At 64.4% G+C, this 57671-nt stretch carries 50 protein-coding genes (2 of these 50 only partly in view); 31 read left to right on the plus strand and 19 right to left on the minus strand.

The window, feature by feature from the left end:
* A protein-coding gene (locus tag ACQ651_RS05330) for a Hint domain-containing protein (RefSeq protein ID WP_430448650.1) crosses the window boundary here: on the plus strand, window positions 1-717 show its 3' portion. It extends 12 nt beyond the left edge of the window; the window shows 717 of its 729 coding nt (coding positions 13-729); its start codon lies off the left edge, out of view; the stop codon is at window positions 715-717.
* 163 nt (window positions 718-880) lie between these two features.
* Here ACQ651_RS05330 and ACQ651_RS05335 read toward each other — a convergent pair whose 3' ends face one another.
* The 4 genes from ACQ651_RS05335 to ACQ651_RS05350 all read right to left on the minus strand — a co-directional run bounded on the left by ACQ651_RS05335 (window position 881) and on the right by ACQ651_RS05350 (window position 5712).
* Window positions 881-2434, minus strand: a complete 1554-nt coding sequence (locus ACQ651_RS05335) for an ABC transporter substrate-binding protein (RefSeq protein ID WP_227287867.1) — start codon at window positions 2432-2434, stop codon at window positions 881-883.
* Window positions 2435-2568: 134 nt separating this feature from the next.
* Window positions 2569-3261, minus strand: coding sequence for a GntR family transcriptional regulator (locus tag ACQ651_RS05340; protein ID WP_227287866.1), 693 nt, complete (start codon window positions 3259-3261; stop codon window positions 2569-2571).
* Window positions 3262-3712: 451 nt separating this feature from the next.
* Entirely contained in the window at window positions 3713-4681 is a 969-nt protein-coding gene (locus ACQ651_RS05345) for an ABC transporter ATP-binding protein (RefSeq protein ID WP_227287865.1), read from the minus strand.
* Complete coding sequence (locus tag ACQ651_RS05350) at window positions 4678-5712, minus strand: ABC transporter ATP-binding protein (RefSeq protein ID WP_227287864.1); 1035 nt, start codon at window positions 5710-5712, stop codon at window positions 4678-4680. The genes ACQ651_RS05345 and ACQ651_RS05350 overlap by 4 nt, the downstream gene beginning before the upstream one ends.
* A 416-nt stretch (window positions 5713-6128) precedes the next feature.
* Between ACQ651_RS05350 and ACQ651_RS05355 the strand changes: the two genes are divergently transcribed.
* The 3 genes from ACQ651_RS05355 to ACQ651_RS05365 all read left to right on the plus strand — a co-directional run bounded on the left by ACQ651_RS05355 (window position 6129) and on the right by ACQ651_RS05365 (window position 9571).
* On the plus strand, window positions 6129-7103 hold the full coding sequence (locus tag ACQ651_RS05355; protein WP_121897792.1) for an ABC transporter permease: 975 nt from the start codon (window positions 6129-6131) through the stop codon (window positions 7101-7103).
* 13 nt (window positions 7104-7116) lie between these two features.
* Window positions 7117-8058 carry an ABC transporter permease gene (locus ACQ651_RS05360; RefSeq protein ID WP_430448651.1) on the plus strand — a complete coding sequence of 314 codons (942 nt, stop codon included), beginning with the start codon at window positions 7117-7119 and terminating at the stop codon, window positions 8056-8058.
* Between the two features lie 310 nt (window positions 8059-8368).
* Window positions 8369-9571 (plus strand): multidrug effflux MFS transporter, encoded by a 1203-nt coding sequence (locus ACQ651_RS05365; RefSeq protein ID WP_430448652.1) that lies wholly within the window; start codon window positions 8369-8371, stop codon window positions 9569-9571.
* Between the two features lie 137 nt (window positions 9572-9708).
* Here the strand turns inward: ACQ651_RS05365 and ACQ651_RS05370 are convergent, their stop codons facing one another.
* From ACQ651_RS05370 to ACQ651_RS05405, 8 genes are read right to left on the minus strand one after another with little or no spacing between them, the layout of a single operon-like run.
* On the minus strand, window positions 9709-11085 hold the full coding sequence (locus tag ACQ651_RS05370) for a dihydroorotase (protein WP_430448653.1): 1377 nt from the start codon (window positions 11083-11085) through the stop codon (window positions 9709-9711).
* On the minus strand, window positions 11082-12512 hold the full coding sequence (locus tag ACQ651_RS05375) for a hypothetical protein (protein WP_430448654.1): 1431 nt from the start codon (window positions 12510-12512) through the stop codon (window positions 11082-11084). Before ACQ651_RS05375 ends, ACQ651_RS05370 begins: the two co-directional genes overlap by 4 nt.
* On the minus strand, window positions 12509-13696 hold the full coding sequence (locus ACQ651_RS05380; RefSeq protein ID WP_430448655.1) for a pyridoxal phosphate-dependent aminotransferase: 1188 nt from the start codon (window positions 13694-13696) through the stop codon (window positions 12509-12511). The genes ACQ651_RS05375 and ACQ651_RS05380 overlap by 4 nt, the downstream gene beginning before the upstream one ends.
* A gap of 1 nt (window position 13697) precedes the next feature.
* Entirely contained in the window at window positions 13698-14924 is a 1227-nt protein-coding gene (locus ACQ651_RS05385; RefSeq protein WP_430448656.1) for an amidohydrolase family protein, read from the minus strand.
* Between the two features lie 12 nt (window positions 14925-14936).
* The gene (locus tag ACQ651_RS05390) at window positions 14937-16088 is read right to left on the minus strand and encodes a M24 family metallopeptidase (protein WP_430448657.1); all 1152 of its coding nucleotides are present in this window, start codon (window positions 16086-16088) and stop codon (window positions 14937-14939) included.
* Window positions 16085-17173, minus strand: a complete 1089-nt coding sequence (locus ACQ651_RS05395) for an Ldh family oxidoreductase (protein WP_430448658.1) — start codon at window positions 17171-17173, stop codon at window positions 16085-16087. The genes ACQ651_RS05390 and ACQ651_RS05395 overlap by 4 nt, the downstream gene beginning before the upstream one ends.
* Complete coding sequence (locus ACQ651_RS05400; protein WP_227287544.1) at window positions 17170-18048, minus strand: DUF4438 domain-containing protein; 879 nt, start codon at window positions 18046-18048, stop codon at window positions 17170-17172. The genes ACQ651_RS05395 and ACQ651_RS05400 overlap by 4 nt, the downstream gene beginning before the upstream one ends.
* Window positions 18049-18051: 3 nt before the next feature.
* Complete coding sequence (locus ACQ651_RS05405) at window positions 18052-18915, minus strand: DUF4438 domain-containing protein (RefSeq protein ID WP_430448659.1); 864 nt, start codon at window positions 18913-18915, stop codon at window positions 18052-18054.
* Window positions 18916-19128: 213 nt separating this feature from the next.
* Here ACQ651_RS05405 and ACQ651_RS05410 point away from each other — a divergent pair, with 213 nt between their 5' ends.
* The 15 genes from ACQ651_RS05410 (at window position 19129) to ACQ651_RS05480 (ending at window position 34678) form a co-directional block, all read left to right on the plus strand.
* Window positions 19129-20655, plus strand: coding sequence for a carboxypeptidase M32 (locus ACQ651_RS05410; RefSeq protein WP_430448660.1), 1527 nt, complete (start codon window positions 19129-19131; stop codon window positions 20653-20655).
* Between the two features lie 25 nt (window positions 20656-20680).
* Window positions 20681-21883, plus strand: a complete 1203-nt coding sequence (locus ACQ651_RS05415) for a pyridoxal phosphate-dependent aminotransferase (RefSeq protein WP_430448661.1) — start codon at window positions 20681-20683, stop codon at window positions 21881-21883.
* 15 nt (window positions 21884-21898) lie between these two features.
* Complete coding sequence (locus ACQ651_RS05420; RefSeq protein WP_375552267.1) at window positions 21899-22390, plus strand: VOC family protein; 492 nt, start codon at window positions 21899-21901, stop codon at window positions 22388-22390.
* Window positions 22387-23385: a succinylglutamate desuccinylase/aspartoacylase family protein gene (locus ACQ651_RS05425; RefSeq protein ID WP_227287539.1), complete on the plus strand. Its 999-nt coding sequence runs from the start codon at window positions 22387-22389 to the stop codon at window positions 23383-23385. The genes ACQ651_RS05420 and ACQ651_RS05425 overlap by 4 nt, the downstream gene beginning before the upstream one ends.
* Window positions 23386-23415: 30 nt before the next feature.
* Window positions 23416-24327, plus strand: coding sequence for a polysaccharide deacetylase family protein (locus ACQ651_RS05430; protein ID WP_430448662.1), 912 nt, complete (start codon window positions 23416-23418; stop codon window positions 24325-24327).
* Window positions 24324-24827 carry an ureidoglycolate lyase gene (locus ACQ651_RS05435; protein ID WP_227287537.1) on the plus strand — a complete coding sequence of 168 codons (504 nt, stop codon included), beginning with the start codon at window positions 24324-24326 and terminating at the stop codon, window positions 24825-24827. The genes ACQ651_RS05430 and ACQ651_RS05435 overlap by 4 nt, the downstream gene beginning before the upstream one ends.
* A gap of 25 nt (window positions 24828-24852) precedes the next feature.
* The gene (locus tag ACQ651_RS05440) at window positions 24853-25755 is read left to right on the plus strand and encodes a dihydrodipicolinate synthase family protein (protein ID WP_430448663.1); all 903 of its coding nucleotides are present in this window, start codon (window positions 24853-24855) and stop codon (window positions 25753-25755) included.
* The gene (locus ACQ651_RS05445) at window positions 25752-26687 is read left to right on the plus strand and encodes an NAD-dependent epimerase/dehydratase family protein (RefSeq protein WP_375552271.1); all 936 of its coding nucleotides are present in this window, start codon (window positions 25752-25754) and stop codon (window positions 26685-26687) included. Before ACQ651_RS05440 ends, ACQ651_RS05445 begins: the two co-directional genes overlap by 4 nt.
* Window positions 26684-27718 carry a Gfo/Idh/MocA family protein gene (locus ACQ651_RS05450; protein ID WP_430448664.1) on the plus strand — a complete coding sequence of 345 codons (1035 nt, stop codon included), beginning with the start codon at window positions 26684-26686 and terminating at the stop codon, window positions 27716-27718. Before ACQ651_RS05445 ends, ACQ651_RS05450 begins: the two co-directional genes overlap by 4 nt.
* Window positions 27719-27795: 77 nt before the next feature.
* Window positions 27796-29343 (plus strand): ABC transporter substrate-binding protein, encoded by a 1548-nt coding sequence (locus ACQ651_RS05455; protein ID WP_430448665.1) that lies wholly within the window; start codon window positions 27796-27798, stop codon window positions 29341-29343.
* A 60-nt stretch (window positions 29344-29403) separates the two neighbouring features.
* Entirely contained in the window at window positions 29404-30486 is a 1083-nt protein-coding gene (locus tag ACQ651_RS05460) for a Gfo/Idh/MocA family protein (RefSeq protein ID WP_227287532.1), read from the plus strand.
* Window positions 30486-31199 carry an SDR family NAD(P)-dependent oxidoreductase gene (locus tag ACQ651_RS05465; RefSeq protein ID WP_430448666.1) on the plus strand — a complete coding sequence of 238 codons (714 nt, stop codon included), beginning with the start codon at window positions 30486-30488 and terminating at the stop codon, window positions 31197-31199. The genes ACQ651_RS05460 and ACQ651_RS05465 overlap by 1 nt, the downstream gene beginning before the upstream one ends.
* Entirely contained in the window at window positions 31196-32548 is a 1353-nt protein-coding gene (locus ACQ651_RS05470; protein WP_430448667.1) for a M20/M25/M40 family metallo-hydrolase, read from the plus strand. Before ACQ651_RS05465 ends, ACQ651_RS05470 begins: the two co-directional genes overlap by 4 nt.
* A 27-nt stretch (window positions 32549-32575) precedes the next feature.
* Window positions 32576-34252, plus strand: a complete 1677-nt coding sequence (locus tag ACQ651_RS05475; RefSeq protein WP_430448668.1) for a M14 family metallopeptidase — start codon at window positions 32576-32578, stop codon at window positions 34250-34252.
* A gap of 30 nt (window positions 34253-34282) precedes the next feature.
* A complete protein-coding gene (locus ACQ651_RS05480) occupies window positions 34283-34678 on the plus strand; it encodes a RidA family protein (RefSeq protein ID WP_227287528.1) in 396 nt (131 codons plus the stop codon).
* A gap of 49 nt (window positions 34679-34727) precedes the next feature.
* Here ACQ651_RS05480 and ACQ651_RS05485 read toward each other — a convergent pair whose 3' ends face one another.
* Complete coding sequence (locus ACQ651_RS05485; RefSeq protein WP_375552276.1) at window positions 34728-35483, minus strand: response regulator transcription factor; 756 nt, start codon at window positions 35481-35483, stop codon at window positions 34728-34730.
* A 57-nt stretch (window positions 35484-35540) separates the two neighbouring features.
* Between ACQ651_RS05485 and ACQ651_RS05490 the strand changes: the two genes are divergently transcribed.
* From ACQ651_RS05490 to ACQ651_RS05515, 6 genes are all read left to right on the plus strand, one after another.
* A complete protein-coding gene (locus ACQ651_RS05490; RefSeq protein ID WP_430448669.1) occupies window positions 35541-37742 on the plus strand; it encodes a PAS domain S-box protein in 2202 nt (733 codons plus the stop codon).
* Between the two features lie 182 nt (window positions 37743-37924).
* A complete protein-coding gene (locus tag ACQ651_RS05495; protein ID WP_430448670.1) occupies window positions 37925-39067 on the plus strand; it encodes a cytochrome-c peroxidase in 1143 nt (380 codons plus the stop codon).
* A gap of 11 nt (window positions 39068-39078) precedes the next feature.
* A complete protein-coding gene (locus ACQ651_RS05500) occupies window positions 39079-40206 on the plus strand; it encodes a cytochrome-c peroxidase (protein WP_430448671.1) in 1128 nt (375 codons plus the stop codon).
* The gene (locus ACQ651_RS05505; RefSeq protein WP_375552280.1) at window positions 40203-40757 is read left to right on the plus strand and encodes a Rieske 2Fe-2S domain-containing protein; all 555 of its coding nucleotides are present in this window, start codon (window positions 40203-40205) and stop codon (window positions 40755-40757) included. The genes ACQ651_RS05500 and ACQ651_RS05505 overlap by 4 nt, the downstream gene beginning before the upstream one ends.
* 15 nt (window positions 40758-40772) lie before the next feature.
* Complete coding sequence (locus tag ACQ651_RS05510; protein WP_430448672.1) at window positions 40773-43442, plus strand: arsenate reductase (azurin) large subunit; 2670 nt, start codon at window positions 40773-40775, stop codon at window positions 43440-43442.
* A gap of 84 nt (window positions 43443-43526) precedes the next feature.
* A complete protein-coding gene (locus tag ACQ651_RS05515) occupies window positions 43527-44048 on the plus strand; it encodes a DUF2478 domain-containing protein (RefSeq protein WP_430448673.1) in 522 nt (173 codons plus the stop codon).
* 103 nt (window positions 44049-44151) lie between these two features.
* On the opposite strand, the gene ACQ651_RS05520 is transcribed toward ACQ651_RS05515, so the two are convergent.
* Together ACQ651_RS05520 and ACQ651_RS05525 are read right to left on the minus strand one after the other, a co-directional pair.
* On the minus strand, window positions 44152-44808 hold the full coding sequence (locus ACQ651_RS05520; RefSeq protein ID WP_430448674.1) for a GntR family transcriptional regulator: 657 nt from the start codon (window positions 44806-44808) through the stop codon (window positions 44152-44154).
* A 1-nt stretch (window position 44809) separates the two neighbouring features.
* Window positions 44810-47701, minus strand: coding sequence for an FAD-binding and (Fe-S)-binding domain-containing protein (locus ACQ651_RS05525; protein WP_430448675.1), 2892 nt, complete (start codon window positions 47699-47701; stop codon window positions 44810-44812).
* Between the two features lie 124 nt (window positions 47702-47825).
* Here ACQ651_RS05525 and ACQ651_RS05530 point away from each other — a divergent pair, with 124 nt between their 5' ends.
* The 6 genes from ACQ651_RS05530 to ACQ651_RS05555 all read left to right on the plus strand — a co-directional run bounded on the left by ACQ651_RS05530 (window position 47826) and on the right by ACQ651_RS05555 (window position 53390).
* Entirely contained in the window at window positions 47826-49022 is a 1197-nt protein-coding gene (locus ACQ651_RS05530) for a pyridoxal-phosphate-dependent aminotransferase family protein (protein ID WP_430448676.1), read from the plus strand.
* Between the two features lie 91 nt (window positions 49023-49113).
* Entirely contained in the window at window positions 49114-50073 is a 960-nt protein-coding gene (locus tag ACQ651_RS05535) for a Bug family tripartite tricarboxylate transporter substrate binding protein (protein ID WP_430448677.1), read from the plus strand.
* Window positions 50074-50179: 106 nt separating this feature from the next.
* Window positions 50180-50689, plus strand: a complete 510-nt coding sequence (locus tag ACQ651_RS05540) for a tripartite tricarboxylate transporter TctB family protein (RefSeq protein ID WP_430448678.1) — start codon at window positions 50180-50182, stop codon at window positions 50687-50689.
* 20 nt (window positions 50690-50709) lie between these two features.
* On the plus strand, window positions 50710-52218 hold the full coding sequence (locus ACQ651_RS05545) for a tripartite tricarboxylate transporter permease (protein WP_227287515.1): 1509 nt from the start codon (window positions 50710-50712) through the stop codon (window positions 52216-52218).
* A gap of 215 nt (window positions 52219-52433) precedes the next feature.
* A complete protein-coding gene (locus ACQ651_RS05550) occupies window positions 52434-53114 on the plus strand; it encodes a Crp/Fnr family transcriptional regulator (protein ID WP_430448679.1) in 681 nt (226 codons plus the stop codon).
* A 66-nt stretch (window positions 53115-53180) separates the two neighbouring features.
* Window positions 53181-53390, plus strand: a complete 210-nt coding sequence (locus ACQ651_RS05555; RefSeq protein WP_375552290.1) for a YgaP family membrane protein — start codon at window positions 53181-53183, stop codon at window positions 53388-53390.
* A gap of 72 nt (window positions 53391-53462) precedes the next feature.
* Here the strand turns inward: ACQ651_RS05555 and ACQ651_RS05560 are convergent, their stop codons facing one another.
* The 4 genes in view from ACQ651_RS05560 to ACQ651_RS05575 are tightly spaced (at most 59 nt apart) and all read right to left on the minus strand, a layout consistent with a single transcriptional unit that may run on beyond the window.
* The gene (locus tag ACQ651_RS05560; RefSeq protein WP_430448680.1) at window positions 53463-55019 is read right to left on the minus strand and encodes a hydantoinase B/oxoprolinase family protein; all 1557 of its coding nucleotides are present in this window, start codon (window positions 55017-55019) and stop codon (window positions 53463-53465) included.
* On the minus strand, window positions 55012-56097 hold the full coding sequence (locus ACQ651_RS05565; RefSeq protein ID WP_430448681.1) for a M24 family metallopeptidase: 1086 nt from the start codon (window positions 56095-56097) through the stop codon (window positions 55012-55014). The genes ACQ651_RS05560 and ACQ651_RS05565 overlap by 8 nt, the downstream gene beginning before the upstream one ends.
* Window positions 56097-56888 (minus strand): aspartate/glutamate racemase family protein, encoded by a 792-nt coding sequence (locus ACQ651_RS05570; protein WP_430448682.1) that lies wholly within the window; start codon window positions 56886-56888, stop codon window positions 56097-56099. The genes ACQ651_RS05565 and ACQ651_RS05570 overlap by 1 nt, the downstream gene beginning before the upstream one ends.
* A 59-nt stretch (window positions 56889-56947) precedes the next feature.
* Window positions 56948-57671 carry the final stretch of a hydantoinase B/oxoprolinase family protein gene (locus ACQ651_RS05575; RefSeq protein ID WP_430448683.1) on the minus strand. Its footprint extends 926 nt past the window's final position, so the window shows 724 of its 1650 coding nt (coding positions 927-1650); the start codon falls outside the window, past its right edge; it ends in the stop codon at window positions 56948-56950.

The following is a 57671-nucleotide window of genomic DNA, read 5'->3' on the forward strand; positions in this document are numbered from 1 at the left end:
AATTCAGTAGCGAGTTTTGAGCAGGTCCGCACCGTCAAGGATGCAGATCACCGTGTGCCACAAGAGCTGACGGCTTCGCATACCCCTGTCATCCAACCCTGCCGTGTTTCGCAGGTCGAGGAGACGCTGCCGTGCTTCACGCCCGGCACCGTCATCGCGACGCTGCGCGGAGAAGTCTCTGTCGAAGAGCTTCGGGTTGGTGACAGGGTCATTACCCGCGACAACGGCCTGCAGGAGATTTGCTGGACGGGTGCCAAGCAGATCGACGGGCGCACGCTTTTATCCGTTCCCAAGCTGCAGCCGGTGATGATCCACAAGGGGGCTCTGGGAAACGGGTTTCCCGTGCGGGACATGATGGTCAGCCCCAATCACCGGGTTCTGTACCATGGCGCGCGTGCGGGGATGTATTTCGGCGACCACGAAGTGCTTGCGGCGGCCAAGGACCTGATCGATGTCGTTCCGGGGGTGCAGCGGGTCACCGCCGCCCGCGCGACCTATATCCATTTCATGTTCGCGCAGCATGAGGTCGTGCTGTCGAACGGGGCCTGGACCGAGAGCTTCCAGCCCAATGAGCGGACCCTCCACGGTATCGAGGCGGAACAGCGGGCCGAGATCTTCGCGCTGTTCCCCGAACTGGCCGAGACCACGGGCCGCGAGGCCTATGGCGCGGCGCGCCAAACCCTGAATTCCGACGAAGCCAGACTGCTCGCCGACTGATTTGCCGGAGCGGCCAGGTCGCACCATCCGGCCCGCGCCTCGCCCGTCCGGTCGCCCGAGCGGCAGGTCTGCCGCATATCGCATGCCCCCGTCAAAAAGAAGGGTGCCGAACCCGGAGGTCCGGCACCCGACCGTCGCGAGGCGACAGGGAGAAAGCCTCGGCTCAATTCAACGTGGCGTTGAACAGATACACCTTTTCATCCGGACGCGGTGTCCAGTCGATCCGGTTGCTGACGCCGTAGAAATCCGGCTGGAAGTAGAGGTGCAGCCACGGTCCGTCATCATAGAAGACCTGCAACATCTCATCGACGATGGTGCGCACTTCCTCTTCGCTTTCCGCGGCCGCGATATCGGCCCACCGGTCGAACCAGCGCGGATCGTCCCAATGGGTGTAGTTGGTGCCTGCATCGACGGTGGCCAGATCGGTCATGTCGTAAAGCGGGCTCCAGAGCGCGCCGCCCGAGCCAATGAAGTAGAGCGGCCCTGCATTGCGTTCGCGGATCAGCGGAATGTAGACGCTGGACCATTCCATGATGTCGAGTTCCACGTCGAGCCCGACATCGGACAGGTACTGCGCGATGGCCTGAACCACATTGGCGTCGTTCAGATAGCGGCCCTGACCGGCCTGGAAGCGGATCGAGAAGCGCGTGCCGTCATCCCCGCGGGGCCAGCCTGCCTCGTCCAGAAGCCGCTCGGCGGTTTCGGGATCGTAGGGGTAGGGCTCGATATTCGGGTTGGCGTTCGGCGGGTTGACGATGCCGGTCATCCGCTCGCATTCGAAGTTGAGCAACTGGCGGCAGATCGTCGGAACGTCCACGGCATATTGCAGCGCGCGGCGCACCGCGGCGTCCTGAATGGCATCGCCGCCCGGTTCCTGGGCCATCGTGTCGCTCAGGTTGAACCCGACATACATCCGCCGCGTACCCTGGATCGGGTTGACCTCGGCCACGCCGCTGGCATTGATCACCTCCATCTGGTCCGGAGCCACATTGGTGATGATGTCCACATTGCCCGCCATCAGCTCGGCAGAGCGGGTGGAGGCTTCGGGGATGATCCGCCAGATGATGTTCTGGAAGCCCACATCCGCGCCCTCCACGGCCTCAAGCACCACTTCGGAGCCGCGACGCCATTCCGCAAGGCGGTAGGGGCCCGATCCGATCGGGTTGCCCGATGCCTCGTCAAGGCTCATCGCCTCATAGCTGTCCATGCAGTGAATGAAGACCTCGGCGATCAGACCAAAGGCAATCGGGTTGGGCGCGCCGAGATTGATCTGCACCCGCAGGTCATCCAGCGCTTCGGCGCTCTGGAAGTCGATGGAACTGAAGACGAAACCGGGCGTGTTGCCGGTGAAGGCGTTTTCCGGATCCGCGGCGCGGTTGAAGGAATAGGCCGCGTCCTCGGCCGTCAGCGCTTCGCCGTCATGGCATGTCAGGCCCTCGTTGAGCGTGTAGACATAGGCCATGCCGTCCTCTGAAATCTCCAGAGTGTTCGCAAGCTCGGGCCGGGCCACCCCGTCGCCGCCCATGGTGAAGAGCGTGCCGAAGATGTGGCGGGCGATATTGGAGTTGTCGCGCGACGCAATCGCGGACGGGTCGAGCGTGTTGATATCCGCGCTGAGCCCCACGACGATCGTATCGTCGGCGGGTTGCGCAAACGCCCCCGTTGTCAGCACAACGCTTGCAGCGCCCGCTGCAAGCAGATGGTGTAGTCTTGGCATTGGCTTTCCTTTCACCTGTTGGATGTTTGGCGACGGACCGGGGCTCGTCTTCGTGTTCTCGTTGGGTCCGTCCGGGTCTGTTGGAAACCGCAACCATCCAAGGCGGGATGCGCCATATGTCGGGGTTGCGGGTGTCACAGGTCTTGCGCGATGGTCGCCGGATCGAAGGCGGCCAGAATGCGTGTGTGGTCAGAGATCAGCTTGACGGCACGATCCGCATCGCCATCGGCCAGCGCCTGTACGATGGGCGGGTGGTTGCCGGCAACTTCGGTCAGATTGTGTTCGTCGCGGTTGCGCAACGCCATGATCTGGTGGATGCGCAGATAGAGGTTTTTCCAGGACGCCAGCAGCAGATCGTGATCGGCCAGCATGATCAGGGCGTGGTGAAACGCCTCGTCGGCGGCCACGAGCGCCTCGAAATCGTCGGCCTCGGCTGCGGCCGTCATCGCATCGCAATGTTCCCGCAACAGATCCAGCGGCGCGCCGTTTTCCAGGATCCGGCGCACGGCCATCACCTCGAACACCTCGCGCAGGGAATAGGTTTCCGCCACTTCGCGCGCGGTCAGCGGTTTCACCCGCTTGCCCTTGTAGGCGATGGTTTCGACCAGCCCGTCATTTTCCAGAATCTGGATCGCTTCGCGGATCGGCGCGCGGGAGACATTCATCTGCTCGGCCAGCGCGGTCTCCACCAGCCCGGTTCCGGGCCGCAACCTCCCGCTGAGGATGGCGCTGCGCAGCCTGTCGGCCACCTGAACGCGCAAGGGCACGTTTTCGATGGGGGCGATATCGGGCGGCATCGGGTCTGCAAGCATCGGTTTCGTGGTCATTACATCAGTCCTCCAGGGCAATCGTTATCTGCCTGACGGGCCGCCGCACCTGGCTGTTGGCGGGCAAGAAGTCCGACAGGAAGGTGGCGACACTTAAAGGAGGGAGACCTCGGACTGGCAACAGCAATCGGCAAGACGCAAGTCGATTGAATACAACCAGTGGCATTTGTCTCATGAAATACGCCCGACTGCGTTGTTGTGTAATGTCGACAATCCATAAGTGGACAATGCGGCACGCAGGAAAGCCTTGTCAAGCATTCATGGCGGGCGCGTTTCAGGGGGTTGGCGGGGAAGCGCCGTCTGCCAATCGCCACGGGGGGCCGACCTTCAACCATCCCTCCGGTCGCGCGGCGGCGGCATTCCCGCCGTGCCGGGCCGGTGCGATGTCTTTTCCGGTGGCGGGCTGCCGGGGCAGGGCGCGCGATACGGCGAAGGCCGGCAAGTCCGCCGGTCAGGTCGTGTGGATACAGGCGCTTGTGTGCCCGTTGCCGACGGGTTTCAGCTCCGGCACGATCTTCGCACACTCCTCGGTTGCAATCGGGCACCGGGTGCGGAACACACAGCCCGAGGGCGGATTGATTGGGCTGGGAATATCCCCTTTCAGAACCATGCGCTTGCGTCGTCTGCCCGGTTCGGGGATCGGCACCGCCGAGAGCAGCGCCTTGGTATAGGGGTGGTTCGGCCGGGCATAGAGATCCGCCGCCGAGGCGATTTCCATCACCCGGCCCAGATACATCACGATCACCCGGTCGCAGATATGTTCGACCACGCCCAGATCGTGGGCGATGAACAGCATCGTCAGATCCAGATCGTTTTTCAGATCCTCCAGCAGGTTGATGACCTGCGCCTGAATGGACACGTCCAGCGCCGAGACCGGTTCGTCGGCGACGATGAATTCCGGCTCGACGGCAAGCGCGCGGGCGATGCCGATCCGCTGCCGCTGGCCGCCGGAGAATTCATGCGGAAACCGGGCCAGATGGTCGCGCGACAGCCCGACCTTTTCCAGCAGCGTCGCGGCGCGGTCTTCATGCTCCGAAGGGTCGCCGATCTTGTGCAGGCGCAGCGGATGGGTCAGCACCTCGCGCACTTTTTCGCGCGGGTTGAGGCTGGCATAGGGATCCTGAAAGATGATCTGCATCCGCTTGCGATAGCTTCGCATGTCGGCGGCGTTCAGGCCCATCACGTCGGTGCCACCGAAGCGGACGGTGCCCCCGGTGGCCTGTTCCAGCCGCAGGATCGTGCGCCCGACGGTCGTCTTGCCCGAGCCGCTTTCGCCGACAAGCCCCACGACCTCGCCCGCATTGATGCCGAAGGAGATGTCGTCCACCGCCTTCACATTGTTGACCACGCGCTGCAACACCCCGCCATGGATCGGGAAGTATTTGCGCAGCTTGTCGACCTCAAGCAGGGGGGCGGTCATGAGGCCTGCCTTTCGTTCAGGTCAAGCTCGCGCCAGCGGGCGCAGCGGATCATATGGCTTTCGCTCGCCTGCTCCAGTTCGGGGGCGGCGGCCTTGCAGATATCGGTCGCGAAGGCGCAGCGCGGGTGGAACCGGCAGCCCGCCGGCAGGCTGGTCAGGGCAGGGACGGTGCCCGGGATCGCCTGAAGCCGTTGCTTGTTGATCGAGGAGCCGAGCCGGGGGATCGAGTTCATCAGCCCTGCGGTGTAGGGCATGCGCGGATTGCGGAAGATGTCTTCCACACCGGCGGTTTCGACCACCTGAGCGGCGTACATCACCACCACGCGATCCGCGACCTCGGCCACGACGCCCAGATCGTGCGTGATGAAGATGATCGCCATGCCCAGCTTTTGCTGCAGGTCCTGCATCAGTTCCAGCATCTGCGCCTGAATCGTGACATCCAGCGCGGTGGTGGGCTCGTCGGCGATCAGGATGCGCGGCTCGCAGGAGAGCGCCATGGCGATCATCGCGCGTTGGCGCATGCCGCCGGACATTTCATGCGGGTAATTGTCGACCCGGCGCGCAGGCTCGGGGATGCCGACCAGTTCCAGCATCTCGATCGCGCGGGCGCGGGCCTTGGATTTCGAAAGGTTTTCATGCCGGATGACCATTTCCGCGATCTGCTGGCCGACCGTATGCACCGGGTTCAGGCTGGTCATCGGCTCCTGGAAGATCATCCCGATCTCCTTGCCTCGGATTTCCCGCATCTCGGCATCGCTGAGCTGCGTGATCTCGCGGCCGGCAAGCTTGATACTGCCGCCCGATACGCGCCCGACATCCTTGGGCAAGAGACCCATGATCGACAGGCTGGTGACCGATTTGCCCGAGCCGCTTTCGCCCACGATGGCGAGTGTCTGGCCTGCATGGACATCGAAGCTGACCCCGTCGACAGCGCAGATCGACAGCGTCTTGGTCAGATCGAAGGTGGTCTGCAAATCGCGTACCTCCAGAAGCGGCGGCTCCCGGGATGGCGGGGTTTCCTCATGCTGCACCGGGAATGCTCCTCCGCAGCACGGCCGTGGCGGCGCACCCTGGTTCCGCGACGCGACGCTGACGGTCATGCAGATGCATTGTTTGCGGCCTTTTTCATCGTTTGTGCCCCCTGATCATACACGCGCGATCTATCGCGCGGGCCCGGTTCCGTTTCTCGATTTGGGTGCTTGACGCAATCGGGTCCGCATGATTTGGTTGTTCTACTGTCGACAATCTAAAATCTACCTTGGGAGAACAATGAATTGATTGTCAAGCATCCCGAGGCGGTGTCGCCGGAAAAGACGGAGGGTGGGCGATGCACGGACCCGCATCGTGCAGGATCGGTGAGCGATTGGGCAAGGTCTGTTTCGGGATCGGCCGGCAAACCGGCCGCCCGGCGCCGTGGCAACCTTGATCTGTTAGAGGGCGCGGCCTGATGTGGACATTCCTGATACGGCGTCTGATGCAGAGCATTGTCGTGCTGATCGGTGTCACGCTGATCAGCTTCATCTCGTTGCAGATCGGCGGGGATCCGACCTATCTGTTCGTGTCCGAAAACGCGAGCGCCGAGGAGATCCAGCGCGCGCGGGAGGCTCTGGGCTTCGACAAGCCACTGCATATCCAGTATCTCAGCTATGTCTGGAACGCGTTGCAGGGCGATTTCGGCAATTCGCTCAGCTATCGCCAGCCGGCGATGGATGTGGTGCTGGAGGCGATGCCGGCCACGATCGAGCTGACATTCTTCTCGCTGGTTCTTGCGATCGGGCTCTCGATCCCGCTTGGCATCTATGCGGCGCTGAACCGGGGCAAGCCCGCCGATGGCGGCATCATGACCTTCGCGATGCTGGGCCAGTCGATCCCGAATTTCTGGATGGGGATCATGATGATCCTGTTCTTCGGCCTCTATCTGCGCTGGTTCCCGATATCCGGCCATGTCCCGTTTCTGGAACCGCTCTTCGAGGGCGATTTCGCCACAGCGTTCAGCAATCTGCCCCGGTCGATGTATTACATGATCATGCCCGCCTTCGCGGTCGGCACCTATACGCTGGCGCGAAACGCCCGCCTTATCCGGTCGTCGATGCTGGAGGTTCTGCAACAGGATTACGTCCGCACCGCGCGGTCCAAGGGGATCTCGGAGCGCCGGGTGGTGATCCATCACGCGATGCGCAACGCCTGGCTGCCGGTCGTCACGATGATCGGGCTGGAGTTCGGCTTTCTGCTTGGCGGCGTGGTGGTGGTGGAAACGGTGTTTTCCTATCCCGGCATCGGCCGTCTGGTCTTCAACGCGATCAACCAGCGCGATATTCCGGTGGTTCAGGCCTCGGTCATCCTGCTGGCGGCGATTTTCATTCTGCTGAACCTGATCGTCGATCTGATCTATGCGCGGCTTGACCCGCGCGTGAAGCTTTAAGGGGGCGCGCGCCATGTCCGAGACAAGACCCGCCCCCAGCTCCGCATCCACCACCCAGGCCGTCGGCGGCATGGCCTCCTCCTACCGCCGCAGGGAGCTGCGCCGGGCCTTTGAAAGCATGCTGACCAGCCGGTGGGCGCTGGTAGGGTTGCTGATCCTGCTGATCGTGACCTTCGTGGCGATCTTCGGCCCGTGGCTGGCCCCGTTCGACCCCAACAGACAGAACATCATGATGCGCCTGCTGGAACCGGGCCAGCCCGGCGCCGGAGATCTGACCTACTGGCTAGGCTCCGACCAGTTGGGCCGCGACGTGCTCTCGCGGCTGCTTTACGGCGCGCGGGTTTCGTTGCTGGTGGGCGTGGCCGCGATTGTCGTGGGCGGCACGCTCGGCACCATCGCCGGCCTTGTCTCGGGGTACTTCGGCGGTTGGGTCGATGATGTGATCATGCGGCTTGGCGATATCCAGCTGGCCTTTCCCTTCATCCTTCTGGCGATCATGTTCCTTGTGGTGCTAGGCCCCGGGCTGGTGAACATCATCCTGGTTCTGGGGATCGGGCAGTGGATCACCTATGCCCGGATCGTCCGCGCGCAGACGCTCAGCCTGCGGGAAAAGGAATATGTCGAGGCCGCGCGCGCCATGGGCGACAGCACCTTTTCGATCCTCTTCCGGACGATCCTGCCCAATATCATCGCGCCCCTCACGGTGATCGCGTCGTTCAACGTGGCCGGCGTGATCCTGTCGGAAGCGGCGCTCTCCTTCCTCGGTCTGGGTGTGCCACCGGATGTGCCGACATGGGGTTCGATGCTGTCGGAAAGCCGCGATCACCTGCTGTCGAACAAATGGTGGCTGGCGGTGTTCCCGGGTCTTGCCATAGTGTTCACGGTGCTGGCCTTCAACATCATCGGCGACTGGCTGCGCGATTTCCTCGACCCGCGGCTCAAGGAAAACGGCTAGGGCCCGCGCTCCGCAGATCTTTGGTCGGCGCGTCGGGAGGGCGAGGTCGGCGTCAGGGCGACGGCGAGGGGAAGGCCCGCTTCGAGCCCTTAATGACCGATGCTGCGCGACGCATGAATGGCGGCTTTTTACGTTGCCATAGAAGAACTGTCTGACTAGGCTCGGCGTCAAAGGAGAGAAGCCATGTCCGTTAAATTCGTCGTCGTAGTCAGCATGAGGTGCATGGTCCGATAAGGGTTTTCCATATCCGTTTCCATGCGCCCCCGAAATCTTCGGGGGCTTTTTTGTTTCTAGAGCTGAGACCTTCAAAATGTACCACCCAAAAACACCGCCGCATTTGCTCACGCTGATACTTCTGACTGGGTTTTCGCCCATGTCTCTCAATATGTTTTTGCCTTCATTGGCGAACATCGCTGTCGATCTTGAAACAGACTATGGGACGGTGAGCTGGGCGGTCTCCGGGTATCTTGCGATAACTGCCATCATTCAACTGATCATTGGCCCTCTGTCAGACCGGATTGGCAGACGGCCAGTCCTTTTGGGAGCGTTGCTGGTCTTTGCATTTGCGTCGGTGGGCTGCGCTCTTGCTCAAAGCATTGAGGTATTTTTGTTTTCCCGGATGCTTCAAGGCGGAATAATCGGCGGATACGCCCTGTCTCTCGCCATCGTCCGGGACACAAGATCAGAGCGAGAGGCTGTGAGCTTGATCGGTTACATCGGAATGACTATGGCAATCGCTCCGATGGTTGGACCGATGTTAGGAGGTGTGCTGGACACATTTCTGGGGTGGCGATCCATCTTCGCTTTCTTTGCCGCTTCAGGATTTGGCCTGCTAATTTTGTGTTGGCTGGACTTGGGCGAAACCAAGCGGGATCGGGACAGTGATCCCGGCACGCCAATACCTGGCACGACATCCCTTTTGCGCGAACCGCTGTTCTGGGCTTACGCACTGTGCGGCACTTTCTCGGTTGGTGCGTTCTACATCTTCCTGACGGGTGCTCCGCTTGTGGCTCAAACCGTATTTGAAATTTCCACGGCGGAGCTTGGATTCTACATAGGAACAATAACGGTCGGGTTCATGTTGGGTGGCTTCATTGCCGGGCGTTTTGGCAAAGGATTTGAGCCAACAACCATGATGATTGCGGGCCGGATCATAGCCTGTATCGGGCTTGTTGGAGGTCTGCTCGTCTTGGCTTTGGGCATTACATCGCCACAAATCTTCTTTGCGAGCACGATCTTCGTGGGCCTCGGAAATGGGATCACAATGCCCGGTAGCAATGCTGGCGCGATGTCAGTGCGACCGGAACTTGCGGGCAGTGCCGCGGGGCTAAGTGGCGCATTGATAGTTGCCGGAGGTGCCATTTTGACGGCGGCGACAGGTACAGCCCTGACCGGAACCAATGGCGCGCAAACGTTGCTTATATTAATGCTGGCGGCATCCGGCTTGGGCCTGGGTTTCGCCATCTGGGCATCGTGGCTCAGGCAAAGGGCAGCGCGGTGTGCGAATGTGTAAAGCGGTCGTTCGTGCGGTCGCAGCGAATTTACTCTTTGTCCCGCGATCCAGACCTTGCAAAGCCCGCGTAGTACACGGCCTTCACCGCGCCAGCTCGTTGCAGGACCCAAGTGGCCGGAACGGCAAACCGCAGACCGTCAGCGCCTGACGAACCGGCCGCCGCCCTGCTTGCCCGTCACCGCGCCGTCCTTGAATACGCTCTGCCCCGCGAGGATCGTTTCACAGACCTTTCCGCGCAACACGCGGCCATAGAACAGATGTGCCACGTCGCGGGCGTGGCTGTGCATGGTGTCGGGCGCAAATCTGGTCTCGCCTGCCAGATCCACGATCGCGACATCCGCCGCAGAGCCGGGCAACAGGGCGCCTTTTTGCGGATAGAGCCCGTAACGCCGCGCCCCATTGGCACAGATCAGATCATGGGCCCGTTTCAGATCGAGCCGCCCGCGCGCCACCGCATCCAGCATCGCAGGCAGGATGAACTCGATGCCGGGAACGCCCGGGGGCGCGCCGGGGAAATCCCCCTCGGCGGCCTGTTTCTCCGCCTTGGCGAAGGGCGCATGATCGGTGGTGACGTAGTCGATCACCCCGTCGGCGATGGCCTGCCAGAGCGCATCCTGATCGGCCTGATGGCGGATCGGCGGGTTCACCTTGGCGTAGATGCCCGCGCGCGCCACGTCCTCTTCGGTGGCGAACAGGTATTGCGGGCAGGTTTCGGCGGTGAAGTCCGAGGTGCCGGCAAAGCCGCGCAGGACGGCCACGGTTTCGGTGGAGGTGACATGGGCTATATGCAGTTTCGCCTGCGCGGTGATGTTCATCGCCAGCAGTTTGGCCACCGCCACCGCCTCGCAGATCGCCGGGCGGGACAGGCCATGGGTCGCCGCATCCGCCGGATCGAGCGCCTTGGCAAGACCCTCGTAATGGCTCAGCAGCGCGGCGCTTTCGGCATGGACCACCACGGGTCGCCCGGTGTCCGACAAAAGCTCAAGCGCGCGAAGCTGGTCGGCCTCGTCGGGAAAGGCCAGCCCCTCGAACTCGTCGGCGCGGCCGGGCGGCGAGGGCGTGGTGAAGATCTTCCACGCGATGCAGCCGAGATCCATCATCGCGTCGCGGCTGGCCTCGGTCAGATCGCCGGGCGCTGCGTAAAGGGCAAAATCGATGACGGCATTTTCGCTGAAATGATCGCGGCGCCGGGCCAGTTCTCCGGGCGTCGAGCAGCAGGGTTTGGAAATCGGCATCTCGAAGAGCGTCGTGACCCCGCCCGCCGCCGCCGCCCGGGTTTCCGACAGGACGGTGCCGCGTTCGGGATAGGCGGGCGCGCGGACGTGGAAATGAATATCCACGATTCCGGGCAGCACGGTTTTTCCGCGGGCGTCGATGATCCGGGATGCGTCCGGCGCGGTGCCCGGCGCATAGAGATCCGCCACCTTGCCATCCGCCAGCCCCAGATCGACGCGATGAAGGCCATCGGGCAGCAGCACGTCGCCGCCCGAAATCAGCGTATTCAGCGCGGTCATTTCAGCCCCAGTTCGCTCAGCGCCTTGGCCACACCGTCCAGATTGGTCAGATGCATGGAGGCGTAATTGGGCGACAGGACCACCCCGTGCCCGCCCGCGCGATAGGTGGCCATGACCGAGCGATAGGCGATGTCGGGCGTGCATTTCGCCTGATCCGCGCGCACCCGCGGCGCATCGATGCCGAGGCCCATGAAGACCTTGGCCTTGTCGTGCACCCCCGCCAGCGCTGCCTCGCATTGCCCGAAAACGTAGGTGTCGGGATCCAGACCGTCCTGGATCACCGTGTCGATACCGGAGCCCCGGATGCCGAGGATCCCGTCCATGACCTGCATCGCCACCGCAGGGTCGAAATCGCGCAGGATGGTGTTCCGGAAAAAGCCGAACTCCTTGTGCCAGATCTCGCCCGACTGGTGCTGATAGGTGATCGGCTTGACCCAGTCGGCATACATCGTCTGTTCGTGCCACGGCCATTGGGCGCGGCGGAACAGGTTGAAATGATTGCGGTTCCAGACGTTGAGGCCGAAGGGCAGGGCGGGTTTGCACCATTTCACCAGCCCGTACAGTTCCCGGTCCAGATCCTTGTTGCGCTCCAGCCAGAAGCGCTCCCAGATCAGCACTTCGGGGTTTTCCAGAAGCGTGCGGATGAAGGTGATGAACGCCCCGTCGTCGAATTCGGTGCCGCCAAGGGCGTCCTGCATGAAGTCATACATCGCGATGCAGCCCCGGCGGCAGGCCTCCACGTCGATGCCGCGCGCGATGGCCTCGGCCCGGCTGGCTTCCGAGAAGTCACCGGGCGCCTGGCCCTGCATCATCTGATCGAGCGGCGAGTTCCGCTCATTGCACCACATGATCCCGTCGATGTCGTAATTGCGCACCTGATCCTCGATGATCGCGTGCATCCAGTTGCGGTAATCAGGGTTCGAGGTCGACGGCTCGTCCTTGCGGCGGCCGAACACGTCGACCTCCATGCAGGTCGCGAGGTTGGGGATATCCACCGCGCTGGCCGATCCGTGGCCTGCGTATTTGAAGAACGGCTCCATCAGTTCGACATAGACCTTCATGCCGCGTTTGTGGGCCTCGGGGATCACCAGATCGAGGATGTCGATCCCCTCCATCTCCGTGTCGGTGGCGCGGAACTCCTTGATCAGCGTCTTGGTGTAGTAACGCGGATCGGGGTTGAAATAGGCGCCGCCCTTCATCGTGAACGGCTCGGGCACGCCATGGTCAGGCCAGCCGTCCAGCTCGTGCGCGATGGAGCGCCCGGTCTTCAGGCCAAGCCAGGACACGGTGCCGAGCATCAGGACGTTGACGCCGACGCGATCCTTGAGCGTGTCGAGCACGGTCTCCACGCCTTCATCTATGAAGCTGATCGGCGAGACCTGGATGCCGACGAATTTCTCCTCCGGATTGGGGGTCATGTTGCTCATGCCGCCGCCCCAGCATGGCTGGCGATGAACCCTTTGATCCGCGCCATCGCCTCTTTGATCACCGGCAGCGGTTGCAGGTAGGAGATACGGATGAAATCGCTGTCCGGCTCCCCGAACATGTCGCCGGGAAAGACCATGACGCCGGTTTCCCGCAGCAGGTTCTCGCAAAACGGTTTCGCCTTCATGCCCGTGGCAGAGATGTTGGTGTAGATGTAGAACGCGCCGCCGGGCGCGCCGTAGCTCAGGCCCGCCTCGCTCAGGGCCGACATCAGATAGGCGCGGCGCTCGGCATAGGCGCGGAACGTCGCCTCCATCTCGTCCTGCGGGCCGGTCAGCGCAGCAAGTGCCGCGAATTGCGATATGGTGCAGGTATTGATCGACAGGGTGTGCCGCGGCTCGGTCAGCTTCTCCACGAAATCCGCCGGTGCCGCCATGTAGCCCACGCGCCAGCCGGTCATGGCATAGGTCTTGGAAAAGCCGTTGAGCGTGATGGTCCGCTCCTTCATCCCCGGCAGCGCCGCCAGCGACAGGTGCTCGTGGGGCGGATAGATCAGCTTGGCATAGATCTCGTCGGCGATGACCAGAATATCGTGCCTCACCGCCAGATCGGCGATCTGCCGGATCACATCGGGCGGGGTTACGGCGCCCGTGGGGTTATTGGGGGAGACCATCACGAACATGCGCGTTTTCGGCGTGATGCGTTTCTCGATTTCGGCCACGTCCAGCGCGAAATCGTCTTTCTGGTAGGTCGGGACCGGCACCGGAATGCCGCCGCAGAGATGCACTGCCGTGTCATAGGTGGTGAACCGCGGCGAGGTGATCAGCACCTCGTCGCCCGCCTGCACCAGACCCAACATGCACAACATGATGCTTTCCTGCACACCAGCGGTGACGATGATTTCGTCGGCGGTGTAGTCGAGGCCGTACTCCGCCCGCAGGTTATCGCAGATCGCCTGCCGAAGCTGGGGCAGCCCTGTGGGCCCGGTATAGTGGTGCTGGTTGTCGTCCAGCGCGGCCTTCGCGGCCTCGACCACATGGGCGGGGGTGTGAAAATCCGGGTCGCCCCGGCCAAGGGCGATGACATTGTCGAGGCCGGCGGCGATCTCCAGCATTCTGGTGCGAAACGATCCGTCCTCGTCGACGATGCGGGGCGCCGTGCGTTGCAGCAAAAGCGATTGGGTCATGTCAGTGCATCCTTTTGCCGTCGATGAAGGTCATCTCGACCTTCTCCAGTGCGGTGAGGTCCTGATCGGGCTTGCCGTCGACCACGATCATGTCGGCCAGCTTCCCGGCCTCCAGCGTGCCGAGTTGGTCGCCGAACCCGTTCAGCACCGCCGCCCGCGCCGTGATGGCGCGCAAGGCGTCCAGATTGTCGGAGCAGACGCCCACCTCCACCATGAAGCCAAGTTCCGGCACGATCCGGTCGTGTTCCACCGCCGGGCTGCCCGCATCGGTGCCGAAGACGATCGGCACGCCCGCCTTCGCGGCGCGGACCAGACCGTCGAACCGGCTCTTGTCGGCCACGGCGCGCTTGCGCTCCTCGATCTTCCATTCGGGGATGCCGAAGGCGCGCGCGATCTCCTCGTTCGCCTGAATGACGAGGGCGGAGAAGGTCGTGACGATGGGCAGCTTGCGGTCGAGCAGCACCTGAATCGTTTCGTCGGTCATCGACCCGCCATGCTCCACGCAATCGATGCCGAACTCGGCCACGCGCCTGATGCAGTCGTTGTAGGTGGCATGGGCCGTGATCGGGATGCCGTTGCGATGGGCCTCGTCGATGACGGCGTGCAACTCGTCATCGGTGAATTCCAGCGTGTCGTGGCAGGCCATGATCTTGATCAGATCCGCCCCGCCCTTGACCTGATCGCGCACGGCGCGGCGCATTTCATCGGCACCGCTCGCCTCGCGGCAGACCCAGTAGGTGTGGCCGCCGGTCTGGATGATGGCCTCGCCCGAGACCAGAAGCCGGGGGCCGGGGAAGATGCCCTGCGCTACGGCCTGTTTGGTGAAGAGGTTGGCGTTGTGCACCCCCAGATCCCGCACCAGTGTGATGCCCGCGCGCAGGGATTTGAGCATGTTGCCGGCGGCCTTGTAGGCGCGGATCTCGGGCGGGTCGAACATGCTTTGCTGGCTCAGCTCGTGAATGCCGTCCCAGCTGAGATGCGCGTGGCTGTTCATCATGCCCGGCATCAGGGTCTTGCCGCCGGTATCGGTGGCGGCGATCCCTCCGGGCGCATCGGCGCGCGCGCCGACCGCGGCGATCTTGCCGTCCTTGAGATGGACAAATCCGTCCTCGATCACCTCATCGCCCACGCAGGTGATGACCCGGCCATGGAAAAGGCGTTCCTCGACGGGGGCGTCAAACATCGGCTTGGTGATCTTCTGGTATTTCCAGGCGGCTGGTTCGGGCATCTCGGGAACTCCTCAGATTGCGATGACGCGGGCGTCAATCGGTGTGTTGGCCTGAAACCGGGACGGGATATCGACCCCTGTTTCGGTCACGATCATGGTGTTGATGGTGCGGTATCCGTCGATGCCGGGGCGGTAGACGCCGGGCTCGTTGGAAAAGATCATATGCGTCCGGATTGGGGTCGGATCGCCGGGCGCGAGCCACGGGGCCTCGTGCCCCTCCAGCCCCATGCCGTGGCCGATGCGATGCCGGATCGCGTCGCCGAGCCCCGCCGCGCGCAGGGCATCGAGCGCCGCGTCGTTGGCTTGTGTGCAGGTCCGGCGCGCCGCACAGGCGGCGATGGCGGCATCGTTGCATGCCGCCATCGCGCGCATGATCCGGCGCTGTTCGGCGGTGATCTCACCCAGGATCAGGGTCACGCCGCTCTCGGCGTGATAGCCGCCAAGGCTGGCCCCGATGCCCGCGATCAGCGTCTCGCCGGGTTGCGGCACGCGTTCCAGAACCGCGCCGTGGGGCAGGGCGGCGCGCGGGCCCGAATGGACCGACGCGGTGATGCCCATGGGTGTGCCCGCGAAGGCGGTCTTATGTTTCGCGAAAAGCGCGCCCTTCGCATGGGCCATGGCATCGGCCATCAGGTCGGCCTCCGTGCCGCCCTGGGCGATAATGTCCCCGGCGGCGGTATGAAGGCGGGTCAGGAAGAGGTCTGCGAAGGTCGCAGCCTCGGCGGTCAGCGCAATCTCCTGAGGTTCCTTGATGGTGCGCGCGGTCATCGCGTGGTCGGTCAGGTCAATATGCGCCAGCCGGTCACGCGCGGCGTCCAGGAGGGCGGCATCCAGCAGGTCGATGCCGACGCGTTTGCGCCCGATCTGGTCAAGCATCCAGAGGACTGGCGGCACCTCGCCCGGGAACTCGTCATAAAAGCGCAGATCGGACAGGCCCGTGCCCTCGGCATTTTCGCGCTCCAAGCCCGGCAGCATCAGGACCGGCGCGCCCTCCACCGGCAGCCAGAGCCCCATGGGCCGTTCGTTGGCCGAGAGAAACAGCCCCGTCGCGTAGGCCAGATTGGCCGCGCGGAGCAGCAGTAACCCGTCCAGCCCCGCCGCCTGTGCCCGCGCCCGCAACCTGTCGCGCGCACGGGCGTGAAAGGCGGCGTCGAGCGGTTTCACAGCGTGTCGCCGGTATAGGGGCCGATAGGGTCCAGCGTAGTCTTGAGGTTCAACTCGCGGCCAAGCGCCTGCATGTCGGCCAGAACCACATCGTCGATCGGCACACCGTTTTCGGATTTCGCCGCCGTGCGCCGCGCCTCCTGCTCGCCGGGCACGAGGATCTCGTCGAAACCGGGGCGGAGCGCGCGCGTCTTGGCCATCTGGACGAACTCACCCATCCGCGCGGCATAGGCGTCGGGCTCCATGAACCACGAGATGTCGATGGCCTGAAAGTAATGGGACACATCGAGCTTCTTCGGGTCGGAATAGGGCGTCAGGCCGAAGCCGCCGCCCGACAGCACGCCGGTCAGCGCTTCGGTCATGAAGGCCAGCCCATAGCCCTTGTGCCCGCCGATCCCCAGAAGCGGGCCTTTCAGCGCGGCCGCCGGGTCGTCGGTCTCCTCACCCTCGGGGGTGATCGCCCAATCGAGGGGCATTTTCTTCCCCTCGCGGATCAGCCAGTTCATCATGCCCTTGCCCGCGGTCGTGATCGCGATGTCGAGCACCGTCGGGAAGCCCTGGTCGGACGGCGCCGCGATGGACCACGGGTTGGTGCCGGTCACGCCTTCGCGCCCGCCCCAGGGGGCCATTTCCGGACCCGCATTGGTGAAGGCGATGCCGATGCAGCCGTGATCCAGCGCCTGACAGGCATGGACCGCGCTGGAGCCGTAATGGGTGGAGTTGCGCACGATCACCGTGCCGATGCCGCCCTCCTTGGCTTTCCGGATCGCAAGCCGCATGGCTTTGGCCGCCGCCACCGTCCCGATGCCGTTATGCGCATCGACCAGCGCCAATGCCGGGCCTTCCTTGACGATGGACCAGTCCGCGCGCGGGTCCACCTCGCCATTGCCGATCCGCTCATGATACCGCCGCAACCGCGCCACGCCCTGGCCCTGGCCGGGGTGAAACCGCAACTCCGAGAAGATCAGTGCATCGGCGAAGATGCCCGCATCCTCCGCCGTCAGGCCGAGTGCCTCGAACCCTTCGGACACGAAGGCTCGCAATTGCGCCCGGTCCACATTGGTCATGGGGATCGCCTTGGTCATGCGCTTAGCCCCAGGATATCGGCGATGTTCGTGCCGGGCGCGTCATAGGCGCCCAGTTGTCCGGCGGGCGCGGTCATCACCACGGTCATGCCGGGGCCGTAGCCCGCGCGCGGGCCATCCGTCTGGCCGATGATCCCGATCCCCATCGCACCGCGCAGATAGCCGTGATTGTACCGGCTGTCGGTATCCTCGATTGCCACCACATCGCCAAGGCGGAGCCCGTCGAGCCCCAGCTTTGCCAGCTCTGCCCGGTCGGTGGACTGGATATGAAGCGATCCGCCCTCCGATGTCAGACCCGCGCCCGCGCCGACCAGATGGGGCGGGATCTTCGCGCAGACACCCATCATCAGCACATCGTCTTCGATCCGTTTCGGCAGCGCATCGAACAGCGCCGGCGACAGGGATTTGAAATGAACGTCCGGGCAGGCGGGCACAGATAGGCCCACACCCTCGCTCTTGACCAGAATCCGGTCGTCGACGGCGATCTTGCGCCGCGTCTGGCTATCGAAATGGATGATCACCTGATCCGAAAACCGGCCCGATTTTCCGGTGACGACGCCGCGCGCGCCCTTGGCGGCACCGCTGACGATCAGCGCCTCGTTCCCGACGCAGGCAAAGACGTTCAGGCCGCGGTTCTTGTTGGCGTCCGGATGCGCAATGCTGACGGAGGGATGAATGCAATCGCCGGACCAGCCGAAGGCGCTGTCCCCGACGGTGACGTTGTAGACGATCCCGCCGAAGGTCGGCCAGAGAAAGGCGCGGCCATCGGCATCGAGCCGGTAGGGCTCGGCGGGCAGACCGGACAGGGACGGGTTGGCGACCTGTCCCATGACCGAAACGGTGACGATATCGGCGGCGTTTGTTTGAATGCTCATGGATCAGGCTCCGAGATCGAGAAGTTGGGCGATATTGGCGTCGGCACTGATGTCGAAATCGATCGTGCCGTCCCGCGCGGTCATAAGGGTCAGGATGCCGGGGCCATGCCCCGTCATCACGCTGTCGCCATGGATGCACAGGCAGATCGACACCGCGCCTTCCCGGTAGGACCGCCCCCAGTGATGATCGGCATGGCGGATCGCGATCAGATCGCCGAGACGCATCTGGTCGATGCCCAGCTCCGCCATCAGCGCCCGGTCCCCCGACATCAGATCCTGATCGACATATTCCGAGTTCAGTTCGGCGCCGGAGCCCATGATGCGCATCGGCAGTTCCATGGCCACATTCACATGCAGGCGTGACCCGTGTTCTGTGATCCCCATGGCATGGAACAGGCGCGGGCTCATCTTCTTCAGGGCGACACCGGGATGATCGGTCAGCGCAAGGCCCTGACCCTTGGTCATCACCTGAATGCGGTCGCCGGGGGCCATCACGTCATGCGCCTCGGGCGAGAACTGCACCAGAATGCGCGCATGTTCGCCAACAACGATGCCGCGCTCGCCTGCCGCCATGCCGGAGGTCACCATCGCCTCGTTACCGATGCAGTTGAGGTAGTGCAGCGCATGATGGCGGCCGGCATCGGCCTCGTCATCGATGGATACGCCCGGTTCCACATGATCGCCCGCCCAGCCGAAGGCGCGATCCCCGCAGCGCACGTTATAGGTGATCCCGTACATCCCCGGCAGCACCGTCGCGCGGCCGTCGGGATGGGGGATATACTGGCCCGGTCGCACCGCAGGTGTGGTGATCACGCCGGAGACGGCCATCTCGACAAGGCTGGATTCATTGGTGTTCGGGCTTGGCATCGGGGCGCGGCTCCTCCGTTTCTGGGCGGCTGGCGGACAGCAATGTTTTGGTTTGACTTCCGGCCTCTTCCTTGCCATCAGTATATTGTCGACATTGCTCTTGTCCAACTGAGATACACGAGCAGAATGGATAGTCAAGCACCGTGCGTTGACCTGATCGGGTTCCCGGAAACCCGCAGCGCCGCACAGATCCGAAAGGGATGAGCAGTCAGGATGAGTTATGCAGGATTAATCGACGTGACGGGCCGGGTGAACGATTTTCTGAACGCCGGATCGGTCCTGTCCTGGGACGCGCGGACGATGATGCCGAAGGCCGGCGCCGAGACGCGGTCCAAGCAACTTGCCACCCTGGCGGTCGCGGCCCGCAACCTGTTGTGCTCGGACGAGACGAAGCGCGCGCTCGACGGGGCGGAGGCGGAGATCTCAGGCAAGCACTCCGACAGCGCGGAGGCGCGGATCGTGGCGCAGGTGCGCGAGGCCATCGATTACCACGAGCGCATCCCGACGGAGCTTCTGCGCCGGAAGACCGAGCTGGGCTCGGCCGCTCACGAGGTCTGGGCGGAGGCGCGCGAGAAGGCCGATTTCTCGATTTTTGCCGATGCGCTGACCACCATGGTCGATATCAACCGGGAAATGGCGCAGGCCATCGGGTTTGACGACCATCCCTATGACGCCCTGATGTACCGCTTCGAGCCGGGCACGACCAAGGCCGGTCTGGACCGTTTGTTTGCCCGGCTGCGCGAGGGTATGCTGCCGCTGGTGCGCGCGATCGCCGATGCGGAGAAACCCCGGTCGGATTTCCTGTTTCGCGACTATCCGGTTCAGGCGCAGATGGCGTTTGCCCTGAAAATGGCCAGGCGGATCGGCTATGACACCGATCGCGGCCGACTGGATACCACCGTTCATCCGTTCGAGGTGTCCTTCACCCGCAACGATGTGCGGATCACCACACGGGTCAACAGATCCTACATGCCGATGTCCCTGTTCGGGGCGCTGCACGAGGCGGGCCACGCGATGTATGAGCAGGGCGTCGACCCCGCCTATACCCGCACGCCGCTCGCCACCGATCTGATCAGCCTTTATGCCGTCGGCGGCGTCAGTTTCGGGGCCCATGAAAGCCAGTCGCGCCTTTGGGAAAACCACGTGGGCCGCAGTCGCGCCTTCTGGGCCAATCACATGGGCGATATCAGAGCGGCCTATCCCGGCACGCTCGACGACGTCACCGAAGAGGAGTTCTACCGCGCGGTGAACCGGTCCGAACCGAGCTTCATCCGGGTCGAGGCGGACGAGCTGACCTATGATTTCCACATCATGCTGCGCTGCGAGCTTGAGGCCGCGCTGGTCGATGGATCGCTGGCCGTTGCCGATCTGCCCGAGGCATGGAATGCGGGGATGAAAAGCTATCTGGGCGTAGATGTGCCCGATGACGCGCAGGGCGTCCTGCAGGATGTGCACTGGTCCTCGGGCCAGATCGGGACGTTCTGCAACTACACCATCGGCAATATCATGGCCGCCCAGCTGTTCGACACCGCGACGGACGAAAACCCCGGCATTCAGACCGCGCTGGACGCCGCGGACTACACCCCTCTGCGGGCGTGGCTCACCGACAAGGTCTGCCGTCATGGCCGCCGTTTCGGCCGCGACGAATTGCTGGAAAAGGCCACCGGGCGGACGCTCGACCCCGATCCCTACATCGCGCATCTGACGCGCAAATACTCCGATCTCTACGCGCTCGCCTGATCGCCTGCCTGGCAAGGAAACGACAATGACCACACCGAACACCGCACGCCTGGCCAAACGGGTCAAACTGTCCGACGGGGCGCTGATCACCAAGATGCTGGATATCGCCGAGGGGCTTGACGACGTGATCAAACTGGGCCGCGGCGACCCCGATCTGGATACGCCCGCCCATATCATCAAGGCCGGGCAGGAGGCGCTGGCCAACGGCGCCACGCATTATACCCACCCGCTTGGCATCGCGCCGCTGCGCGAGGCGATTGCGGACAACATCCGGGCCTATGGCGGGGCTGACTACGCCGCCGACGAGATCATGATCACTCCGGGCGGCCAGCAGGGCATGTTCATTATCGCGCTGTCGCTGCTTGACCCCGGCGACGAGATTATCGTGCCGTGCCCGGGCTACAACCCCTATCAGCAGGCCGCCGAGATGTCCGATGCCGTCGTGGTGAAAATCCCGATGACGCTTGCCACGAATTTCACGCTGACCGCCGAGATGATCGAGCCCCACATCACCGAACGGTCGAAAATCCTCGTGCTGATCAACCCCAACAATCCGACCGGCTCCGTCACCCCGCCAGACGAGGTGCGCAAGATCGCGGAACTGGCCAAGAAGCACGATCTGATCGTGATCTCCGACGAGATCTATTCCCGCCTGACCTTCGGCAATAACACGGTGCTGCCGGTTGCCTCGCTGCCGGACATGAAGGAGCGCACCATCACGCTCAGCGGGTTTTCCAAGGCCTATGCGATGACCGGCTGGCGGATCGGCTATCTGGCCGGGCCGCGCGACCTGATCATGCCGATGTCCGAGGTCAACCACGCCTTCGCGATCTCCACCGCCGCCGTCAGCCAGCATGCCGCGCTGGCCGCGATGACCGGCCCGCAGGACTGCGTGGAGGAGATGCGCCAGATCTACGATGCGCGCCGCCGCGCCATCTGCAAGGGGCTCGATGCCATCGGCATGGGCTATGCCGAGCCGCAGGGCGCCTTCTACGTCTATGCCAATGTCGCCAGCCTGGGTCTCGGGATCACCGCCGGCGCATTCTGCGAACGGCTTTTGGCCGAGGGCAGGGTGATGATGTATCCGGGCACGATTTACGGCGATCACACGGATGATTTCGTGCGCATGTCGATGACCCAGCCCGTCGACCGGATCGAGATCGCGATGCAACGCATGGCGCAGGTCGTCGAAAGCTTCCGCGCGGATGCGCGGACCGCAGCCATTTAGGAAAGGGACGCAGACATGGATGTGAAATCCGACAACCCCAATATCAGAAGCATCAAGCACATGGCCTTTGCCGTGAAGGATGCCGAGCAGGCGCTGAGCGCATATGCGAAGTTCCTGCATGTGCCTGCGGAGACCGAGATCACGCATTTCCCGAAATCCGGAAACAAGGTCGCGCTCTTCTATCTGGGCGGCATCGAGTATCAGCTTTGCCAGTCGACCGATCCGGACGGTCGCTTCGCGTCCTGGATCAAGGAGCGGGGCGCCGAGGGTCTCCACCATATCTGCTATGAGGTCGACGATATCGACAAGGCGCTGGACCACGCGAAATCCCAGGGCGCGGAGCTTCGCATCTGTCAGGCCTGCGGCGTTTACGGCAGCCATGCCCATCCCGAGGGCTGGGTCGCGTTTCTCGACAATGATGCCGGCGGGATCGAGATCGAATTCATGCAGGTCTACACGCCCGAACAGCTTGCGGCTTACGAAAAATCGGGGGCCGAAGCGGTATGAGCACGGATGCAAACCAGTCGCTGAGCGTGGGCACCGCGACGGCGCAACCCGGTGAAACGGTGCGCGGCGCGATCCCCGCGGGCGATCTGGCCGGCGGGATCAGGGTCGAGATCCCGGTGGTGGTGATCAATGGCGCGGGCGCCGGGCCGACCTTCTGGGTCAATGCGGCAATCCACGGCGATGAGCCCGAGGGGCCGCTGGCCTGCATGATGGCGCAAAAGCAGATCGATCCGGCCAAGCTGCGCGGTGCGGTCGTGATGGTACCGTGCGTGAACCCGCTGGCGTTTTCGGCCGCCGAACGGGGCAACCCGCTCGACACGTTCACCTATGACATGAACCGGATCTATCCCGGCAAGCCCGACGGCTATTTTTCCGACCGGGTGGCCGATGCCCATTGGCAGGCGATGAAGGACGTGGCCGATCTGGAGATCTCGATCCATTCCGGCGGCGCGCATTCCTTCCTCGACAAGGCGATCTTCGTCGACGAGCGCCCCGAAAGCGTGGAACTTGCCAAGGCCATGGGCGCAGGCTGGGGCTGCATCATGTCGAACTTCACCAAGTCCGGCAGCCCGATGGCGGCGCTGAACAATGCCGGCAAGGTGGGGATCACGGTCGAGCTTGGCGGGCGCTCCTACACCTCGCCCGAACGGTTCCGTTACGTGGGCCGCGAGCTTGCGAAGTCGATCCTGAACATCTGCTACCACTACGATATGCTGGACGGCGAGGCGACCTATCCCGACGACGCCACCAAGGGCCAGCAGCAGGCGCTGCTGGCGCCCGCGTCCGGCATATTCCTGCCCGAGGAGGGCGTGGAGTTCCTCACCATGATGCGGAAGGGCGACAAGATCGCCTCCATCGTCAATATCTTCGGCGATGAGGTCGGCGCGCTGCATGCACCCGCCGATGGCATGTTCTTCGGTCTGCGCGCGCTGCCGAATGTCAACCGGGGCGACTGGTGCTGCTTCTTCAACAAGGTGGAGGGGCCGCGTGACTGAACGGACCCGCCGCCAGCGCAGGGCGCATTCATGACCCGGCCCCGCGATCTGGCCGGATATGGCGCCAACCCGCCCGATATCCGCTGGCCGGGCGGCGCGGGTCTCGCCGTCAACTTCGTGCTGAATATCGAGGAGGGCTCCGAATACTCCGTCGGCGATGGCGATGGCCGTTCCGAAAGCGCGCTGAGCGAGGTTCGGGCCAGCCGGGTTCCCGCAGGCGACCGGGATCTGGCCGCCGAAAGCATGTATGAATACGGATCGCGGGTCGGCTTCTGGCGGCTGCACCGTCTGTTCCGGTCGCGCGGCCTGCCGCTGACGGTGTTCGCCAGCGCCCTTGCGCTGGAACGCTGCCCCGACATCGCCGCGGCGATTTCCGCGACAGACTGGGATATCTGCGCCCATGGCTGGCGCTGGATCGAGCATTATCATCTGGATGCCCAAACCGAGGCCGATCATATCGCAAAGGCCCATGAGAGCCTGACCCGAACCGTCGGCCGCCCGCCGAAGGGCTGGTATTGCCGCTATTCCGCCTCGCCCGCGACGCGGGATCTTCTGGTGGCCCATGGCGGCTACACCTATGACAGCGACGCCTATAACGACGATCTGCCCTACTGGACGGAGGTCTCGGGCAAGCCGCATCTGGTCGTGCCCTATTCGATGGTCACCAATGACGCCAAGTTCCTGTCGGGAGACGTCTTCGCGGCAAGCGATTATGCCAATTTCCTGATCGACAGTTTCGACATATTGCTGGCCGAGGCCCGAGAGATGCCGCGGATGATGTCGGTGGGGCTGCATTCCCGCATCATCGGCCATCCGGGCCGGCTGGCCGGGCTGATACGGTTCATGGATCACATCGCGGGCCGGGCGGATGTCTGGGTTTGCGGGCGTGACGAGATCGCGGAGTTCTGGCGCGACCGGGTCCCGCAGGGGCAGGGCCGATGACCGGCCCGGTGCTGAAGCTGCAACCCCCCGATGCGGCCGCGTTCGCCCCCTATGGGGATCTGGTTCTGCCGCCGGAGGAGCCCGGCACCCGGCGGTTCTACAGCACCGCGTTGCATGCGCGCGGCGAAACCAGCGCCCCGGTGCTGCATGTCAACAACGTGGCGCCTCAGGCGCTGCCGCTGGCGGTAACCCGCATCGAACGCCATCCCTTCGCGGCGCAGTGTTTCTTTCCGCTCGACGTGTCGCGCTACGCGGTGATGGTGATGCCCTCCGACATCGAGGGGCGGCCGCTTCCCGACCGGGCGCTGGCGTTTCTGATGCCCGGCACGATCGGCGTGATCTTCAACCCCGGCGTCTGGCATCTGGGCGCGACCGTGCTGGACCGGCCGGGCCATTTCACCGTCCTGATGTGGCGAGGCGGCCCGATGCAGGACGATGATTTCCGCACCATCGCGCCGCTGACCCTGATCGACCCCACGGACCCATTGGCCGGCGCTTGACAGGCGCCCGAAAGAGACATCGAAGATGACCCCACGCAAGACCGAACTGTTTGTTCCCGCCATCACGCCTTTTGCGGCCGATCTGTCCGTGGATACGGACCGTTTCGTGGCGCATGCAAAGGCGCTGATCGCGGCCGGGGCGCATGGGCTGGCGCCGTTCGGCACCACCAGCGAGGCGAACTCCCTGTCTGTCGCGGAACGGATGCAGGCGCTGGAGGCGTTGATCGACGCCGGAATTCCGCCCGCGCAGTTGATCCCGGGCACCGGCTGCTCGGCGGCGGCCGATACCATCGCGCTGTCATCCCATGCGACCGGCCTTGGTTGCCGGGGGGTGCTGATGCTGCCGCCATTCTTCTATAAGGGTGTCAGTGATGACGGCGTGTTCGATGCCTATGCGCAGGTGATCGAGGCGGTGGGCGCCGATCTGCGCGTCTATCTTTACCATATTCCGCAAATGTCCGGCGTGCCGATCACCCTGCCGCTGATCGACCGCCTGATCGCGGCCTTTCCGGACACTATCGCCGGGCTCAAGGACAGCTCTGGCAACTGGGAAAACACCGCCGCGGTGATCGCGGCGTTCCCCGGCATCGATACCTATTCGGCCTCGGAATCGCTGATCCCCGATAATGTGGCGGCGGGCGGCGCGGGATGCATCAGCGCCAGCTCGAACGTGAATGCGGCAGGCATCCGCCGCCTGATCGACGGGCTCGGCGGGCCGGACGAAGCCGCCCATCACCGGCAGGTGAGCGAGGTTCGCAAGATTTTCGAAACCCTGCCATTGATCCCCGCGATCAAGGCGGCAGTGGCGCTTCAGACCGGGGATGCGGGATATGCCCGCGTCCGCCCGCCCTTCACCGCGACCGGGCCGGACCACGCCGATGCGATTGCCGAGGCTGTGCGCATCGCGGGCGCACAGACGCCGCCATGAGCGATGGCCCGGTCCTCGTCACCGGCGCGGGCGGGTTCGTCTGCTCCGAGATCGCGCTGGCGCTTCACCGCGCGGGCCGGCAGGTTCTGGCCGCGGACCGGCATTTCGACAGCGCGACCGCCGCGCGTCTTGGCACTATCCGCCGGATCGAAGGACCGCTGGACGAGACGTTGCCCGCTCTGGCCGCTCTTGCGCCTTCGGCTGTCATCCACGGCGCTGCGATCACAGCGGCCCCGGCGCGGCTTGAGCTGTCGCGGGCCGGGCATATCCGGCGCAACACGGAGCTTCTGACCCGCACGCTTGAGATGGCACGCGGTGCAGGCGCGCGCGCCTTTCTCTTTCTCAGTTCCATGGGCGTGTTCGAGCCGCAGGACGGGCCGGCGCCGGGCGGGCGTTTTACCGAAGCCACCACCCCCACGGCGCTCTGTGCCTATGCCGCTGCCAAACGCGCGGGCGAACTTCTGACCGAGGCCGCCGCCGAAGATGGCTTCGTCACGTCGAGCCTGCGCCTCGGCAATGTCTTCGGCCCCCATGAAGCGGTGCGGGAGAGCCGCCAGAGGCTTTGCCTGGTGCAGCGCATGCTGGCGGAGGCGCGGAGCAGTGGCGTCATTACCTTGGACGCGCCCGAGGCGCACCGTGAATGGTCGTGGCTGCCCGATCTTGCCGACGGGATCGCGGCGCATATCGGCACAATCGCCGCAAACGGCGCGCGCGTCCTTCACGCCGGTACGCCGCCCGTGCAGAGCGATCTCGCACTGGCCCGGGCCATTGCGGAACGGCTGCGCGGCACCTTGATCCGTCTTGCGCCACCACCGCACCGGCCGGTGCGCCCTCCGATGGGTAGCGATCACGAAAGCGTCTTCACCGCGATCGACTGGACCGGGATGGAGACCGCGCTTGATCGGCTCCTCCCGGTCGAGGCGGCGCTATGACGCCGCTCCGTCTGATCATCGTCGGGCTTGGCGCCCGGTCGCGCACTTGGCTGGATGTGGTGGGCAGGTCCCCGGATGTCGAGATAGCGGCGCTTTGCGACCCGGACCCGGGCGCCCGCGCCCGTGCGGCGGAGCGGTTTCCGGATCTGCCCATGGGCGCGGATCTGTCCGATGTAGTCGGGACCGGGGCCGATGCGGTCCTGCTCTGCACGCCGCCGGGCGGGCGGGAGGCGCAGATTGACGCGGCTTGCACCGCCGGTCTGGCCATTCTGGCGGAAAAACCGCTTTCCGACGATGTGGCGACAGCCGCGAAATTCGTGGTGATGGCGGAGGCGGCGGGGGTTCACCTGATCGTCGGTCTGAACTTCCGCTATCTGGCCGTGACCCGGGCGATGCGCCGCATTCTGGAGGAGGGGGGGCTGGGGACGCCGGGCTTCGGGCGGTTCACCTATGAACGCTGGCGCGACGGTACGCAGGACTGGCTGAACTCCTATCCGCTGCGCATGGCGCATCCGATGCTCTGGGAACAGTCGATCCACCATTTCGACCTCATGCGCTACGTCTACCGGACCGAGCCGCTGCGCATTCAGGCCCATACCTTCAACCCGAGCTGGACGATGTATGCCGGCGACGCGAATGTCTCCGCCCTGATCGCGTTCGAGAACGGGATGACCGTCAATTATCAGGGGACATGGCAATCCGGCCATGAACCGATGCATTTCGACTGGCGCACGGATTGCTCGGAAGGCGTGATCGTCCAGCGCGAGATGTTCGGCGATCTGGCGATGGCACACCGCATGGAGCCCGAACTGACGATCGTGCCCTTGCCCGACCACACACCCTGGATCAGCGATGCGACCGCTTTGCTGGAGGCGTTCGTCGCGACCTGCCGGGGCGATGCGCCGCCCGAATGCACCGGGCGCGATCACCTGCAATCCCTCTACATGCTGCAAGCCTGCATTTTGGCCTCAGACCGACGTGCCGCGGTCGAGATCGAGGAGGTCCGGTCCGCCACGCTGGCGCCGGGCTGAACAAATCGAGAAGTCCGTTCAAGCGGGCCCATGACCACTTCACCGATGGCGTATTGCTACAACGAAGGACATGAGACATGAGATACAAGGGAACGCTTCTTGCCACCGCGCTGACGATCGGCCTGCCAGCCGTTGCGTCAGCCCAACCGGACGAAAACACGCTTGTGGTCGGGCTCAGCGCCGATGCAAGCACCTTCGAGCCGGCCGAGATCCGCTCGATGGACAATTCCAACATCGCGCGACACATCTTTACCGCCCTGACCAGCATCAGCGATGATGGGGAGATCCTGCCGCGTCTGGCCACCGGCTGGACCATGAGCGAGGATGGCACCCGGCTGGAATTCACATTGCCCGAAGGCCGCGTTTGCGAAGACGGCGAACCGCTGACGGCGGAGGACGTGGCCTATTCCTGGAACAGGGCGGGGGACCCGGAGAACGCTTTCGCGGGCAACACGCCCGGCTTCGTCTATACCTCGATGCAGTTCGCGGGCGCCGAGGTGGTGGATGACCTGACCGTCGCCATCAACACCGTCTCCGATACCGGCATGGCGCTTGGCTTCACCTCGCAGGTCTTCATCCACTGCAAGGACAGCTACGAAAACATGAGCGAGGACGAAATCGCCCGTTCGCCCGTGTCGTCCGGCGAATACCGGCTGGTGGATTGGAACATCGGGTCGAACCTGACGCTGGAGAAATGGCAGGGCGAGGGCAATTTCGACCGGATCGAGTTCCGGATCATTCCCGAAGCCTCGACCCGGGTTGCCGAACTTCTGACCGGCAATGTGGATATCATCACCAATGTGTCGCCCGACCAGATGGACGTGGTCAACGCCAGCGGCGTGGCCGATGTTCAGGTCGTGCAGGGACTGCGGCGGATGTATATCGGCTTCAACCAGTCCGACCAGTTCGAGGGTGTCGCCGGGGAGGCGGTGCGTGACGAGAATGTGCGCCGTGCGCTGCAGTATGCGGTCAATGTGCCGGCGATCTGCTCGCAACTCCTGAACTTCGAGTGTGAGCGGGCGACCGGGTTGGTGAACCCGCCCAACGACAACCCCAATCTGGAGCCCTATCCCTACGATCCGGCAACCGCCGAGCGCCTGCTGGACGAGGCCGGATACCCCCGTGGCGATGACGGGGTGCGCTTCGAGATCACGTTGCAGGCACCGCGCGGGCGCTATCTGAACGATGCCAATGTGGCGCTTGCGGTCGGCAGTTTCCTGACCGAGGTTGGCGTTCAGACCGAGGTGGAGCTTCTTGAATGGTCGTCGGTTTATGTGCCGCTGATCCGTGGCCACGATGCGGGCCCGCTCTTCTTCCTCGGCTCGGGTGGCGCGCTTTGGAGCGCGCTTTACGACATGGCCGTGCTGGCCACTGTGGAAAGCGGCCCGAACTATACCGACTGGGCCGATCCGCGCTGGTTCGACCGTTGGGAAGACATCGCCAATGCCGCAACGCCGGAGGAGGAGCGCGAGGTCATCAATGAGATGCTTCAGGTCTTCTATGACTATGGCCCGTGGTTGCACATGTATTTCCAGCCGGATTTCTACGGGGTGAGCCGCCGGATCGAATGGGAGGCCCGGCGCGATGAACACGTCAATCTCTGGGATGCCCGCCTGGCGGAGTGACCCGAGCTTTCGGGCGGCGCCGGTATCCCCGGTGCCGCCCCCATTTCTGAAGGAGAACCCATGTTAAATGTCGGCATCATCGGCGCAAGCTTCGCGCGGGACGCCTATCTTCCCGCCTTCGCTCATATCAAGGGAGCCCGGGTCGTCGCGCTTGCGTCTGGGCGGCTGGAAAGCGCGCGGGCCGCGGCGGAGCCTCATGGCATCACGGCGGTCTATGATGACTGGGAAAAGATGCTGGCCGAACACCGGTTTGATCTGGTCTGCATCGCGACGCCCACGGTGATGCATGCGCCGATGGCGCTGGCTGCGATCAGCCGGGGCGCGCATGTGCTGTGCGAGAAGCCCACCGCGATGAACGCGGGCGAGGCGCGCCGGATGCTGGATGCCGCGCGCGCGGCCAACCGGCTGCACATGATCGACCACGAGTTGCGCTTCAACCCGACCCGCGCCCGGATTGCCGAGATGATCCATGGCGGCGATCTGGGGGATGTCCGCCACGTGAACATCACGAATATCGGGGCCTCCTGGGCCGATCCGGCCTCGCGCCCCAAGGGCGACTGGTGGTCCGATGCGTCCATGGGCGGCGGGCGGTTGGGGGCCAATGGTTCGCACCAGGTCGACATGCTGCGCTGGTGGCTGGGAGAGCCCGCCTCGGTCATCGGTCAGGCGCTCACGGTTCTGCCCGACCGGGTCGACCCCAGGACCGGAGAGGCCTGGACGGCGACCGCCGATGACCTGTCGCATTTCACGCTGGAGATGCGCTCGGGCGCGCTGGCGCAGGTCTTCATGAGCGGGGTCGCGGCCACGAATATGGGCAACGAGACGCAGGTTTTCGGCTCCAGGGGCACGCTGACCTTGTCGAACAGTGACGAGAAGCTCTATTTCGCCAAGGCCGGGGAAAGCTTCAAAGATATCAGCGTGGACGATCCGAACGCCTTTCTGGAGGGGTTGAATGCGGGGATCTGGAACGTCTCCGTTCTGGCCGCATTGCAGGAACTGACCGGCGCGATCATCGAAGACCGCGGGCTGCGGCGCGGCGCAAGCTTCGTCGACGGGCTTCGCAACCAGATGGTGCTGGACGCGGTCATCGCCTCGACCGCCGGCCGCAAATGGGTCGATCTCGACATGTCGGGCGCCGTCTGATGCCCGCACTGGCGGAACAGACGGTCGTGATCACCGGGGCGGCGCAGGGGCTTGGCGCCGCGATTGCGCGGGTCTTCGCGGGGCAGGGCGCGCGGCTGGTGCTGATGGATCTCGACGCCGAAGGTCTGGCCGCGGTGAAGGCAGCGACCGGCGGCAGGACCGAGATCCTGACCGTGGATCTTGCCGATGCGGAGGCCACCGCCGATGCGATTGCCGCGATCCGGGGGCCGGTCGGCACCTTGATCCACAATGCCGCCATATTGCGGCCCGAGCCCTTGGAGCAGGTCAGCCTTGCGACATTCAGGGCGACGATGGATGTGGGCATACAAGCCGGTTTTCAGCTGTCTCAAGGCGTTTGGAGCGGTATGAAGGCGCAGGGCGGCGGGGCGCTCATCTTCGTCTCCTCGCAATCGGGCATCAAGGGATTTGCGGATGAAACCGCCTATTGCGCGGCGAAACACGCGCTGGAGGGGTTCTCCAAATGCCTTGCCCTGGAGGGTGCGGCCCATGGCATCCTGTCCTGCACGATCACGCCGGGCAAGGCGATGCACACCCCGATGTCGGAGGCGAACTATCCGCCCGAGCTGAAGGCCGAATGGATCGATCCCGCGCGCCTTGCGCCTGCCTTTGCCCATATCGCCACCGCCCGTGACATGGCGTTGAGCGGCCAGCGCCTGAATGCCTGGGATCTGTCGCAGGAGCATCCGTTGTGAAAGACATCTACGCCTATATAGACGCCCATGCGGACGAGTTCGTAGAGGATCTTCAGACCTTCGTCCGGCAACCCTCGGTCTCGGCGCAGGATATCGGTCTGCGCGACTGCGCGGCGCTGATCCGGGATATGATGCACCGCGACGGGCTTCCGGCGGAGTTCCACGAGCTGGAGGAGGGGCCGCCTGTCGTCTATGGGGAAATCCCGTCCGGATCCCGCAAGACGCTTCTGTGTTATTCCCATTACGACGTGCAGCCCCCCGAACCGATCGAGGCATGGAGTCATGGCGGCCCGTGGTCGGGCGCAGTGGTTGACGGCGTGCTTTACGGGCGCGGCGCGACCGACAACAAATCCGGCGTTCTGGCCTTCAACAAGGCGGCCAAGGCATTTCTGGCGGTGCGCGGAGAGGTGCCTGTGGGCCTGAAGCTTCTCATCGAAGGAGAGGAAGAGATCGGCTCGCCCAATCTCGGGCCATGGGCCAAGGCCAATGCCAAGATGCTCGAAGCGGACGGGATGCACTGCCTCGATGGCAGCCTTGAAATCGGGGTCGAGGTGCCGGACGTGTCCCTCGGCCTGAAATCGGTGCTGTTCGTGGAACTGATCGCGCGGGGGCCGCGGACGGATGTGCATTCGCTGAACGCGCCGCTGGTGCCGAACCCGGTCTGGGATCTGGTTCATGCGCTGGCCACGATCATGGATCGCGAGAAACGCATTCTCATTCCCGACTGGGCCGAAGGTATCTACGAGCCCGATGCCGAGGATATGGGATATCTGGAAGACAAGGCCGCGCGGATCGATTTCGACCTCCTCAAGCAGGAAATGGGCGTCGACGCCTTCGCGCTCGGCCGCGATGGGGTCGAGGCGCTGAAGGCGCGGACCTACGAACCGACGGCCAATATCCAGGGCATCACGGGCGGCTATACCGGGAAAGGCACCAAGACCATCGTTCCGTCCGAAGCGCGGGTCCGGATGGATTTTCGCCTGATCCCCAACATCTCGCCGGCGAGGGCGATCGTGAAGCTGCGCGATCATCTCAAGGCGCAGGGCTTCGACCGGATCGAGGTGAAGGGCGAGGCGCGGACCGAAGACCCCTACAAGATCTCCGCCCGCGAGGATATCAGCCAATCGATCATCGCCGCCGCTCATGAGGTCTATGGCGAGCCGCCCATCGTCAACGGCGTCTCTGCCGAGGGGGCGATCCTGAAACATGTCTGGATCCCCTGCGTTCTGACCGGTTTCGCCAATCCGGGCTGCAATCTGCATGCCCCGGACGAGAACATTCATATCGACAAGTACATCCAGGGCATCAAATACGCCGCTGCCATCATGGACCATTTCGGCCGCTCCTGAGCGGCCTGACTGAAAGGACAACTCAAGATGCCCAAGGTCGATATCGCCTTCGACACCTACCACGATTACGAGGCGCTGACCGCGCATCTGCATGCGCTGGCCGACGCCTACCCGCATCTGTGCACGCTCACCTCCATCGCCAGGAGCTTCCAAGGGCGCGAAGTCTGGTTTCTGACGATCACGAACCCCGAGACGGGGCCCGCATCGGAAAAGCCGGGCTTCTACATCGACGCGCAGATCCATGCGGAGGAGCATGCGACCAGTGCCACGGCGCTTTATGCCTGCTGGTATCTGCTGACCAAGTACGGGCAGGACGAGGAGGTGACGCGGCTTCTGGATCGGCAGGTGTTCTACATCGTCCCCCGCATCAATCCTGACGGGGCGGAATACGCGCTGAACGCGCCCTATCATCCTTGGTGCGGAAATGGCCGCTTCCTGCCCGGCGAGGACCGGATCGAGGGGCTGATCCCACAGGACATCGATGGCGACGGATACATCGTCCAGATGCGCGTTCCCGACACCAAGGGCGAGTGGAAGAAGGATGACGAGAACCCTGACATCATGGTGCAGCGCGAACCGGGGGAGGAAGGTGGCGAGTATTACCGCCTCTACCCCGAGGGGATGATCCGCAATTACGACGGCGTCCATGTGCATATCGAGATGCAGCAGGACGGCAACATGAACCGCAATTTCCCGACCAACTGGACGCCGCAGGAATACGGCGCGGGCGACCATCCGTTTTCCGAGCCCGAAGCGGCGGGCATCGGCAAATTGATCCTGGATCATCCCAACATCACCGGCATATGCGCCTATCACACCCATGGCGGCATCATCCTGCGGCCGTCCATGCTGCAGCCCGACAGCGAGATGAGCCCGCCCGATCTGGCGCTTTACAAGGCGCTTGGCGAGGTCGGGGAGCGGCTCACCGGGTATCCCACGATCTCGGTCTATGAGGATTTCACGCCCGACAAGACCAAGGCGCGCCATGGCTCCCTGACCGACTGGACCTATGAGGAGATGGGCATCATCTCCTTCGCGACCGAGCTTTGGGATCTGGAGCGCACCGCCGGCGTGCCCAAGGAAGGCTATTACAACCTCGGCCCGCGCGACGCGGCCACCCAACGGCTGGTGCATGACTGGGTGGTGGAGAATGTCGGCGCGCACGGGTTCCGCCCGTGGAGCGCGTTCGACCACCCGCAGCTTGGCCCGGTTGAGGTGGGCGGGATGGTCTACATCTGGAGCTACCGGAACCCGCCCGGCAAAATTCTGGAAGAGATCTGCCACAACAATGTGCTCTTCAACCTCCGCCATGCGGCCGCCGCCCCGCGGATCGCCGTGGACACGCTTGAGGTGGAGGCGCTTGGCGCGGATCTGCACCGGGTCACGGCGGTTGTGTCGAACCACGGTTATCTGCCCACGAACCTGTCGGATGTCGCCGTGAAGAACGGTGTCGCGAAGCCCGTGACCGTGGAGCTGGACTGCGACGGCGCCGATCTGGTGATGAACCCGGGCGACGTGAAGCTTGGCAACCTCGCCGGGCGAAACGAACGCCGCTATGCCTACTCCAACTGGGGTCAGCAATGGTCGCCGGTGACAAAGAAGGTCGAATGGCTTGTGAAGGCGACCGCGCCGGCGGCCAGTGTCACGGTCACGGCACGCTCGGAAAAAGGCGGCGTTCATCGGCAAAGCGCCGCGCTTGATTGAGATCGGAACCAAGGGAAAGGACCCCCTGACATGACATCTTCCGCCATCACGCTCAGCAGCCCGCCCGATGTGGCCCGTGCGCCGACCTATGAACACGCCTCCCGCGCGGGCGATTTCATTCATGTGGCGGGGCAGGTGGCCCGCGACGAAAACGGAAACTGGATCGGCGGCGACGATGCCGGCGCCCAGGCCGTTCAGGTCTACCGCAACATCGGCCGGGTTCTGGCCCATATGGGGGCCGGGCCGCAGGATGTGGTCAAGATCACCGTCTACATGCTCGACCGGGACGACAGCGCGGCGATCACCAAGGCGCGGCTGGATTTCTTCGGGGATCACAAGCCGCCCCATACCGGGCTGCTGGTCGCGGGCCTTGGCGGGCCGCAGGTCAAGCTTGAGGTGGAGGTGGTGGCATATCTGCCGGGCTAGGGCGCATCGTCCGGCGCCGGGCCCTGCGGGCGGGAGCGGGAGCGCTCTCTCATGCCGACAGCAAATCGGCCCCGGCGGGGGTGGGCCCGTTCGCACAGGCATTCGCGACAGCCGTCAGGACATGGCCCGTCCCGTGCACGGTGCGGATCAGATCCCGGTCGAGCCCCGCCTCGCCGAGTTTCCTTCGCAGCCTCGCCACATGGGCGTCGATCGCCCGGTTCGTTGCGGTCACGCTGTGGCCGTACAACTCGCGCATCAGACGATCCCGGGACACGACCTGACCGGACGCCTCGACAAGGCAGCGCAGGATCGCGAACTCCATGGCGGTCAGCGGGATCGGTCGGATGAACTGATCGAACAGCGTGCGGCGCGGAATGTCGAGGGTGAGCCCGGCGAAGCTGTAATGCTCCGTCTCGTCTTCCGTGGTCTTGTCGACCACCATGTGCCGCCGCCGCAACACGGTGCGGATGCGCGCCAGAAGCTCGCGCGGCTCGAAGGGTTTGGTCAGATAATCGTCGGCCCCGATTTCCAGACCGATGATCTTGTCATAGATCTCGTCGCGCGCGGTCAGAAAGATGATCGGCATGGACGAACTCTTGCGTAGTTCCCGCGCGATGTCGAAGCCATCCAGATCGGGCAGGCCCACATCGAGGATCATCAGATCGAAATCGCGATGCTCCATAGCCACGCCCATCTGCACGCCGGATCCGGCGGTGGAGATATCGAAACCCTGCTTTGTCAGAAACCGGTCGAGAAACTTCGTGAGCTGTCGATCGTCATCTACTGCAAGGATGCTATCTGCCATTGACCTGGGCCTTTCCTGGATCGTCAACTACCCATAATAGGACTGGAGGATGCAGCATTGATCTCGATCAAACATTTGTCTTGGGCGATGATCGCATCTGCGGTGGTCCTGATCTGGGCGCTTGCGGCGGGGCTGCATTTCGGCGCCGAAACCCGGCGGCATTTTGCGGATCTGACCGAGAGCTGGACCCTGTATTCCAGCGAAGCCGAGCAGACCGGAGACTGGATCAGTGCGATCCGCGGGCATCTGGGCTACGGCGGAATTATCCACAATTTCAAGAACTACGTGATCCGCCAGGATCCCGGCTATCGCGACGAGGTGCTGCGGCAGCTGGAGCGGTTCGACGGCGTGGTCGCGGCCTACAGGGCAAGTGAGCCGTCCGAGGCGGAACAGGCCGCGCTTGGCGATATCGTCGATACGGTCGCGCGCTACCGCGACAACCTGGCCATCGCCGACAGGGGGGCCGCGGCCAACTGGCCGGCCGAGCGCACCGACGGTCTGGTGCGGGTGGATGACGCGCGCGCCATCGCCGGGCTCGCCACGCTGGAAACGGTCTGGCGCGACGCGCGGCGGCAAGGCACCGCGCGGCTTATCGATGCCGTGCGGCGTGGCGAGACGCTTACGATCACCGGGTTCGTGGCGATGTTCCTGCTGGTGGTCGCGGCGGCGGTCCTGTCGACGCTGATCTTCGTTCTGGCTCGGAACGTCCGCCGGTCGGTGGCCCGTCTGGCCGAAGAGCTTGCGGCGCGCGCCCGGGTCGAGCGATCCGAGAAACTACTGGCCGAGGTGGTCGAGCAGAGCCCGGCCACGATCCTGATCACCGATACCGGCGGGGTGATCCGCTATGTCAACCGCCGCTTCGAACAGGCCTCGGGCTGGCCGCGGGAGGAGGTCATCGGGCAGACGCCGAAATTCCTCGAATCCGGGGATACGCCGCGCGACGATTACAGGGAGATCTGGCGCCTGTTGCGCAACGGGGACCGATGGCAGGGCCTGTTCCGCAATCTCCGGCGCGACGGGTCGAGTTTCTGGGTCGATACGGTGATCCTGCCGCTTCGCGGCACCGACGGGGTGATCCACAGCTATGTGGGCGTTGGCGAGGATATCACGGACCGGCGCGAGGCCCGCGATCAGGTCGCGCGCGCCCAGAAACTGGAAGCGGTGGGGCTGCTGGCCGGGGGGATCGCCCATGATTTCAACAATATCCTGACCACCATCGTCGGATCGGCCCATCTGGCCGCGGAAGAGGCCGCGCCCGGATCGGAGCAGGCGCAGGACATCGCGCAGATCTCCATCGCGGCCCGCCGCGCAAAGGCGCTCGTCCGGCAGCTTCTGGGATTCGCCCGCCGGGAGACGTCGAAATCCGAGCCGATCAAGCTTGACGGCGCGATCGGGGAGGCCGCCGATCTGCTGCGCGCGGCAATCGCGCCGACCATCGTGATCGAGACGCCCGACGATGCCCCGATCTGCGTTCTGGCGGATCAGACCCATCTGCATCAGATCCTGATCAATCTTGGCACCAATGCGGCCGAGGCGATTGGCGAGCGGCCCGGATGCGTCCGCTTTTCGGTGGAGCGGCTGACCGATCCGCCCGCGGATCTGCCCGGTCGCCCGGATGGCTGGGTTCAGCTTTGCGTCGATGATGACGGCCCCGGCATCCCCGAGGTCGAGCGGCAGCGGGTGTTCGACGCCTTCTACACCACCAAGCCGTTGGGAAAGGGGTCGGGGCTGGGCCTCGCGGTGGTGCAGGGGCTGGTTCAGGATATGGGCGGGCTGGTGCGGATCGGGACATCGCCGGACGGGGGCGCGCGGTTCTGCGTCCTGTTGCCCGCGGCCGCGGCCACGGCCGGTCAACGGGCGGTGCCCAAGGCGGGCGTGCCGCCGCATGGCCATGGCCGGCTTCTTCTGGTCGATGACCGGACCGAGATTGCCGCGACCTTCCGCCGGGTGCTGGAACGCCTGGGCTATCGGGTGGATGCCTTCACCGCGCCCGAAATCGCGCTGAAGGCCTTCCGCGAGAAGCCCGACCGCGTCGATCTGGTGATTTCCGATGTGGTCATGCCGGGCATGTCCGGAACCGAGCTGGTGACCGAAATGCGCAAGCTGCGGCCCGATCTTCCGGTGGTTCTGTGGACCGGGTTCAAGAGGGCGGCACTCGATCTGCCGGGCCCGGTGCCGGCGGTGTTGAGCAAACCCGTCGACCCGCTTGATCTGGCGCGCGCCGTTCATGAGGCGCTCTTGCCCGCCAGGCGGCCCTGAGCTGCGCCGTCCCGCGCGGCCGTTACATCCCGTCACATCTTTTCACGCTTCGTCACCCCGCCCGCAACATGCGTTAACAGCGGGCCCGTTAACCTTTGAGTTGACCCCGCGACCCTGCGGCGCGCTTTTGCCTGCGCCAAGGGTCCGCCGGTGTGAGCGTCAGGAACTGAAAGGACAGCAAGATGCGAGAAACCCCCACCTTTCTGCCACGGGCTGCCCGTCGCCTTGGTGGTGCGGCCCTGGCCGCCTTCTTGATGGCAAGTGCCGCAATGCCGCAAGGCGGTGCGCCGGACGTATTCGCCCCGCTGCCGGATCCGCGCGAGGTGAACGCCGCGCGCGCAGCCCTTGGCGAGATGTTGTTTTTCGACAGCCGGCTCTCGGGCGACATGGCCAATTCCTGCGCCACCTGCCACAGCCCCGAAACCGGCTGGTCGGATGGCCGGCCGATGTCGACCGGCTATACGGGCGTGGAGTACTTCCGCAACGCGCCCAGCCTCTTCAATGTGGCGAACCGCACCTATTTCATGTGGGACGGGCGGCTTGACGGGGCCGATCTGGGCACGGTCGTGCGCGACATGATCACCGAAAGCCACACGATGCTGATGGACAGCCGCCTTATGCAGCACCGTCTGGCGCAGGTTCCCGAATATGCCCGGATGTTTCAGGACGCCTATGGAAACGAGCCCTATGCCGGGCGCATCTACGGTGCCATCGGCGAATACCTGAAAACCATCCGCACCGAAGGGGCCCCTTTCGACGCCTATCTGCGCGGGGACGAGGCCGCGATGTCCCAGGCCGCGCTGCGCGGCATGGAGCTGTTCGCGGGGGAGGCGGGATGCGCCGCCTGTCACGCCGGCGCGATGCTGTCGGATGGCGGGCTTCACGCCACGGGCGCCCCGGATCACCCCGAGCTTCTGGGAACGGGGGGCGATGCGGAAATGACCGCGCTGCGGCAGATCACGTTGCTGCGCCACTACGCCACGATGGGCACGCCCAATTACATGAACCTGCGCGAAGATGTCGGCAATTACGTCGTGACGAAGGACGAGGCCGACTGGGGCCGCTTCGTCACGCCCTCCCTTTGGGATGTGGGGCAGACCGCGCCTTACATGCATTCGGGCGTCTACGGCACGCTTGAGGAGGTCGTAGCCTTCTACAACGAGGGCGGCGGCGCCGACGACCGCGGGGGGCTGGAGCCGCTGGATCTGGACGATCAGCAAATGGCCGATCTGGTCGCCTTTCTGGACAGCCTGACCGGCAGCGCGCCGAACGTCACGGTGCCGGATTTGCCCGATTACGCGCTTCGTACCCTGGGCCAGAATTGAGGAGAGACAATATGAAACGATTTGCAGTCATCCTCGGCGGCGCATCGGTGCTCGCGCTTGCGGCGGCGGCCAATGTGGCCGCCGATACGGAGGACTTTCCCCCGCTTCAGACCTTGGGGCCACCGCCCATTCCGGCCGACAACCCGATGAGCGAGGAGATCGTCGAACTGGGCGAGATGCTGTTCTGGGACGGCCGGCTTTCCGGCAACGGAACCATGCCTTGTTCGGCCTGCCACCTGCCGGATGTCGGCTGGGGCAACGGGACGCCGATTTCCTTCGGCTATTCCGGCAACCAGCACTGGCGCAACAGCCAGACGATCCTGAACTCGGCCTATTACACCCGGCTTTTCTGGGACGGCAGCCAGACCTCGCTTGAGGCGCAGGCCCGCGCCGCCGCAGGCGGGGCCGTGGGGGGCAATGGCGACGGCTCGATGATGGAGATGCGGCTGCGCTTCGTTCCGGATTATGTCGAGCGGTTCAACGATGTCTTCGGGACGGACTATCCCCGCATCAGCCATGCGTGGAATGCGATTGCCGCGTTCCAGCGGACGGTGGTGACCGACGCGGAGCAGGTGCCCTTCGATCGCTACCTTGCGGGCGACGAGGGCGCGATGAGCGACAGCGCCCTGCGCGGCATGGAGCTTTTCAACGGCGAGGCGGGCTGCATCGCGTGCCACAATGGTGCGCTCGGCTCCAACCAGCAATTCTACAACACGGGCGTTCCCACGCCGCCGGAGTTCAACGAGTTTCCCGAGTTCCAGCTGGTCATGCTTTGGGAGACCTATGCCAAGGGCGCTTCGGAAGAGCTGTACCGGACGGTGACCGACGACATGGGTCTTTACCATGTCACCAAGCGGCCCGGCGATATCGGCAGCTTCCGCACCCCCTCGGTGCGCGAGCTGGTATGGACCGCCCCCTATATGCACAACGGCGTCTTCGCCACGCTGGAGGACGTCGTCGCCTTCTACAATGCAGGCGGCGGAGAGGATCAGACCGCGGGGCTGGAGCCCCTGAACCTCGACGATCGGCAAATGACCGATCTGGTGGCCTTCCTGGAAGCGCTCTCGATGGACGAGCCGCTTCTGATGGAACCGCCGGAGATCCCTGAAACCGCAACCTGGGCGGAGTTCGACCAATGACACACAAAGCCAAGGCCGAGGGTGTCGGCCAAAAACACCCCTGTTCGGCAGTCAGCCGCCGCCAGTTCCTGATCCTGGGCGGAGCCTCCGTCGCGGTGCTGGCCACCTACGGAACGGGTGCCGGGGCGCAGCAGCTTGTCTCCTCCTCCTATGTCAGGACCGTGGTCGGCAAGGTGTCGGATCTTGTGTCCGGCGAGGCCACGACCTTCCTCTATCCCAATGACGACGTCGAAAACGTCCTCGTGATGCTTGACGAAGAGGCCGGGGGCGGCGTGGGCGAGGGGCGCAACATCGTCGCCTTCAACACCATCTGCCCGCATATGGGCGGCTATATGGGGGCCGCCGATTTCCATGCCGAGCATTCGGTGCTCGGGCCATGCCCGCTGCACCTGTCGACCTTCGATCTGACCAAGCACGGCATGATCGTATCCGGCCATGCCGTGGAGAGCCTGCCGCAGATCGTTCTGGAGATCGACGGCGATGACATCGTGGCGACGGGCGTGATGGGGCTGTTCTACGGCTATAACCAAAACCCCTCGGGCGAAGCGTAACATAGGAGCACGACCATGAATGAGACCGTCGTCAACAACCGCGATTACGTGCCCCTTCCGCCGCCCGACGCGGAGATTCTGACCACTGCGTGCAGCTATTGCATCGTCGCGTGTTCCTACAAGGTCTATCGCTGGCCCGTGGGACGGGAGGGCGGACAGGCCGCCGACCAGAACGCCTTTGGCGTGGAGTTTCCCACTTTCGGCGCGCCCTGGGTCGCGCGCAGCCAGCACAATATCGGCATGCATGAGGGGCGCCCGCACCATTTCGTCATCATCGCCGATGCCGATGCCGAAGTGGTCAACCCGAACGGCAACTATTCCGTCCGGGGCGGCACGCTCGCGCAGAAGATCTACAATCCGGATACCCCCACGCGGGACCGTCTGAAATACCCGCAGATCCGCATCGGCGGCATCCTGACCCCGGTAAGCTGGGATCTGGTGACCGATGTGATGGCGGATATCTCACAATACATCCTCTCCGAGTATGGCGAGCATGCCTGGGGTATGAAGACCTATTCCTACGAGTATTTCGAGAACACCTATGCGATCTCGAAGCTGGTCAACCGGGGCGTCGGCACGCCGGTCTATGCGCCCCACGACAAGCCGCAGGCCGCCGAGGACGCCGCCGGGCTGGACGATGCGGGGATCAACTCCTTCGCGGCCTCCTATGAGGACTGGGGATCCTGCGATGTTGCATTTCTGTCAGGCGTAGACCCCTATGAGACCAAGACGGTGCTGTTTACCGAATGGATGATGGGCGGCGCCAATCCGGGCAAGCAGATGATTTTTGTCACCCCGCACCGGACCATGGGCGTGGAGTACGGCATCCGCAATGGCGGCCTCTGGCTGCCGATCATTCCGGGCACCGATACCGCGCTGCATCTGGCGCTGGCCAAGATCATCATCGACAACGGCTGGCAGGATCAGGAGTTCATCGACAACTGGGTCAACAATCGTTGGGAGATCGAGTCGGGTTACGGGCGCGGCACGCGCAACACGCGCTGGCAGTGGCGCACGACCTGGGGCCGGTGGCAGTCGGATTGGGAGGATTTCCAGGAGTTCATCGCCAATGAGCCGGCCGCGGAGCTGCAAGAGGCCGCCCGGATCACCGGCCTGCCGGCCGAGGACATCCAGCGCGCCGCCGAGATGATCGCCCGCCCGCGGGAGGATGGTACCCGGCCCAAGACCTCGTTCATGTTGGAAAAAGGTAACTACTGGTCCAACAATTACATGAACACGGCGTCTCTGGCGTCGCTTGGGCTGATGTGTGGCGCGGGCAACCGGCCGGGTCAGGTGATCAGCCGCGGCGGTGGTCACCAGCGTGGTGGCATGAGTGCCGGCGGCGGACGCGGATGGCTTTCGCCCGAGAAACATCCCGGGCGCCGCAAGAAGGCGCTGAACGTGGACCGTTGGGTGATGGACGGCAATGTCCGCTTCATGTGGACCATCGGGCTGACATGGTTCCCCGCGATGCTTGCGTCGCAGGAACTGGCCAGCCGCGTTGCCGACATGACGGTGCGCAACCCGAACCAGCCCCGCTCCGTCGATCGTGACCACCTGTTCGAGGTGTTCAAGGAACGGGTGGATTCAGGGGGCATGGTGCTGGTCGACAGCGACATCTATCCGGTCGACCCGCTCAACACCCAATACGCCGATATCGTATTGCCCGCAGCCGGATGGGGCGAGGTCGATTTCGCCCGCTGCAATGCGGAACGCCGTCTGCGTCTCTATGCGAAGTTCAACGACGCGCCGGGTGAGGCAAAACCGGACTGGTGGGCCATCGGTCAGTTCGCGCAGAAGATGGGATACGAGGGGTTCGGCTGGGAGGAGTCCAACGACATCTTCGAAGAGGCCGCGCGCTTCTCCCGCACCGGGGTCCTGTCCTACAACGTGCTGGTTCGCGAGGCCCAACGCGAGGGCAAGACCGGACATGAGAAACTGCGCGAGCTTGGCACCACGGGCATCCAGACGCCGATCCGCATGGTTGACGGGCAGATGGTCGGCACGCAGCGTCTGCATGATCCGTCCAACGACTGGGGCGAGATCGAAGGCGATACGTTCGACCGCAAATGGCTCTACGCCTTCGGCACGCATACCGGCAAGGCCAACATGCTCAAGACGCCGTGGACCAATGACAGCTGGTCGGATTTCTACGAGGCGATCAAGCCGCGGGCCGAGAAGGGCGAGATCTGGATCACCAATGGCCGGGTCAACGAGACATGGCAGTCGGGCTTCGACGATCTGCGCAAACCCTACCTGGCCAAGCGCTGGCCCTGGCCGCATATCGTGATCCACCCCGATGATGCCGCGCCCCACGGTATCGAAAGCGGCGATCTGGTGGAGGGTTACAACGACACGGTCTATGTCCAGACCGGGGAGCCCGTGGGCGTGCTCGACGGAGATCTGAGCTTCTCAAGGCTGATGGAAAACGGCCATATCCGCACCACCGAAGGGCAGTTCGTGGCGGTTGCCATCGTCTCCGACGAGATGCGGCCGGGTGTGGCCAAGGCGGCGTTCAACTATCCGGGGTCCATGGCCAACTCGGTCTGTCATGCGGTGCCCGATCCGGTCAGCGGAAACTACCGCTACAAGCTTGGCCGTGGGGTTCTGCGCAGGATCGGGGAAAGCGCCTACAAGGACAATTTCCTTGAGATGTCCCTGAAACCGCGGCCGATCATGTCCTAGGCCGCGCATCAAAAGGGCCCGCCCCAACCGCGACAGCCTGCGGACCGGGGCGGGCCTTCACTTTCGGACCGGGGGTCAAAAAGAATGCGTTTGGGTGTCATTTATCCGCAGCAGAAGGCCGGGGCCGACGTGCTGCTCTGTGGCCTGGCGGCGCGGCTTGAGGCGGACGGTCTGCGTCTTGCGGGCACGGTTCAGTCCAATCCGGCCCGGGCCGATGGCTGGCGCTGCGACATGGATCTCCGCGTACTCGGTGGCGGCCCCGGCATCCGGATCAGCCAGTCGCTCGGGCCGGGGTCGCGGGGATGCAGGCTCGATCTCTCCGCGCTGGAAGGCGCGGTTGAAGAGGTGCGGGCACGGATGACGCCGGACACCGATCTTGTCATCATCAACAAGTTCGGCAAGCACGAGGCCGAGGGCCGTGGCTTCCGCCCGCTCATCGCCGATGCGCTTGCGCTTGGCTTGCCGGTTCTGACCGCGGCAAACGCGCTCAATCGGTTCGCGTTCGACAGTTTCGCCGCCGGCCTTGCCGAGACCGTTCCCGCCGACCCGGACAGGTTGCAGGCCTGGATCGACGGCGTGTTGGGAGATCAGCGGATCGCCGTCTGACGGGACGTCCCGCGCCGGTTTGGCGGGGCGGGGCAGGGGCGTGCCGACCGCCCCCGGCCAAGACGCGGACGGTTCAGGTGAAAACGCCGCGCTACCGATCCGGTCAGCTCAAGGCCTTTTTCAACGCTGCCAGCTTGTTGTTGAGATGCGCGGTCAGCAACTCGCGCAAGCGCGCGCCGTCGCGGGTTTCAAGCGCGGCGAGAATATCGTGATGCTCCTCCACCGCCTCGGCCCATCTGCTGTCCGACACGTTTGCCAAGAGCCGTGCCCGTTCAACCCGGGAGGACAACATCGTGTAATGCTGTGCCAGAACCGGATTGCGGGCCGCCGTCATCAGCGCGTCATGGATGTCGCGGTTGGCCTGAAAATACGCGGGTCTGTTGCCCGCCTCATAATGCCGGAACATATCCCGATGGCGCAGGGCGATCCGCGCGATCTCCCCATCGCTGGCCCGCGCGCAGGCCAGTTCGCCGGCCAGCCCTTCCAGAACCGCGATGACCGGGAAGGCCGCCTCAAGCTCTTCCATGGTGACGTTCGACACCCGCGCGCCCCGGTTCGATTCAAGAACCACGAGACCTTCATTGGCCAGAACCTTGAGCGCCTCCCGCAGCGGGGTGCGCGACACGCCGAGGCTTTCGCACAATTCGCGCTCGGGCACTTTTGCACCGGGCTCCAGCGTGCCCTGCACGATCGCTTCGCGCAGACGGGTCACAAGTTCTTCGTGAAGCGACGGGCGGGTCAACGGGGTGGACAGGTTCATCTCAGCGGTCTCCCTCTGCCAGGGCCATTTCAAGCACCCGCGCCACGTGGATCGCCGCGCGGCCCGCGCCGTCGGCGATCTGGTGGCGGCAGGACGTGCCATCGGCGACGATCAGCGTGTCGCAGGGCGCGTTCCGCACAGCCGGGAGCAGATCGGCCTCGGCCATCTTCAGCGATATATCTACCGTATCACGGCCATAGCCGAAAGCCCCGGCCATACCGCAGCAACTTGTCTCGATCAGCTCGACCTCGGCGTCGGGGATCAGATCAAGTGCCGCCTGCACATCCGGCATCACCTGATGCGCCTTCTGGTGGCAATGCCCGTGCAGCAGGATTTTCTTGCCCAAGGGCCGCAGCGGCAGGCGTATGTTCCGCCTGACGAGAAATTCCTCCAGCATCAGGGCCTGCCCGGCCACTATCTCGGCCCGTCCGTCGGTGATCAGTGCGGGGATCTCGTCGCGCAGCGTCAGGAGCGAGGAGGGCTCAAGCCCGATAACCGGCAGGCCAGCCTCCACATGGGGCAGAAGTGCTGAGATCAGCCTCTCGGCCTCGGCCCGTGCCTCCTCCACCAGACCGACGGACAAAAGCGTCCGCCCGCAATCCAGCGGGCGCTTGCCATCGGCAGGCGTGGCGACCTGAACCCTGAGGCCCGCGGCACGCAGCACGCGGCCCGCGGCGCGGAGGTTTTCCGGTTCGAAATAGCGGTTGAACGCATCGGCGAACAGGATCACATCGGGTGCGCCATCGGCGAATTCGTCATCCCGGAACGGATGTGAGGACCATGTCGGCAGGTCGCGGGACGCCGCGAACCCGGTCAACCCTTCGGTCAGTTTCGCGACGCCGGGGATGCGGTTGCGCAGATTCATCAGCCACGCCACACGCGATGCGAAGGGCGCATAGCGCGGCATCCGGCCCACCAGACGATCATGCAGGGTCAGCCCGTATTTCGCGGCCCGCGCGGCCAGAACCTCGGTTTTCATCCGGGCCATATCCACGCCGGTGGGGCATTCGCGCTTGCAGGCCTTGCAAGAGACGCAGAGCTTCATTGTTTCCACCATCGCGTCGGAGGTCAGCGCGTCGGGTCCTAGCTGGCCCGAGATTGCAAGCCGCAGGCTGTTCGCGCGCCCGCGCGTCACGTCGCGCTCGTTCCGGGTCACGCGGTAGGACGGGCACATGGCGCCGCCTTTCAGCTTCCGGCATGCGCCGTTGTTGTTGCACATCTCCACCGCGCCCTGAAAGCCGCCGCCCGCACCGGGCCAGGCGGACCAGTCGAAAGCGGTTTTCAGCGGCGGCACGGAATAGGTGTCGCTGTAGCGGAACAGGCTGCGGTCATCCATCCTGGGCGGGTCGACGATCTTGCCCGGGTTCAGCACGCCATCGGGGTCAAACCGCTGTTTCACCTCGCGGAACAGATCGGTGATCTCGGTCCCGTACATGCGTTCATGGAATTCCGAGCGGACGATGCCGTCGCCATGTTCACCCGAATGCGAGCCCTTGTACTCTGCGACCAGCGCGAAGGCCTCCTCCGCGATGGACCGCATCTTCTTCACGTCGTCTTCAAGCTTGAGGTTCAGGACCGGCCGCACGTGCAGGCATCCGACGGAGGCATGGGCATACCAGGTGCCTTGCGTGCCGTGACGCTCGAACACATCCGTCAGCCGGGCGGTGTAATCGGCCAGATCGGTCAGTTCGACCGCGCAATCCTCGACGAAGGAGACGGGTTTGCCCTCCTGCTTCATCGACATCATGATGTTGAGGCCGGATTTCCGCACCTCGGCGATCTGCCCCTGAAGCCGCTGGTCGGTGATCTGTTTCACGCCACCCCAGTTGCGGCCTTCGCCACGCCACGAAAAGCCCAGATCGCCCATGCGCTCTTCGATTTCGGTCAGTTTGCGCACATTGGCGGCGGCTGACCCCTCGTCGAACTCCACCAGCAGCAGCGCCGCCGGATCGCCCTCCACGAAGGCTTCGATGGTGCGCCGGAAGAGCGGGATCTGCCGCGACAGGCCGATCATCGTGCTGTCGACCAGTTCCACCGAAAGCGGGTCCAGCGCGACCAGATGCCGGGTCGCGTCCATCGCCTGATAGAAGCTGGGGAAATGGCAGACGGCGAGAACACGTTCCCCCACAAGGGGCCAGAGCTTCAGCTCGATCGCCGTGAAATAGGCCAGCGTGCCTTCGGAGCCGACCAGAAGATGGGACAGGTTCACCGGTTCGGCACCGGGGACCAGCGCGTCGAGATTGTAGCCGCCGACCCGGCGGTTCAGCTTCGGAAAGCGGGTGTCGATCAGATCGCCGTGGGTCGCGCCGATCCGAAGCATGTCGTCCACGACGGCCTGCGCCGGGTGATTGGAGAGCGCGCCGCCCGGAACCTCGGCAAAGCGCGCCTCGGTCCCGTCGGAGAGAAGCGCGTCGATGGCGTGGACGTTGGACCGCATGGTGCCATAGCGGAGCGACCGGCCACCGCAGGAATTGTTGGCCGCCATGCCCCCGATGGTGGCGCGCGACGCGGTGGAGACATCGACCGGAAACCACAGGCCATGGGGTTTCAGCGCCCGGTTCAACTCGTCCAGCACAACGCCGGGCTGCACCACGGCGCGGCGGTTTTCCAGGTCGATCTCCAGAATGCGGTTGAAGTGTCTGGAGTTGTCGAGGATCAGCCCGGAATTGACCGTCTGGCCACATTGCGACGTGCCGCCCCCGCGCCCGGTCACCGGTATGCCGGCCTCGCGCGCCGCCGCGAGCGCGCTTGCGATATCGTCCTTGGAGCGGGGAATCGCGACCGCCGCGGGCATCATCTGATAGATCGACGCATCTGTGGAATAGCGCCCCCGCGAAAACGCATCTTCGAGGATTTCCCCGGAAAACCGGCCCTTTAGAGCGTCCAGCGGCATGTCGATTTCCTCCGTCCTGTGCCGGCTTGACACCGGATCATCTCAAATTGTATTCATAATTCAACATTATGCATTCGGCAATATGTCGCGTCTTGTTCGGGCCGGATCAGTGGGAGGGTATTCAATGACATCGAGAAAGGCCGGTCGGCATTTCCTGCAAATCCCCGGGCCGAGTGCGGTGCCCGATCGTATTCTGCGGGCGATCAGCGCGCAAACGATAGACCACCGCGGCCCGGATTTCGCCGCTGTCGGCAAGGCGGCGCTGGACGGCATGAAGACGATCTTCAAGACCGATGCGGGCCATGTCATCATCTTTCCGGCATCCGGCACCGGCGCGTGGGAGGCGGCCCTGATCAACACCCTTTCCGAAGGCGACCGGGTGTTGATGTACGAAACCGGCCATTTCTCCATGCTGTGGATGAAGATGGCCAAACGTCTCGGGCTGGCGCCCGAATTCATCGAAGGCGACTGGCGCGGCGGCGCAGACCCCGACGCCATCGCGGAGCGTCTGGGCGCGGACAAGGGCCACGAGATCAAGGCCGTCTGCGTGGTGCATAACGAAACCTCCACCGGATCTGTTTCGCCCATCGCCGAGGTGCGCGCGGCCATGGATGCGGTGGGACATCCGGCGCTTCTGATGGTGGATTCCATCTCCGGGCTCGCATCGGTCGATTTCCGCTTCGACGAGTGGGGCGTGGATGTGTGTGTGTCGGGCTCCCAGAAAGGTCTGATGCTGCCGCCGGGCATCTCGTTCAACTGCGTCAACGCCAAGGCGATGGAGATCTCGCGCGCGGGCGGCATGCGCCGGTCCTACTGGGACTGGCAGGACATGACCGGCCCGAACGAAACGGGGTATTTCCCGTACACACCCGCGACCAACATGCTCTACGGGCTGAACGAAGCGGTTGCGATGCTGCATGAAGAAGGGCTGGAGAATGTCTTCGCACGCCATGCCCGGCACGGGGCGGCGACCCGCGCGGCCGTGCGGGCCTGGGGGCTGGAGGTGCTTTGCCGCCAGCAGGGGCAGGAAAGCGGCGTGCTGACCGCCGTTCTGATGCCCGAGGGCCACAGCGCCGATGCGTTCCGCGCGACGGTTCTGGCGCATTTCGACATTTCTCTCGGCAATGGCCTGTCCAAGGTCGCCGACCGGGTGTTCCGCATCGGACATCTGGGGGATTTCAACGATGCGATGCTGATCGGCACCCTGTCGGGCATCGAGATGGGCCTGTCGAAGGCCGGTATCCCGCATTCAAGAGGAGGAACTGCGGCTGCGATGAAAGTTCTGGAGGAGAACGTTCCGCAGCATCTCGCCGCGGAGTGACGACCTGAGGGGGCGGTCCACGCATGTGTGGCACCGGAACGCCCGTCACGAAAGTGCCGCACGCCAAAGACAAGTTCTTGGAGGAGAGAATATGCTGTCTCTGAAAATCACCACAATCGCCGCGGTTGTCGCGGGCATGTCCATTGCTGCACCGGCAGCCCTGGCGGAGGATTACCCCTCGCGCACGATCGAGGTCATTCACTCCTATGGGCCGGGCGGCGGCACAGACCGTTTCGTGCGGGCCGTCGCGGTGCCGTTCGAGGAGATCTCGGGCCAGTCCATGGTGCCGATCTCGATCCAGGGCGGCGGCGGCATGCCGGCCTTCGCCAATTTCCAGCAGCGCCGGGTCGACGGCTACACGCTGATGGCGATCAGCCCCGACCAGATCATCGCCCATGCCCTTGGCCGGATCAGCATGGACGCGTTCCAGCCGCTGGCGCGCGTGCAATACGATCAGGGCATGATCGTGGTGCCCGCCGACAGCCCGTTCCAGACCATCGAGGAGTTCATCGACCATGCCCGCGAAAACCCCGGCGATCTGACCGTGGGGATCACCGGCGCCGCCGGGTTCGACGATACCGTGATGGGTCTTTGGAACATCGAAACCGGCGCCGAGGTCACGACCGTGCCGTTCGGCTCGTCCGAGATGGTGTCGAACACGCTCGGCGGGCAGGTGGATGCGATGCACGAGGAATACGGCCCTGCGCGCGGGTTGATCGATTCCGGTGACATGCGCCCGCTCGTGGTCTTTTCCGACGAGCGTTTGCCGGTGCTGCCGGATGTCCCCACCGCGGTCGAGCTTGGCTATGACGTGACGCTTGGGCGCTGGCGGGCCTTCGCAATGCCTGCGGATGCCGATCCGGCCCATGTCGAAACGCTTTACGGTCTGATCTCCGAAGCCGTCGCCTCCGATGCGTATCAGGAAGTGCAGGAGCAGGCTGCGCTTCAATTCCGCTCCGAACTGCTTGATCCCGAAGAGTTTCAGGCTTTCATCGAGGAAGAGATCGAGGTTTACACACGCGTTCTCGATGCGCTTGGCCTCCTGAACTGACGCGCACCATTATGGCGGGCCCGGCCGATCATGCGCCGGGCCCTGCCACCGGGCGCCGCGTGGCCCCCGTACCGGCCCGCCTCATATCCCGATAGGAGCGCATAACATGGCACATCGCCTGCTGGATCTGGCCTTCGCAGTCTTTCTTTGCGGTCTGTCGATCTTCCTGTGGGTCGTCGCGGACGGCTTTCCGGAATCGCGCCGTTTCGCGCAGGCCGACGCCGATTACTGGCCCAAGATCATCTTCGGGACGATGGCCCTGATTGCCGCCATTCTGGCCATCCGCTCCGTGCGCGACATGCGCCGCAGCGGCCTGTCGGCGGCCGGAGCCTTCACGATGTCGCCGGATTTCCGCAACTCGGCGCTGCGGATCGGTGGGATGGGCGCGCTGGTGCTGGTCTATTTCGTGGCGTTCCAGCATCTGGGTTTTATCCTGGCGACATTTGCGTTTCTGGTGCTGGCAAGCTTCGTTCTGCCCTACCGGAACAACCTGACGCGGGTGGTTTTCGCGGCGGGTTTCACGGCGGTGCTGGTCTTGTTCTTCACACAAGCGCTTGAGCTGCCGCTGCCCCGGGGAACCGGGATTTTCTATGATCTGAACGTGCTGTTCTACTAAGCTCCGGAAGGATACCGCCCATGTTGGAAGCCTATGGTTCAGCGCTTGCCTATCTCTTCGGCAACCCATCGTCCTTTCTGCTGATCATCTTCTCGGTGATCTGGGGGATCGCATTCGGCTCGGTTCCGGGCCTGACCGGCATCGTCGGTGTCGCGCTTCTGATCCCCTTCACCTTCGTGTTCGACCCGACCGCGGGGCTGCTGCTGCTCTCGGGCGTCTATGTGGGCTCCACCTTCGGGGGCTCGATCTCGGCCATCCTGTTCAACACGCCGGGCAGCCCCGAGGCGGCCTGCACCGCGCTCGACGGCTATCCGATGGCCAAGAAGGGGCAGGCGGGCAAGGCGCTCGGGATCGCGCTGGCCTCTTCCGCGATCGGGGGCATTTTCGGCACGATCGTCCTGATGCTTCTGGCGCCGCCCATGGCGCAATTCGCCCTGAATTTCGGCCCGGCGGAGTATTTCGCGCTGGCGGTTCTGGGGATCACGGCCATTTCGGCCATCGGCGGCGGCTCGATCCTCAAGGGGCTGGTCGCGGGGCTTCTGGGTCTCGGGATCGCAACGGTCGGTCTTGACCCGATCACCGGGACGGAGCGGTACACGTTCGGCAATCTCTCCCTGCTGACGGGGATCAGCTTCGTCCCGGCCATCATCGGCACATTCGCCCTGGCGGAAGTTCTGCAACGGGCGGGCGAGAAGACATCGACGGCCGAGGTGATCACCGATGTCTCCACCAAACTGCCAAGCATGAAGGAATTCATGGAGACGCGGTTCACGCTTCTGCGGTCCTCCTCCATCGGGGCGGTGATCGGCGCACTGCCCGGTGTGGGCGCGACCACAGCGGCCTTCATCAGCTATTCGGAGGCGGTGCGCTGGTCGAAAAGGCCGCAGGATTTCGGCACCGGCGTGGCCGAGGGCATCGCCGCCCCGGAATCGGCCAACAACTCTGCCGTCGGCGGCTCGATGATCCCGCTTCTTGCCCTTGGCATTCCGGGAAGTGCCACGACAGCGGTCATGCTCGGCGGGTTGACGATCCACGGGATCATCCCGGGGCCGCTCCTGATGGAGACCAACACGCAGCTCGTCTATACCGTCTTCATCGGCATGTTCATTGCGAACATCCTGATGCTGATCTTCGGCATCCGGGCCGCGCGCTACTTCGCTCTGGTGCTGAAGGCGCCATATGCGCTGGTCGGCCCGGCCATCGTCGTTCTCTGCATGACAGGCGTTTATGCGCTGAACTCCAACATCGTCGATGTCGGCGTGATGCTGGCCATGGGCGCGTTCGGGTTCCTGCTGCGCAAGCTGAGATACCCGATCGCCTCCTTCGTGATCGGGCTTGTCCTTGGCCCGATCGCCGAACGCAGCCTGCGTCAAGGTCTGGTGATAAGCGATTACGATTACTGGGATTTCGTGTCCCGCCCCATCACCGCGGTTCTGCTGATCGCCAGCCTGCTTTCGCTGATCTACGGCTTCTACGGCCAGTGGAAGCGGCATCGGCAGGACCGGGGCTCGCCCGCAGCGACAGGATAGGCGCGCGGCCTGAAAAACCGAAGCGCCAGAGTTAACTTGCGTTCATGCCATACGCCGATCATCCTGCCATGAAGGACGCGCAACGGCACCGTGGCGGTTGTGCCGGGCTTGGGCGCAGACAGGCCCCGGCACAGGAATGCGCCGGCACAGGAATGCGCCGGCAGGGCGGGTGTCGCGATGCTGTTCGATGAAATGATGGCGCGGCGGGCGGAAACATGGGTGATGCAGGCAAGGGCTGGATCCGTCATTTCGAAGGGTTGCAAAGCCTTTCGGAGGACATGCAGACGGAGCTGATCAAGGGCAGCACGGTGGTGTCGGTGCCGTCCGGCACACAGGTTTTCCAGCCCGGACAACACGCCGACAACCTGCTTTTGCTGCTGGAAGGCACGGTGCGGGTGCACCAGAAATCGGACACCGGGCGCGAGGTCCTGCTTTATCGCGTGCATGCGGGCGAAAGCTGCGTGCTGACGACGGCCTGCATGCTGGCCTGCGAGAACTATTCCGCAGACGGATTGGCCGAAAGCGACGTGTCCGCCGTCGCCATTCCGCGCGCCACGTTCGACGCTCTCGCGGCGCGGTCCGATGTGTTCCGCAACTTCATCTTCACGGCCTATTCGCGGCGGATCACCGCCCTGTTCACGCTGATCGACGATATCGTGTTCCGGCGTCTGGACGTGCGTCTGGCCGGGCGGCTTCTGGAACTGGCGGGTGCGGGGGATGTGGTGCAGGCCACGCATCAGATGCTCGCCACGGAGCTGGGCACCGCCAGAGAGGTGATCTCCCGCACGCTGGCCGAGTTTCAGCGCCGGGGCTGGGTGGAGCAATCCCGGGGCGAGCTGCGGCTTGTCGGGCGTGGCGGGCTGGATCGCCTCACGCGATCTGCGGGAGAATGGTGACGAAGTCACCGAGCCCCGGACATATCGTGTGTCATACTGGTGGAAACCGACCAGAAGGAGACGGATATGACCACCAATATGGGCAAGATCGACAGGGGAATACGGATCGCAGTTGCGGTTGTTCTTCTCGGGCTCGCATTCGGGACCGGCTTTGCCGCAACCGGCGTTTTGCATTGGCTCTTGATCGCGATCGCGGCGGTCTTCCTGCTGACCTCCGTGCTTGGCAATTGCCCGCTTTACAGCCTGATCGGCATCAAGACCTGCCGCATGAACTGACCGTGCCGGGCGGCGGGTCGCGGGCCATGCACCCCAGGGCGGGCCGGGCGGATTTGTCCGGCTTGCCCGGTGTCAGCGCCGCCGGGCGGCATTGCCGCCCCGGGCCGTTGCAAGCAAGATCTCGTCGTCGGGCTGCAGGGTGAGCCCGCTTACGAAACCCGCCTGTTCGAATATTTGGTTGTCGCGACGAAGCGACAGGCTGTTTGTGCCGCCGTCGCTTGCGCCCGGCAGGGGCCAGACCGGTACGACCGCATGGGAATAGCCTGCGGACATGACCGCGGCGGCCCGCATGCGAAAGCGGGTTATGATGCCGCGCCCCCCGGGCCATTCGCCCGGTTGCGCGCCTAGGTCGCCCAGAGTCTTTTCCACGATCTCAAAGCCATAGCGCGCCTCCGCGACCTCCACGGGGCAATTGAACGTGTCCCCGTGGCTGGTGGAGAACATCGCGTCGTTGCCGGGCCGGTCCGGCGTCGCGCCCCAGCCGCCCATCTGCGGCTCGACCATGGCATAGCGGCGGCCCGTATCGGGGTTGATCCCTGAAATCACCGTCCCGAAGATCGATGCGAAATGCCCCGCCGGCAGGTCGGCGCCCGCCTGCGTGGCCAGACCGCGCCAAAGCATGTCGATCAGCCTGATCCGGGTTTCGAAGTAATAGCCATGGGGGGCGTGGGGGCCCGGGTCGAATATGCTGCCCGGCCGCGTCAGCACGTCGAGCGGCTCGAAGGATCCGGCATTGGCGAAACGCGCGGGGTCCGTCAGCGCCTTGAAGAGGATCTGGCAGGCGATGACCGCGCCGTCGCGGCTGGTGTTGTAGGGGCCTTCGGTCTGGTCCGGCGCATCGCGCAGATCGACCGTGAAGCGCTCCGGCGTGATCGTGATCCCGGCATGCCAGACGCTGCCGTCATCCTGCGGTTGGGCGATTTCGAACGTGCCGTGGGGCAGGCGCGCGAGCCCGGCGGCGGCCCGCGCGCGGCCCGTCCTGCGCGCTTCGGTGATGGCGGCGCGAAACGTATCGGACCCGTAATGCGCGCACAGCCCGCGGATCAGCGCGCCCGCCCGCCGCCCGGCCGAAACCTGCGCCCAGAGATCGCCCGTCGCCTGATCGGGCAGGCGCGAGTTGCAGCGGATGATATCGATCACCGCCTCGTTCTTGCGCCCGCCGGAGAACAGCCGAAGGATCGGCAGTCGCAAGCCTTCGGCAACGATATCGGTCACATCGGTGGCCATCGAGCCGGGCGTGCGGCCGCCGATATCGCCCCAATGCGCGATGGAGGCGACCCAGGCGACGCAATCCGCCCCGACGAAGACCGGTTCGGCCACCACGACATCATTGAGATGGGTGACCCCGCCGTGATTGGGGTCATTGGTCAGATAGACGTCGCCCGGCGCGACGGTGGCGCCTTCCTGTGCCAGGATGGCGGTCACCGTCTTGTCGAGCACACCCACGAAGGAGGGGATGCCCGCGCCGGAACTGACCAGCGCGCCCTCAGCATCGGTGATGCCCGTGCCCACGTCGAGCACCTCGTAGATGATCGGGCTCATCGCGGTCTTGCGCAGAACCTCGAACATCTCCTCGGCGGCGGATTCGAGCGCGGCCTGCACCACCGAAAGCGTGAAGGTGTCAGGCATCGATCCGCACGGCTGCGCGGGGCAGATCCGACAGGATCTCGGGGCCGTCCGCCCGCAGGATGACGATCTCCTCCAGCCGGATGCCGAACCGGTCGGGCAGATAGATGCCGGGTTCGATGGAAAACACCATGCCTTCGTCCAGCAGGGTCTCCGACGCGCCTGTCAGATAGGGCGGCTCGTGCACTTCCACGCCCATGCCGTGGCCGGTGCGGTGCAGGAAGTAGTCCCCATACCCCGCCTCGGCAATGACACTGCGCGCCGCGGCGTCCACCGCCTTTGCCGGCACGCCGGGCCGTGCGGCGGCAAGGGCCGCCTCCACCGCCGCATCGACGATGTCGTGAACCTTGTCATACCCGTCCGGCGCCGGCCCGAGGATCGCCATCCGCGTGATGTCGGAGGAATAACCCGCCATGCCCGCGCCGATATCCATCACCACGGCCTGACCGCCGGCCAGCCGTGTTTGGCCCGTGTGGTGATGGGGGAAGGCTCCGTTCGGGCCTGCACCGATGATGGTGAAAAGCGGCTTGGCGCCCTGGGACAGGAAGCTTTCGCGTGCGACATCGGCGACCTCCGTCTCGGTCATGCCGGGCCGCATCGCCGCCCAGGCGGCCTTCATCGCGGCATCAGCGCTCCGGGCGTTCGCCTTCAGTTTTGCGTATTCGTCGGCATCCTTGCGCATCCGCAACGCACCGACCGTCGTCGCGGTGAACTGCCGTGTCGCACCGGGCAGGGCATCCTGAATGAGGGCGGCATGATCGGCCCGCATGGTTTCGTCAAGAACCAGCGACCGCGCGCCCGTCAGGTTGAACTCGCTCAGAAGATCGGCAAGCGCCGCATCCGGCCCGTCTGCATCGTCCCACGGGTAGAAGGGCAGATCGGTCTGCTGCCGGGCGCTGTCGGCCTCCAGCCCCGGCATCAGAAAGCCCGCGTGATCGGCGGTGATGCAGGCCACCAGCGGGCGCTCGTCGCCATGGGGCCGCACGTCCAGAAGCCAGGCCATATGCGCGCCCGGTCCAAGCGCGACAAGGTCCACACCTTCCGTTTTCATCGCATGGCGAAGTCTGCTCAATCTGTCCATCAGGCTGCTCCCGAAATATGGTTTCCAAAGGGTCGGTTCACGTCGAACCCGCCGACACGGGCCATTTCCTCCTCCGGCGGGGCCTCGCAGGTCCATTTGCGCGACGGAACCCAGCCACAATCGCGACGGAGTGCGGCGGCATATTCGGCACGTTTGAAGGCCGCGATGGAGGGGTCGATGACAGGTACGCCAAGCTGCTCCTGCAACCGCTCGTGAAAGCCGATCTCCAGCGTGCAGCCCAGAATGACCGCTTCGGCGTAATCCTCCTCGACCGCGCGGCGGCCGGCCGCAAGCAGGCGTCTTTCGGTTTCGTCGTGATCGGCCTGAAACTCGGTCACGCCCAGTTCCACATGGTAGAGGCCCGTGCATCGCCCGCCGTGACCATACTCCACGATATTGCCATGCATCTGGTTGGCCCATTTCCGACGTCCGATGATGACACCGAAACGATTGGCCAGCGAGGTCGCGATTTCGCAGGCGGCCATGCAGGGAGCCACGACGATCATGTCGCCGGACAACTCGCGCGCCTCGTGCAGGGCGGTGTCGTAGAAGCAGCCGATCACGAAGGCATCGAAATCCGCGCGCGTGGCGGCACGGACCGCCCGCATCACGCCGGTGGTCACCCGGCCTTCATAGGACCGGTACTCGATATGCTCAAATGCGCCATCCTCGGGCGGAAGCGAGGTGACGTGGATTTCGGTGCCCGGTCTGGCGTGGGCCGTGGTCGCATCCAGAAACACCTGATCGTAATCGCTGTTTCCGAGCGGGTTGTGATACATGATCTTGACCATTTTCAATCTCCTTGAGTTCGCGGCGGATCCGGTTCGCGAGGCGCCGGACCCGGCCGGTGTCATGTCACGCCATGGATCTCGCGGGCGCGCTCGGGCGTGATCAGCCCATCCTTGATGTCGCGGCGCACGGCCTCGGGGTCGCGGGCCTTCGGATCGCCATAGCCGGCGCCGCAGGACGTCACCACGCGGATCACGTCATTGGTCGTGACATCGAGACCCGAGACGAAACTGTAGATTTCCGCCTTGCCATCGGCCTTGCGCAGTTCGACGTAATTGCCCGAGCCTTCCTCGCCGCCTTCCAGAGACCAGGGTTTGATCCGCGAGCGGGTGTAGCCCGCGGTCAGAAAGCCTTTCTCGGTCCGGATCCGGTATTCGAGGATCAGGCCACGCCCGCCGCTGTATCGGCCCTCGCCGCCCGGCGCGGTGTTGAGCGCCATGCGGTCGACGAACAACCCGTTCCGTGCCTCGGATATCTCGGCCGGCGTGTTGTAGGTCTCGCCATGGAAGCCCGAAAAGATACACGGGTTGCCGTCGCGGCCATCCCATGCGCCCCAGCCCCCGATCTGGGGCTCGATGATTGTGTATTGCCGCCCAGTGTCTGGATGGATGCCGCCGATGAAGGTGCCGCAGATCGAGCTGAAATGCCCGGCGGGCAGACGCTCGGGGATATGTGGCGCAAGGCAGCGCCAGATCAGGTCATAGACCCGGACCTCGGTCTCGAAGTAGAAGCCGATGGCTGCGGGTTCCTGTGCGTGGAAGATCGACCCTTCGCGGGTCAGGACC

It is taken from the genome of Rhodophyticola sp. (genome assembly GCF_965284195.1).
In the GTDB taxonomy this organism is placed as follows: domain Bacteria; phylum Pseudomonadota; class Alphaproteobacteria; order Rhodobacterales; family Rhodobacteraceae; genus Rhodophyticola.

Excerpts from the sequence above, each read along its gene's own strand:
- ACQ651_RS05415 (WP_430448661.1), top strand. The coding sequence starts at position 20,681 with ATGACCACACCGAACACCGCACGCCTGGCCAAACGGGTCAAACTGTCC.
- ACQ651_RS05400 (WP_227287544.1), bottom strand. The coding sequence starts at position 18,048 with ATGAGCATTCAAACAAACGCCGCCGATATCGTCACCGTTTCGGTCATG.
- ACQ651_RS05525 (WP_430448675.1), bottom strand. The coding sequence starts at position 47,701 with ATGCCGCTGGACGCTCTAAAGGGCCGGTTTTCCGGGGAAATCCTCGAA.
- ACQ651_RS05375 (WP_430448654.1), bottom strand. The coding sequence starts at position 12,512 with ATGAGCAACATGACCCCCAATCCGGAGGAGAAATTCGTCGGCATCCAG.
- ACQ651_RS05535 (WP_430448677.1), top strand. The coding sequence starts at position 49,114 with ATGCTGTCTCTGAAAATCACCACAATCGCCGCGGTTGTCGCGGGCATG.
- ACQ651_RS05465 (WP_430448666.1), top strand. The coding sequence starts at position 30,486 with ATGCCCGCACTGGCGGAACAGACGGTCGTGATCACCGGGGCGGCGCAG.
- ACQ651_RS05430 (WP_430448662.1), top strand. The coding sequence starts at position 23,416 with ATGACCCGGCCCCGCGATCTGGCCGGATATGGCGCCAACCCGCCCGAT.
- ACQ651_RS05355 (WP_121897792.1), top strand. The coding sequence starts at position 6,129 with ATGTGGACATTCCTGATACGGCGTCTGATGCAGAGCATTGTCGTGCTG.
- ACQ651_RS05485 (WP_375552276.1), bottom strand. The coding sequence starts at position 35,483 with ATGGCAGATAGCATCCTTGCAGTAGATGACGATCGACAGCTCACGAAG.
- ACQ651_RS05560 (WP_430448680.1), bottom strand. The coding sequence starts at position 55,019 with ATGCCTGACACCTTCACGCTTTCGGTGGTGCAGGCCGCGCTCGAATCC.
- ACQ651_RS05335 (WP_227287867.1), bottom strand. The coding sequence starts at position 2,434 with ATGCCAAGACTACACCATCTGCTTGCAGCGGGCGCTGCAAGCGTTGTG.
- ACQ651_RS05395 (WP_430448658.1), bottom strand. The coding sequence starts at position 17,173 with ATGACCAAGGCGATCCCCATGACCAATGTGGACCGGGCGCAATTGCGA.
- ACQ651_RS05565 (WP_430448681.1), bottom strand. The coding sequence starts at position 56,097 with ATGGACAGATTGAGCAGACTTCGCCATGCGATGAAAACGGAAGGTGTG.
- ACQ651_RS05475 (WP_430448668.1), top strand. The coding sequence starts at position 32,576 with ATGCCCAAGGTCGATATCGCCTTCGACACCTACCACGATTACGAGGCG.
- ACQ651_RS05405 (WP_430448659.1), bottom strand. The coding sequence starts at position 18,915 with ATGCCAAGCCCGAACACCAATGAATCCAGCCTTGTCGAGATGGCCGTC.
- ACQ651_RS05445 (WP_375552271.1), top strand. The coding sequence starts at position 25,752 with ATGAGCGATGGCCCGGTCCTCGTCACCGGCGCGGGCGGGTTCGTCTGC.
- ACQ651_RS05425 (WP_227287539.1), top strand. The coding sequence starts at position 22,387 with ATGAGCACGGATGCAAACCAGTCGCTGAGCGTGGGCACCGCGACGGCG.
- ACQ651_RS05545 (WP_227287515.1), top strand. The coding sequence starts at position 50,710 with ATGTTGGAAGCCTATGGTTCAGCGCTTGCCTATCTCTTCGGCAACCCA.
- ACQ651_RS05510 (WP_430448672.1), top strand. The coding sequence starts at position 40,773 with ATGAATGAGACCGTCGTCAACAACCGCGATTACGTGCCCCTTCCGCCG.
- ACQ651_RS05495 (WP_430448670.1), top strand. The coding sequence starts at position 37,925 with ATGCGAGAAACCCCCACCTTTCTGCCACGGGCTGCCCGTCGCCTTGGT.
- ACQ651_RS05380 (WP_430448655.1), bottom strand. The coding sequence starts at position 13,696 with ATGACCCAATCGCTTTTGCTGCAACGCACGGCGCCCCGCATCGTCGAC.
- ACQ651_RS05345 (WP_227287865.1), bottom strand. The coding sequence starts at position 4,681 with ATGACCGCCCCCCTGCTTGAGGTCGACAAGCTGCGCAAATACTTCCCG.
- ACQ651_RS05570 (WP_430448682.1), bottom strand. The coding sequence starts at position 56,888 with ATGGTCAAGATCATGTATCACAACCCGCTCGGAAACAGCGATTACGAT.
- ACQ651_RS05385 (WP_430448656.1), bottom strand. The coding sequence starts at position 14,924 with ATGCCCGAACCAGCCGCCTGGAAATACCAGAAGATCACCAAGCCGATG.
- ACQ651_RS05515 (WP_430448673.1), top strand. The coding sequence starts at position 43,527 with ATGCGTTTGGGTGTCATTTATCCGCAGCAGAAGGCCGGGGCCGACGTG.
- ACQ651_RS05420 (WP_375552267.1), top strand. The coding sequence starts at position 21,899 with ATGGATGTGAAATCCGACAACCCCAATATCAGAAGCATCAAGCACATG.
- ACQ651_RS05410 (WP_430448660.1), top strand. The coding sequence starts at position 19,129 with ATGAGTTATGCAGGATTAATCGACGTGACGGGCCGGGTGAACGATTTT.
- ACQ651_RS05360 (WP_430448651.1), top strand. The coding sequence starts at position 7,117 with ATGTCCGAGACAAGACCCGCCCCCAGCTCCGCATCCACCACCCAGGCC.
- ACQ651_RS05455 (WP_430448665.1), top strand. The coding sequence starts at position 27,796 with ATGAGATACAAGGGAACGCTTCTTGCCACCGCGCTGACGATCGGCCTG.
- ACQ651_RS05520 (WP_430448674.1), bottom strand. The coding sequence starts at position 44,808 with ATGAACCTGTCCACCCCGTTGACCCGCCCGTCGCTTCACGAAGAACTT.
- ACQ651_RS05555 (WP_375552290.1), top strand. The coding sequence starts at position 53,181 with ATGACCACCAATATGGGCAAGATCGACAGGGGAATACGGATCGCAGTT.
- ACQ651_RS05460 (WP_227287532.1), top strand. The coding sequence starts at position 29,404 with ATGTTAAATGTCGGCATCATCGGCGCAAGCTTCGCGCGGGACGCCTAT.
- ACQ651_RS05450 (WP_430448664.1), top strand. The coding sequence starts at position 26,684 with ATGACGCCGCTCCGTCTGATCATCGTCGGGCTTGGCGCCCGGTCGCGC.
- ACQ651_RS05550 (WP_430448679.1), top strand. The coding sequence starts at position 52,434 with ATGGGTGATGCAGGCAAGGGCTGGATCCGTCATTTCGAAGGGTTGCAA.
- ACQ651_RS05480 (WP_227287528.1), top strand. The coding sequence starts at position 34,283 with ATGACATCTTCCGCCATCACGCTCAGCAGCCCGCCCGATGTGGCCCGT.
- ACQ651_RS05505 (WP_375552280.1), top strand. The coding sequence starts at position 40,203 with ATGACACACAAAGCCAAGGCCGAGGGTGTCGGCCAAAAACACCCCTGT.
- ACQ651_RS05440 (WP_430448663.1), top strand. The coding sequence starts at position 24,853 with ATGACCCCACGCAAGACCGAACTGTTTGTTCCCGCCATCACGCCTTTT.
- ACQ651_RS05370 (WP_430448653.1), bottom strand. The coding sequence starts at position 11,085 with ATGACCGCGCTGAATACGCTGATTTCGGGCGGCGACGTGCTGCTGCCC.
- ACQ651_RS05365 (WP_430448652.1), top strand. The coding sequence starts at position 8,369 with ATGTACCACCCAAAAACACCGCCGCATTTGCTCACGCTGATACTTCTG.
- ACQ651_RS05540 (WP_430448678.1), top strand. The coding sequence starts at position 50,180 with ATGGCACATCGCCTGCTGGATCTGGCCTTCGCAGTCTTTCTTTGCGGT.
- ACQ651_RS05340 (WP_227287866.1), bottom strand. The coding sequence starts at position 3,261 with ATGACCACGAAACCGATGCTTGCAGACCCGATGCCGCCCGATATCGCC.
- ACQ651_RS05530 (WP_430448676.1), top strand. The coding sequence starts at position 47,826 with ATGACATCGAGAAAGGCCGGTCGGCATTTCCTGCAAATCCCCGGGCCG.
- ACQ651_RS05435 (WP_227287537.1), top strand. The coding sequence starts at position 24,324 with ATGACCGGCCCGGTGCTGAAGCTGCAACCCCCCGATGCGGCCGCGTTC.
- ACQ651_RS05500 (WP_430448671.1), top strand. The coding sequence starts at position 39,079 with ATGAAACGATTTGCAGTCATCCTCGGCGGCGCATCGGTGCTCGCGCTT.